The organism is Streptomyces platensis (genome assembly GCF_008704855.1).
Lineage (GTDB): Bacteria > Actinomycetota > Actinomycetes > Streptomycetales > Streptomycetaceae > Streptomyces > Streptomyces platensis.
In genome coordinates this window covers 632,497-687,622 of record NZ_CP023691.1, presented here as the reverse complement: position 1 = coordinate 687,622, position 55,126 = coordinate 632,497, and the positions used below count along the sequence as shown (strand labels likewise).

Genomic DNA, 55,126 nt, shown 5'->3' with positions numbered 1-55,126 from the left:
CATCGGTGAAGGGGAACCAGATCGCCTCGATGCGCCCCGTGCGGTCCAGGTAGGAGCCGATCGTGCGGCCCCCTGTACCAGGGGGACCGAAGACGGTCCCCACGTTCACGTCATACCAATTCTGGCAGCGCAGCCGGGTGTTGGCCGCGGCCGTCAGCGTCACCTCGGTGACGAAGGCACGGCCCAGGTGGACGAGGAAGGCCCGGATGTCCGGGTCGGAGCGGGAGAACGTCTTGAGCACATAGCGGTCGTCTGCCGCGCTCCAGACCACGGCGGTGAGCGAGGTGACCAGCGAGCTCAGGGTGCCGAAGCCGGAGCCTGCGGGCGGGTTCTCGGTGGCGGTGGGCACCCCGGTGCCGTGGCCGCCGATGGCCAGCACCCCGCCGATGGTCAGATCCCCGGGCGCCGTGGTGGTGGCGAGACCGAGCCCCGACTCCTCAAGGCGGGCGAGGATCCGGTCCAGGGTCGCCCCCGCCTGCGCGGTGACGCTCCCCGGATTGCTGCCACGCACACTGACCGCGGTGAGATGGGAGGTGGTGTCGACGATGACCGTACGGTTGGTGTCGGCCCCGGCGGGTACCACCAGCGGCGACCAGGTGTGGCCCTTGCCCCGTGCCCGGAGCCGGTAGCCGTGCTGATGCGCCCAGTTGGCGAGGGTGACCACATCGTCGGGCGTACGGGCCGAAGCCGTCCAGACGCCCTCGACGACGATCTCCAGCGACCAGTTCCGGAAGGCCTGCTGGGAGAGGGGAATGCCCGCGGGAAAGTCGGGCGGAGGGGTGAGAGTGGCCGTGGCGCTGCCCGCGGGGATGCGATGCGCGGGCTGTAGCCCGGCCGCCGCCGCAAGCCCCGCGGCGGCGGCCCCGGTCAGTAACGTACGGCGGGTGAGGGAGGTTCTGCGAGCGCTGTCGTCGGACATGGCTGTCCTTCCGGCACGCGGCGCGCCGCCCCGTTGCACCGCGCACGGATCGTTGGGGTGAGACCGTACGAGCGCCCCGGTGCGGTGGGGGTGTGCCGGAAGGGTAGGGTGACGGACCGTCAGTTGCAATGCCCGTGCGACGGACGGCGGATGCGACCTGCCGGGGACCGCGGATCAGGCCGCGTCGTCACGGGGCAGCAGCGAGCCCAGGGGACCGAGATCGAGATTGAGGTCCCGCATCGTGAGGCCGTAGCGCTCGCAGAGTTCCGCCATCCGGTCCTGGAGAATCATCAGCGTCAGCCCGACCCGCTCTTCCTGCTCCTCGCTCAGGCCTCCCTGGTCGACGCGGTGCAGGGCGGTCCGCTCCATCAGCTGCCGCAAGAGCTCCACGATCGTCAGCACCAGTTTGATGAGATCGCGCTCCACCGTCTCCGGATCGGTCCGCAGCCGCTGGGCGAGAGCGCTGTCCCGCCCCTGCGGCGGCTCGTCGGACGGTTCCGGCACCAGGTCGAAGGCCCGGGCCGCGGCCTGCGCCACCTCCGCGAAGGCGGGCTCCACGGGGGCGGCCGATTCATTCGTCATGGGTATCCCTTGTCATGGGCGCTGCTCGTCGGGAAAGGAAGAGGGTTTCTCACCACGGCGCCGGATCGTCGGGTGTGATCGAGCGGATGACGGCCCGCAGGTTGATGTGCACCAGGTCCACATCGGCGATCGACAGCACCACATCTCCGGTGAGCACCGCGCCACCGTTCAGCAGACGGTCCAGGAGATCGATGAGCGCGATCTGCCGCCCCGCGAGGGACTCTTCCGGGGTGAGGTCCGCCGGGGCCGGGACCTTGGCAGAGGAGACCTCGGCGTACGGGACCTCGGCGCACGCGGCCTCGGGACCATCACCCCCCATCACGCCCTCCGGCTTTCCGCGGGCGGGGTCGCGGTCGCGGTCGCGAAGGAGTACGGCGCCCATGGCCCGGTGACCTCGATACGTACGCCGGGGACACCATCGGCCAGCACCGTCAGCGCCCGGTGGAATTCCCGGAGCCGGTCCATGGGCACCAGATACGCCTCATTGGCGATGTTCTCCCCCGCGCCGGCGGCCAGTTCACCCTGCTGGGGGCGGTGTGCGACCCGGTCCCGGGCAAGGGCGGCCGCCCGGTCCCGCACCTCGTCGGCGACGGCGCCCGCCGCGCGGTAGGCATCACGCTGCGTCTGACGCCGGGCCCGGCGCTGCTGCAAATAGGCCCGGCCGGGGCTGACCGGGGGAGCGGCGGGTGCCGGGCCGTCGGAGGTGGCGGGAGCCGGGTCGGCGGCCGCGGCGCGCGGGTCCGCGTACACCTTCACCCCCAGTTCGGCATGGCCTTCGAGCCGGGAGAGCAGCGCGTCGAACTCCGCGCCGCGCTCCCGCAGCATCGACCGCACCCGGGCGTCATCCAGATACACGGTGGCCAGCCGCATGGGGAGCACCGTCGTCCTGGTGTGGGCGGCCTCGACGACCCTGTGGTGGGTACGGGCGATCTCCTCCAGCTCCGTCAGGTTCTCCAGCTGCGCCTTCATGCCCTCCTCGCTGAAGGCGTCGGCCGGGACGGACGAGACGAGCGCGGTGAGGCCGTCGGCGGACGCCGTCCGCACCCGCCCGTCCCGCAGCCCGGTGAGCCGGGGAACCGCCGTGTCGAGACCGGCGCCCGCCCGGCCGATGGCGTAGACGTACGAGCTGGACGGGGGAGCGGACTCCCGCTGCTCGGCGGGAAGACCGAGCGGCTGCTGCGGTGCTGCGGCAGCCGCGTCGTCCCCTTGAAGGTGGCTGGTCACTGCTCCTCCTCATGGTGCGTCCGGTGCCCGTCGGAGCCCTGGGGCGTGCCGATGGCCGCCCGCAGCTCGGCGAGCTCCGCGCGCAGCTGCCGGTTCTCGTCGGCCAGCGGATCGCGGCCGGTCTCCGGCGGCTGCCCGGCGGGCACCTGCTGCGGCGGGCGGGCACGGGACGAGAGCGAGGGATCGTGCTCCCACCAGTCGATGCCCATCTCCTTGGCCTTGTCGACGGAGGCGACGAGCAGCCGGAGCTTGATGGTCAGCAGCTCGATGTCGAGCAGATTGATCTGGATGTCGCCCGCGATCACGACGCCCTTGTCGAGGACGCGTTCCAGGATGTCGGCCAGGTTGGCGGACGACCCCTGCCCGCCGTACGGGGACGGACCGGAGGACGGCCCCATACGGCCGGCCAGTGAATCGGACATGATCAGCCTCGTCTGTGCGGTCGGGACGGGTCAGCGGGCGGCGGCGGTACGGCGGCCCCGGGAGGGCGGCGCCGGCTCCTCCTCGTACGCGTCCCGCTCGTCGTCGTACGCCTCCGGCTCGTCGTCGTCAGCGTCCGGCTCGTCCGGAGAGACGTCGTCCTCGTCGAGAGGTTCGTCGAGGTCGTCGTCCTCATCGCGCGGCTCGTCGAGACCCTCGTCCTCGTCGACCGGCTCATCGAGGTCGTCGTCCTCCGCCGCGGTCCCGTCCTCGTCGGCCAGGTCCTCGTCCCGCTCGTCCTCGGGCTCGATGCCCGGGTCGTCGGCGTCCTCGGCTTTTTCGTCCTCCCCGTCCTCGTCGGCCGCCTCCGCGTCGGGGTGTCCATCGCCGTCGGGGCGTCCGTCGCCGTCGGTCCCGGGCTCGGCGTTCTCCTCGTCCTGCTCCGTCTCGACGGCGTCGGCGTGCTCGACCACGACCTCGCCGTCCTGGATCTCGCCCCGCCAGCCGTCGGTGGCCTCGCCGCGCAGCATGATGAATTTGCGGTAGAGCTTGAGGTCCAGCCGTGCCCGGCGGCCCTGGGCGCGCCAGATGTTGCCGGTCTTCTCGAACAGTCCCTTGGGGAAGTACTCCAGAACCAGCAGCACCCGCGTCAGGTTGTCGGTGAGGCGATGAAAGGTCACCACGCCCTTGACCGTGCCCTTCGCGCCCTCCGTGGTCCAGGTGATGCGCTCGTCGGGGACCTGTTCGGTGACATTCGCGCGCCAGCTGCGGGTGGACTTGGCGACCTTCACCTTCCAGTTGCTGGTGGTGTCGTCGGATTTCTCGACACTGACGACACCCTTGGCGAAGGTGCTGAACTCCTGGAACTGCGTCCACTGGTCGTATGCCTCGCGGACGGGCACGCCCACATCGATGTCCTCGACGATGGTCACGCTCTTGGACTTGCCGCCGCCACCCTTGCGGCCCTTGCCGAACAGCCCCCTGACCTTGTCCTTGACGGTGTCCTTGAGGTGGGAGGCACCGGCGGTCAGCGCCGCCTGCTGCGGCGACTTGCCCTCGCCGAGCGCCGCACCGCCCTTCGCCAGGCTGTTCACCAGGCCCCCCGCGCCGCGGCCGGGTTCGGCGAGCTTGCCGACGCCCTCGCCCAGCTTGTGGCCGAGGCTGGTGACGGCGTGCTCTGCCCGTGCCTGGAGGTAGTGCTGCAACTCCTCCTTGAGCCGGCCGGCCGCCGGGCTGTTGGTCACCTCGTGCTTCACCTTGCGGAAAGTGGACTCAGCCATTGCGGCCTCCACGGTCGGCGGCCGTGCGGGCCGCACCGGGCGCCTTCTTACGGGCCCCCGAGGCGGTCTTCCGCGCCGAGGAGGTGGCGGGGCGTCCGCGGGACGCACCACCGGCGTTCTTGCCCGATGACTTCGAGCTCCCCGAGGCGCTTGACGACGAGCGGCGCGCGGTGGACCGGGCGGCGCTGCCCGACTTCTTCGCCGATGCGGCGGACGGCTTCGCGGCCGCCTTCGTGGCTGTCTTCGTGGCCGTCCTGGCGGATGCGGCGGCAGGTGCCTTGCGGCGTGGCGCGCGCTCCTCCTCGGCGTCCGCCGGGCCCTCGGCATCCTCGGCGTCGCCCCGTGCGTCGTGCTCGGGCGCCTGCTCCTCGTCGTCCGCCGCGGGACGGTCGTCGTCGTCCGTGGTCCGCTCGATCCCGCCGCTGACGTCCCGGCCCTCGTTGAGAGCCGCGGTCCGCTCGTGCAGGGAGTCGGCGAGGCCGGACATCCGCTGGGTGAGCGCGGTACCGGCCGCCGCCTTCGTGGCGTCCACCAGTTCCTTGCGCACCTGGTCGTTGAGGGGGCCCAGCACCGGCGAGTCGGCGATCAGCGTGCCCAGCTGCTTCGGATCCAGATTCAGCTTCTTGCCGGCCAGGAACAGGCCCAGACCGAGGGCCATCTTGGCTTTCTTCGTGCGCCCCAGGAAGTAGCCCCCGACGAGGGCCACCCCTATCTTGGCGTTGGTCATCATCTGTCGTACACCTCAATCTCCCCTGGTCAGGAGTCGGTACGGAGTCGTTGTCGCTGGGCCTCCAGCCACTCCAGCCGGTCCAGGAGCTCGTCCTCGCGGGAGTCGAACTCCTCGGGCCCGATGCTGCCGTCCAGCAACTGCTGTTCCAGCGCGGCCAGTTCCTCACGGACCGGCGCCGGGTCGTAGTACTCGCGCTCGGCGGTGAGCAGCACCTGATCCAGGACCCAGACCGTGCCCCGCACGGGGGCCAACGGCAGGGTCAGAAGCTGTGTGAGCAGGCCCATGGCCGATCTCCTCTCGGAGGTCAGACGAAGCTGTACGGCGGCAGCGGGCCGTGCAGGCTGAAGGTGTAGGTGTCACCGCGCTGCCCGGCCTCCTCATGGACCGCCTCCGAGAAGGCCGCGGCCTTCTCCCGCTCCACGAGGAAGGACACATTGAGGAAGTGCCGCTTGGTCGGTTCGACGTCCGCGGTGCGTACGGCGGCCGGAGCGAGCCGGGCCACGATGTCCGCCCGGGCACGTTCCTGACGGGCCTGCACCTCCTGCGAGATGAGCTCGCCGAGCGCCACCTTGTCGTCGTACGCGCCGGGGTTCTGCCGGGTACGGTCGTTGAGCTGCCGCACCTCGGCGGACTCCCGCATGATCTCCCGCAGCAGGTCGTCCTCGTCGCGCTCCACCTTGAGGTGGTACTCACGGCGGCCGTCGACCTCCGAGAGCCGCTGGAGGTAGCTGTCGCGATCCTGCTCCAGGACGGCGGCCACCTGGGCGTCGTCGGCGCCGACCAGCCCGAAGCGCATCGGCAGGGCGGCGCCGTCGGCCAATAGCCGTTCCTGAACTCCCTGGTGGGCCGCCACATCGCGGCGCTTGGCCCGGAGCTCCGGCGGTGCGTCGCTGACCACCGCGCACAGATCCTTCGTGGTGACGGTGCGCAGCTCGGCCGCGGGGTCGCCGACCCCGTTGAGGCCCGTCAGCCGCAAGGGGTGGCCGGCCGCGGTGATGGCGTAGAGGTACGTTCCCATGGCTCAGTCCTCCCGGCGGCGTGCGGTGCGACGGTTGCTTGCCGCGGAAGACTTGCGTGCCGGGCGCTCTTCCTCTTCCGCGGAGTCCTCCTGGCCCTTTTGAAGGGATTCGCTGAAGGCCTCGACGGCGCCGGTCAGCGCACCTTTCGACTTTCCTTTGGCGCCGCTCTCGGTCGCCTCACCGACCAGATCGGTGAGCTGGCTCGGCGCCTTGCGGCCGGATTCCAGATCGAGCCGGTTGCATGCCTCGGCGAAGCGCAGATAGGTGTCCACACTCGCGACGACGACTCGTACATCAATCTTGAGGATTTCGATGCCGACGAGCGAGACGCGCACAAAGGCATCGATTACCAGCCCGCGGTCGAGGATCAGCTCGAGTACATCGTAGAGATTTCCCGAACCGCTCCCGCTTGCGGGCGCGTTGGATTGCTGAATGGCAGTCATGATGGATCGTCCCTTCCAGTTGACTGGAGCGGGTCATGCGGCCGTGTGAGGTCGTGGTGGGTGGCGGGCGGCGGCCGATCTACCTGTCGATCTGGCCCCGCCCGTAGCGGCGGGTCCGCTCATATCCCACGAGTTGGCCCTGTTCATCGAGGTGGACGCGGTAGGAAGCCATCACACTCGCGGTGTCCGGCACCCTTTCGATCTCCACCACTTCCACGTTCGCCAGCCAACCGTCATCAGTGGGCTTGAGTGCCGACACCGAAGCGGGCTCGCATTGCAGCATTTGGGCAAGTTGCCCGGTGGCGTGGCGCATTGCCGTGGGGGCGGAGATCCGCTCCGGCCGCTCGTCGTGTGCTTTTTCGCGTTCCGTGTTTTCCTCGGTTGCCATGATCCCGCCTGTCGTGCGTCGTAGGGCTTTCTGTCGAAGTACGGAGGCCGTTGCTGGCGGTAGAGGATCGGGTGCCCCTGGGACTCGAACATATGCGTAGTCGCACACAGGGGGCGGCAATTCCTCTGCGCCGAAGACCGCCGTTGCCCGGCAGCACAGGGGGAACGCACAGGTGCACACGCAGCTCCCCGCGCAGGTCACCGTACGAAGCGGAAGGCGGCCACCGGCCCGACGGGCGGATCGACGGCCGGACTGACGGCCGGACCGACGAGGCACACGTTCACCGGCGGCAGGTGAAACTGCGAAGGGCAGCCCAACTCAGCGCTGCAAAAAGGTAGTTCAGAGGTCAGTCGTTACGCGCCGGCCGGCGGTTCGCCCGCGACGGCCACCTGGGCGGGGCGCAGCAGCCGGTCGCCGACCCGGTAGCCCAGCCGGAGCACCTCGGTGCAGGTCGCCTGTTCCAGCCGGTCGGTGGGGGTGTAGGTGATGGCCTCGTGGATCAGCGGGTCGAACGGGTCACCCACCTCGCCGATGGCCTGGAGGCCCAGCGTCCCGAGCTCGGTGCGCAGTTCCTCGGCGATGCGCGCGAAACCACCGGTCACCTCGCCCCGCGCGGTGGCCTCGGCGAGCGAGTCGAGCACGGGCAGCAGCCGGCTCAGCACATTGGCCACCGCGATCTCGCCGACCGCCAGCCGGTCGCGGTGCACCCGCTTCCGGTAGTTGTCGTACTCGGCCTTCAGCCGCTGGAGGTCGGCCGTCCGCTCCCGGAGTTCGGCGTGCAGCACCACCTCCGGGGGCGCCGCCCGCCCGGCGGACTCGTCCTGGCCGGAGGGCCGGCCGGTGCCCTGCTCGGTCCGGTCCTCCGGGGGGTCGGTGGCGTCGGACGGGCCCGCTTCGGGGTGCTTCGCCGTCCCGTGTCCCACGAGGGCCAGCGGCGGGTGGGGCAGGCCGTGGACATTGGTCGGGCGGTTCATCGTCCGCTGCCCTCCTGCTTGTCGTCGTCGACGATCTCCGCGTCGACGACATCGTCCTGCTCGCCGGCGGCGGCATCCGCCCCGCCCTCACCGGCAGCCGCGCCCTGGCCTCCCGAGGTGGCCTGCGCGCCCTGGGTGTCGGCGTACATGGCCTGGCCCATCTTCTGGGAGACGGCCGCGAGTTTCTCGGAGGCGGTGCGGATCTCCGCGGTGTCCTCGCCCTTGAGCTTTTCCTTCAGCTCGGTGACGGCGTCCTGGACCTCGGTCCGGACCTCGCCGGGGACCTTGTCCTCGTTGTCCTTGAGGAACTTCTCGGTCTGGTAGACGAGCTGCTCGGCCTGGTTACGGGTCTCCGCGGTCTCCCGCTTGCGGCGGTCCTCCTCGGCGTGGTGCTCGGCGTCGCGGACCATCCGGTCGATGTCGTCCTTCGGCAGCGAGGAGCCGCCGGTGACGGTCATCTTCTGCTCCTTGCCGGTGCCCAGGTCCTTGGCCGTGACGTGCATGATGCCGTTGGCGTCGATGTCGAAGGACACCTCGATCTGCGGGACGCCGCGGGGGGCGGGCGGCAGACCGGTCAGCTGGAACATCCCGAGCTTCTTGTTGTACGCCGCGATCTCGCGCTCGCCCTGGTAGACCTGGATCTGCACGGACGGCTGGTTGTCCTCGGCCGTCGTGAAGATCTCGGAGCGCTTGGTCGGGATCGTGGTGTTGCGTTCCAGGAGCTTGGTCATGATGCCGCCCTTGGTCTCGATACCGAGGGACAGCGGGGTGACGTCCAGCAGCAGGACATCCTTGACCTCACCCTTGAGCACACCGGCCTGGAGCGCGGCACCGACGGCGACGACCTCGTCCGGGTTGACGCCCTTGTGCGGGTCCTTGCCGGTCAGCTCCTTGACCAGCTCGGTCACCGCGGGCATCCGGGTCGAGCCGCCGACCATGATCACATGGTTGATATCGGCGACCTTGATCCCGGCGTCGTCCACCGCGTTGTGGAACGGGGTCTTGCAGCGCTCCAGCAGGTCGGCGGTCAGCTGCTCGAACTGGGAGCGGGTGAGCTTCTCGTCCATGTGCAGCGGCCCGTCGGCCGAGGCGCTCAGATACGGCAGATTGATCGTGGTCTCGGTCGCCGCGGACAGTTCGATCTTCGCCTTCTCGGCAGCCTCCCGCAGCCGCTGGGTGGCCATCTTGTCCTGGGACAGATCGATGCCGTACGCGTTCTTGAACTGCTTGGTCAGGTAATCGACGATCCGCTGGTCCCAGTCGTCGCCGCCCAGGTGGGTGTCGCCGTTGGTGGCCTTCACCTCGACGACGCCGTCACCGATCTCCAGCAGCGAGACATCGAAGGTGCCGCCGCCGAGGTCGAAGACCAGGATGGTCTGGTCGTTCTCCTTGTCGAGGCCGTAGGCCAGCGCGGCCGCGGTCGGCTCATTGACGATCCGCAGCACCTTCAGGCCCGCGATCTCGCCGGCTTCCTTGGTAGCGGTGCGCTGGGAGTCATTGAAGTACGCCGGAACGGTGACCACGGCGTCCGTCACGTCCTCGCCCAGGTACTCCTCGGCGTCGCGCTTGAGCTTCTGGAGCACCCGCGCGGAGATCTCCTGAGCGGTGTACTGCTTCCCGTCGATGTCGCCGCTGTCCGGGAAGCGCCACTGCGCCTCGCCCATGTGGCGCTTGACCGACCGCGCGGTGCGGTCGACGTTGGTCACGGCCTGCCGCTTGGCGACCTCGCCCACCAGCACATCTCCGCCCTTGGCGAAGCCGACCACCGACGGGGTGGTCCGGGCGCCCTCGGCATTGGTGATCACCGTGGGCTCGCCGCCCTCCAGCACACTGACCACCGAGTTCGTCGTACCAAGGTCAATACCCACTGCACGCGCCATGGTCTTCTCCTCACCTTGCGGCCCGCCCGTGGAACGGCCCGCGGAGGCCTCCTCACCTGCTGATATGGGGAGCAAGCCGCTTACTCATCTGCATAAAACGCACTGACCCACATGTCAAGATATTCCTATTCAAGGCAAAAGGCCGGTATGCGCCAACCGCTGCTCGGCGCCTTCCCGCGGCCGCTCCCGGGGCGGCACGGGCCCGGCGCCTCCCGTGCGGCCGCACCGACGCGGGCCCGATCGCTACCCCAGGGGAGTGAGGCGTCGCGGTAGCGCGCTGCACGGGCACCTGCGCGGTGCGCCCGGCGGATCACCGTCCGGGCGCACCGCGCGGGCGCGCTCACGTCGCGACAGGGGTCGAGGTCCAGGTGCCGAGGGCCATCTCGGCGGTGATGCCGGGACCGAATCCCGCCAGCAGACCCCGCTGGCCGTCGACGGCCGACGCCTCGTCGAACATCCTCGCCAGGGCGTCGAGCACCACACCGCTGGCGATATTGCCGTACTCGGTCAGCGTCGCCCGGCTGAAGCGGAACGCCTCGGGCGGCACCTCGAGGAAGTGGCACAGGTCATCCAGAATGCGCGGACCGCCCGCGTGGACGATGTAGAAGTCCAGTTCGCCCGCGTCCCATTGGTGCTCCTGCGCGATGGCGCGCAAGGCGGGGGCGAGCGGCTCCATGGTGCCGGGCACGCGCTTGTCCAACTGGAAGTGGAACCCGGTGGAGCGCACTGCGTAGGAGATCCAGTCCTCGGTGTGCGGGATCAGATACGAGCTGTTGCGCTCCAGCCGGACGCCGGTGCCGCCCTTCCCGCGGACCACGGCCGCGGCGACCGCGTCGCCGAACAGCCCGTTCGACAGCAGTGATCCCACGCCCAGATCGGTGGGCTGGTAGCACAGCGAGCAGAACTCACACGCCACGATGAGCACATTGGAGTCGGGGTATGCCGTGCAGAAGTCATGCGCCCGGTTGATCGCGGCGCCTCCCGCGGCACAGCCGAGTTGGGCTATCGGCATCTGCCGGGTCTCCGAGCGGAAGCCCAGGGTGTTGATGAGCCATGCCGTCAGGGACGGCATCATGAAGCCGGTACAGGAGACGTAGACGATCAAGTCGATCTGTGCCGGCTCCAGTTCGGCCCGGTCGAGTGCCTCGCGCACCACCGCGGGGACCCGGGCCTTGGACTCCTCCTCGTAGACCGCGCTGCGGGCGTCGAGCCCGGGATGCTTGAGCACCTTGTCGATCGGCTGGATCAAATGCCGTTTGCGTACGCCGGTGTGCTCGATCAGGCGGAGCACCAGCCGCAGCTGCGAATGATCCTTATGCATTCGTCGCGCGAGTTCGAGGGTGTCTTCCTGGGTGAGGATGTATTCAGGGACCGCGATTGCAGGTTTGCACAGAACCGCCATGGGATGGGCTCCTTGCAGACTTGTGGGCCGCTCAGGGAATTCCCGGTTTCCATTTGGGTCGAAGTCGGCCGGTGGGCCCGCCCCGGCAACCTGCCCGAAGGACGGGCAAGTTGGCATGGGCGGAACCGGCGGACTGGAGTGGCACGACCCTGGAGAGAACTATGGACGGACCATCCGTCGAAGAACGAACTCTCCCCGTGCTGGTGGATCTTCTTTCCGACTAGTAACCGTACGCCAGAGAGGTGAGTTCTGCATTCGCGGCACCGGCCCCCATTACCAGGCGACCGGCAGCTCCAGCGGATAGCGCCAGATCGAGTTCGTGTTCCAGCGCACGTCCTCGGCCGACTGGGCCAGCCTGAGCTCGGGGAAGCGCTCCAGAAGGGCGCCGAGGGCCACTTCCAGCTCCGTGAAGGCGAGCGGGGCACCCAGGCAGTGGTGGCCGCCCCAGCCGAACGTCATGTGGGACGGCCGGTCCTCGCGCTCCAGGTCCAGCTCGTCGGGCCGGTCGAACTTGCGGCCGTCCCGGTTTGCCGTCAGGTAGGAAACGTGCACGATGTCCCCGGCCCGGATCGTCACCCCGCTCAGCTCCACGTCCTCGGTGGCGACCCGGGGAATGCCGACGCCCTTACGGAAGGGGATGAACCGCAGCAGTTCCTCCATCGCCTGCGGGAGCATCTCGGGGCGGGCCCGCACCATGGCGAGTTCCTTGGGCCGGGTGAGCAGGGTGTAGGCGAGGTTGCCGATCTCGTAGGTGGTGGTGTCCTGGCCGGTGATGAGCAGCACCATGGCCAGCACGGTGAGTTCCTGGTCGTTGAGGAGCTCGTCGCCGTCGCGGGCCGTCGCCAGCGCGCTGATCAGGTCGTCTCCCGGGTGCTGGCGCCGCTTCGCGGTGAGCGTCTTGAAGTACGCCCGCATATCGGCCTTGGCGCGGACGGCGCGGTCCCGGTTCTCGACGGTGACGTTCATCATCGTCCGTGCGTGCCCGCGCAGTTGGGCGCGGTCGGCCTCGGGGATGTCGAGGACCTCGCAGATCGTCGTCAGCGGCAGCGGGGACGCCAGGCTCTCCATCAGGTCGGCCGGCGAGCCCTGCGCGGTCATCCGGTCCAGCAGGTCGTCCACGACGCGCTGGGTACGGGCCCGCATGCGTTCCACTTGACGCGGGGCGAACGCCTTGGAGACCAGGCTCCGCAGCCGGCTGCTGGCGGGCGGGTCCATCACGTTGATCGCTTCGTCCTGCACGATCGGCTCAGGAGTCATCCGCGGGAAGTCCCGGCCGATGATGGCACTGCGGCTGAAGCGCCGGTCGGTCGTCACCGTGCGCACATCCTCGTACCGGGTCACCAGCCAGGCTTCGCCCTCCCCGTAGGGCAGTTTGATGCGGGCGACCGGTTCCTCGGTCAGCAGACGCTTGAGCGTCGGATCGAATTCCAGTGCCTCGGCATAGTCGAACGGGCAGTTCCACACGGTAGCGCCGGATTCCATCATGAGCTCCCGGAGTCGGAGGTGACGAGCGGATTCACCGCCTGTGCAGGCAGGAAAGAAGGCGCATGTACGCGTACGTACCAGGCCGGCAGCCAGAAACGCGCCAATTCATCCCGGATATCGTAAACACCGGGATGCGGGAACGGCTTTACTGCCCGATCACCCTGCGGAATGACGGATGCCGCGGTCCGCCATTCCCCGGTGAATTACGCCGGAGGGCAGGCGCCCGGGGCATTGCGCCATAAGGGTGATACCCCGGGATGCTGCACCCGGCTGCTGCCCTGTCGGCAAACATGCTTGCCGATAAGGCAAAGAGGGGAGGCTCGCCGGTCTTCGCGCGGTGCCGGGGTGTGCGGCACCCAGGCACCAGCCGTCCTGGTCGCGCTGCGCTCCGCCGTGGAGGCTCACCGGTGAAACAACTGGCAAAAGGAGCAGCCCATGACGGAGCACGAGAAGGTCGTCCTGATCACCGGCGCGAGCAGCGGCATCGGCGAGGCGACCGCCCGCCGCCTGGCCGCCGACGGGCACCGCGTCTTCCTCGGTGCCCGCCGCACCGAACGACTGGAGACGCTGTGCCACGACATCAACGGCGCCGGCGGCACCGCGGCCTTCCGGCGGCTGGACGTCACCTCCGCCGAGGACATGAGGTCCTTCGTCACGGCCGCGCATGAGGAATACGGCCGGGTCGACGTCCTGGTCAACAACGCGGGGGTGATGCCGCTGTCGCCCCTGGAGGCGCTGCGGGTGGACGAATGGGACCGGATGCTCGACGTGAATGTGCGCGGGGTCCTTTACGGGATCGCCGCCGCGCTGCCCGTGATGCGGGCCCAGGGCGCCGGCCACGTCATCAATATCGCGTCGGTCGGGGCGTACGAGGTGGTGCCCACCGCCGCGGTCTACTGCGCCACCAAATTCGCCGTACGCGCCATCTCCGAGGGACTGCGCCAGGAGGCCGCGGCCGGTATCCGGGTCACCCTGGTCTCGCCGGGCGTCACGGAATCCGAACTCCCGGACAGCATCACCGATCCGGCGGCCCGGGAGGCCATGGCGTCCTACCGCGCGGTGGCCCTGCCGGCCGCCGCGGTCGCGGACACCATCGCCTTCGCCGTCAGCCGGCCACCGGAGGTCGATGTGAACGAACTGGTCGTACGCCCGGCGGCCCGTACCTGACAGCAGGACGGTCCTCGCAGTACCGGGGGCGCCACCGAGCCCGGTGGCGCCCCCGGCCCCTCCATCCGCCGGGCACGGCTCAGTTGGCCTGCCCCAGGGCATGGCCCTCGCTCGCGGCGAGTACGAACGGGTGGCCCGCGGGATCTGAATAGCGGCGGGCGTCATACGGCCCGCGGTTCTCCCGGGTCTGCAACGGCCGCGCTCCCAGGCTGACCGCCTCGCGCTCCGCCTCGTCCATGTTGTCCTGCGGGACGAGGAAGTGCAGATGTGCCTGCTGTGAGTCGTCCGGGCGGGGCCAACTGGGCGGCGCCGCGCCCCGGTCCCGTCGTATCGCGAGGTGCACCTTGTCGCTCTCGACGACCTCGATGTAGTCCGGGCTGGACCCGATCCGGACTTCTCCGCCGAGGAATTGTGCGTAGAAGTCCGCCAGTGCCGCGGGCTCCGCGCAATCCAGTACCAGGACGCTGGTCTTGGCGATGGCCATCCCGCCCCCTTCCTGTTGACGGGCCCCCGCCCGCCTCTTCCGACCGCTACCCCGAGACGGCCCCGGCACTCCGCGGACCGGGAAAGCCACACCGGACGCGGCGTGCCGGACCTTGGTTCGCGGGGCGCGCGCTGCGGATGTGGTGCCGACGGCCGGTCGCGGCAGTAGAGTCTGCTCCCATGTCGAAGCCCGACGAGCTGCTTGTCGACATCGCCGCCATGGTGGAGTCGGAGCAGAGCAATCAGATGTCTCTCACAGTGGTTGTCCAGGGCGCTGTGATCACCGGACGGCTGGCGCCCGAGAGCGTGTGGCGGCAGCGTGTGGCCGAGGTCCTGGAGCAGTCGCAGCGGCTGGGACCGTTCTCCGCCCTCTTCTGCTCGGCCGGCGCGGACACCCGCCCGCCGCGACGGAAGGAGCCGCCCACCCACCTGCATTTCCATGTGGCGAGGATTCTCCAGGGCAGCCTCGGCCTGCCCGAGACCGGCGGCATGTACCGGGTCGAGATCAAGGACGTAGGAGCCTGGACGGTGGGCGACTTCAGCTACTCCGACCACTGAGACCGTCCTGAGCTCGGAGCATTGACCCCATACAAAGCTGGGCTCCGACCGGTGCGGTCGGAGCCCACTTCGTTGTCCTGCGGTGTCCGGGCTCAGCTCGCCTGGTCACCGTCAGGCGACGACGGAGCCTGGAGCAGCGCCGACGCCTCCTCAAGAGGGGTGCGGACGGCGGGGGTCGACGAGCTACAGGTGAAGCCGAGGCGGGTCAGCGCCCGGGTCACCTCGCCGGCGGTGAAGTCGCGGCGGTCCTGCCGGGTGATGACCTCGCCTACCTGCTTGACAGGGTAGTTGCGGCCACCGATGAGTACCGAGTCACCCGTGATGGGTTCGGGCTCGACACCCTTCATCGAGTCCTGCACCTCGGTCTTGATCAGGTCGAAGGGGAAGCGGGCGATGACGCAGCGCATAGTGCCTCTACAGGGTCGAAACGAACCGGAATCGGACTGACGGCGGAGCGGGAAAAGCGCGGTGTACGAACCGTACGGCTTCCGAGCTACGAGGTCGTGCCGGCCGAGCGCCGACGCTGCGGCGTCCCGGACGTGGTCCGGGGCGTTCCCGTACCGGAGGACCGACGGGCCTGGGCGGAGCGGCTGCGCCGGCCACGGGTCGAGGACCCGCTGCGCTTCGGGCGTTCGACGACCGGCGCGGCGATGGTGACGGGAATACCGGAGGGAGCCTGGGCACCGGTGATACGGGTCAGCTCGGCCTCGCCGGAGCGCACCTGGGTGGACTGCGGCGTGATCCCCGCGTCCGCCATCAGCCGGTCCATCTCGCGGCGCTGGTTGGGCAGGACGAGGGTGACCACGCTGCCGGACTCCCCGGCGCGGGCGGTGCGACCGCCGCGGTGCAGGTAGTCCTTGTGGTCGGTGGGCGGGTCGACGTTGACGACGAGGTCGAGGTTGTCGACGTGGATGCCGCGGGCGGCGACGTTGGTGGCCACCAGGACGGTGACATGGCCGGTCTTGAACTGGGCCAGGGTGCGGGTGCGCTGGGGCTGGGACTTGCCGCCGTGCAGGGCCGCGGCGCGGACACCGCTGTGCAGCAGGTGCTTGGTGAGCTTGTCCACCGCGCGCTTGGTGTCCAGGAACATGATCGACCGGCCTTCGCGGGCGGCGATCTCGGTCGTGGTGGCGTGCTTGTCGGCGTCGCGGACGTGCAGCAGGTGGTGTTCCATCGTGGTGACGGCGCCCGCCGACGGGTCGACGGAGTGCACCACCGGGTCCGTCAGATAGCGCCGGACCAGCAGGTCGACGTTGCGGTCCAGGGTGGCCGAGAAGAGCATCCGCTGCCCCTCGGGGCGCACCTGGTCGAGCAGCGCGGTCACCTGCGGCATGAACCCCATGTCGGCCATCTGGTCGGCCTCGTCAAGCACCGTGATGCCGACCTGGTTCAGACGGCAGTCACCGCGGCCGATGAGGTCCTTGAGCCGCCCGGGAGTCGCGACGACGACCTCGGCGCCACCGCGGAGTGCGCTCGCCTGGCGGCCGATCGACATGCCGCCGACGACTGTGGCCAGCCGCAGCGACAGCGCCCGGGCGTAGGGGGTGAGGGCGTCGGTGACCTGCTGTGCCAGCTCCCGGGTGGGGACCAGGACCAGGGCCAGCGGCTTGGTGGGCTCGGCGCGCTGCCCGGCGGTGCGGGCCAGCAGGGCCAGCCCGAAGGCGAGGGTCTTGCCCGAGCCGGTGCGGCCACGGCCCAGTACGTCCCGCCCGGCCAGCGAATTCGGCAGCGTGGCGGCCTGGATCGGGAACGGGGCCGTCACCCCTTCCGAGGTCAGCGACGTCAACAGCGCGGCCGGCATGTCGAGTTCGGCGAAGGACTCGGCCGGCGGCAGCGCGGGGGTATGCGTGACGGGCAGGGCGAACTCTCCCTGCGGCGCGGGCCGGCGCCGCTTGCCACCGCCACCGGAGCGGTTGGCGGCCTGCGAGCGGTAGCCGCCACGGCCGGAACCGGCCGAGCGGGTACGGGAGGAACGGTCGTTCGGGCGAGATGCGCGGTTCATGGAGAACCTTCCTCGATGCGGTACGTCGAGGAATTCCCGGCAGCTGTCAGCCGCACACAGGAGAATCGCAAAACGGACCGGAGAAAACAGATGGAACGCGGCGGGACGGAATCGACCGCCGGCGCGAGAAAAGAGTTCGCCGAAGAGCGGCGAAGGTGTTGCCGGATCGGGAAGCCGGGCGGGGCGCCGTGCTGTCGCAGCGGGCCGCGTGGTCCGGTACCGGACGGGTTGCTCCGTGTCGCCGGCGCGGCCGTGACGGCACGCGCGGCGTATTCCGGGCAACGAGCTGGGGCCCGCACCCAAGGTGCGGGCCCCAGCTGCGATGTATACGTCGGCGTCAGGCAGGGAGAATGTTCTCGGCCTGCGGGCCCTTCTGGCCCTGGGTGACGTCGAAGGTGACCTTCTGGCCTTCCTGGAGCTCACGGAAGCCCTGGGTGGCGATGTTCGAGTAGTGGGCGAAGACGTCAGCGCCGCCACCGTCCTGCTCGATGAAGCCGAAACCCTTTTCCGAGTTGAACCACTTCACGGTACCGGTAGCCATGTTTATCTCCTTCGGGGGCAGTGCCGGGGCCGCACTGTGCGGACCCCGCGTCGCCGCGATGATTGCCCCGTCCGGAAAAACCGGAAATACAAAAGCGCTCCCGCCGACCTGGAAGGGCGGCGGGGGTGCGAGAAGTCTTTGGGAACCACAACCACAACTGCAACTGAGATCGACAGTAGCACGGCACGAGCAGCCGTGCGCAGCTGTTGCCCCGCCATTTCCGGACCCGGAAACCTTGCTGACCTGCCGAGTTCTCCGGCGGTTCGGCGAGCCCGGGCCGCCGGACGGCAAGGTGGGAAGGGGCCGGGGCCCGGTGGCCGTCCGGCGTGGGACAGGGACCGTACGGCCCCTGTCCTGCGCGCCCGGCGCATTCCAGGCTGGAGGTGTCACGGGCCGGGTGACGTCGGTCCGGGTACCGAGGAGGCATCATGCAGAACACTCCGCACCTCGTCAGCGATGTGATGACAGGCACCGTGGCCGCGGTCGACCGGGAGGCGCGGTTCAAGGAGATCGTCGAGACCATGGAGCGGTGGCAGGTCAGTGCGCTGCCGGTGCTGGCGGGGGAGGGCCGGGTGGTCGGTGTGGTCTCGGAGGCCGATCTGCTGCCCAAGGAGGAGTTCCGGGAGTCCGACCCCGACCGCCTGGAGCAGCTGCGGCGGCTCGACGATGTGCGCCGGGCGGGCGCGCTGACCGCGGGGGAGCTGATGACCGGCCCCGCGCTCACCGTGCGGGCCAATGCCACGCTGTCCCAGGCGGCCCGGACCATGGCGCGCGGCTCCGTCAAACGGCTGCCGGTGGTGGACGGACACGGGGTGCTCCAGGGCATCGTCAGCCGCGCCGACCTGCTGAAGGTCTTCCTGCGCTCGGACGACGACCTCGCGGAGGAAGTCCGCTACGTCGTGGGGGAGCTGTTCACGACGCCCGTGAAGGATCTGCGGGTCACGGTCGTCGACGGGGTGGTCACGCTCAGCGGCCGGGTCCGGGACACCTCGCTCATCCCGGTGGCCGCCCGCCTGGTGCGCGCGGTGGAGGGCGTCGTGGACGTGGAATTCGATGTCACCGTTCCGACTGCCGCCCGGACCCGGACGCCGATGGCGGGCCCGCAGCGCTGACGGGACCGTTCGCCGGCTCTCGCAGGCGGGCGCCGCAAGCTCCGGACGGCCGGGAGCGGGCGCGACAGCGGGCCGTACCGAGGAGGTGTCATGGCGCACAGCCCGTACACCGTCGGTGACGTGATGACCCGGGCCGTGGTCGCGATCGGCCAGGAGGCGCGGTTCAAGGAGATCGTCGAGGTCATGGAGCGGTGGCAGGTCAGTGCGCTGCCGGTGCTGGCGGGGGAGGGGCGGGTGGTCGGTGTGGTCTCCGAGGCGGATCTGCTGCCCAAGGAAGAGTTCCGGGGGGCGCAGCCGAGCCGGCTGGAGCAGGCGCGGCGGCTGGACGACGTACGCAAGGCCGGCGGGCTGACGGCGGGGGATCTGATGAGCGCGCCCGCGCTGACCGTGCACGCCGGGGACACCCTGGCCCAGGCGGCGCGGACGATGGCGTTCAAGTCGGTGAAGCGGCTGCCCGTGGTCGACGGTCAGGGGCTGCTCCAGGGCATCGTCAGCCGCGCCGACCTGCTGAAGGTCTTCCTGCGCCCGGACGAGGACCTGGCGGCGGAGATACGTACGGAGATCATCGGCCGGCTGTGCCCCGAGGTCCCCGACCGGCCGGCGGTCAGCGTCACCGACGGGGTGGTCACCCTCAGCGGCACGCTCCGCGACCCGTCGCTGCTGCCCGTCACCGCCCGTCTGGTGCAGGCGGTCGAGGGCGTCGTGGACGTGCGGTTCGACGTCACCAGGCCGGCGCCCGCCGGGCCGGAGCGCCGGGCGGGCCACGGCTGACGACTGCTTTCGGCCACGGCCGCCGCGGGACCGTGCGGCCTGGCAGGCCCCTGCGAGAGGGGTCACGATGGGGACAGTGAGACGGACGTCTTGGCAGCCGGAGGGGCGTCATGAGCGACGCGGAGGCATGCTCACCGCACCGGCCGATCCGGGTGTTCCTGCTCGACGACCACGAGGTCGTCCGGCGCGGGGTGGCGGATCTGCTCGATGCCGAGCCCGATATCGAGGTGGTCGGCGACGCCGGGACGGCCGCCCATGCGCTCGCGCGCGGACCGGCGCTCCGGCCGGATGTCGCGGTGCTGGATGTGCGGCTGCCGGACGGCGACGGGGTCTCCGTGTGCCGGGAGCTGCGCTCGCGGATGCCGGGACTGGCCTGTCTGATGCTCACCTCGTTCGACGATGACGAGGCGCTGCTCGACGCGATCATGGCCGGCGCGGCCGGTTATGTGCTCAAGGAGATCAAGGGGGCGGATCTCGTCGCCGCGGTGCGCACGGTCGCCTCCGGCAGCTCGATGCTCGATCCCGCGACGACGGCACGGCTGATGAGCAGTCTGCGCGGCGGCGACTCCGAAGCGCCGCCCGAGGCGGCGGCGCTCTCCGGCCTGTCCCCGCGGGAGCGGGAGATCCTCGGTCTGATCGGTGCCGGACTGACGAACCGGGAGATAGGTAAGCGGCTCTATCTCTCCGAGAAGACCATCAAGAACCACATCTCCCGCCTGCTGGCCAAACTCGGTGTGGAGCGGCGCATCCAGGCCGCCGTCCTTGCCACCCAGGCCGCCTCGGCCTCCGGCGCGGGACCGGGCCCGCACGGGACCTGAGGCGGGAGCGACGGTGCTTCCCACCTCGTACGGCCCCGGAGCCCAGGGCCCCTCCGGCCCGTTTCTCCGACCCCGAAAGGAGCACCGTCATGGAGCCGGACATCATCACCGTGGGGCTCGACGGTTCGCCGGAGAGCCTGGCCGCCGCGCAGTGGGCCGCTGACGAGGCGGACCGGCGCCAGGCGGTGCTGCGGCTGCTCCATGCGTGGATCCTGCTGGCCGCCGAGGCGGCGGACACGCCCCCCGAACGTGACGAGAACGCCGCCGCGCGGCAGATCGTGCGCCAGGCCCTGGACCAGGTCCGGGAGCGCCGCCCGCATCTCCAGATCATCGAGGATCTGGTGGGGTCGGAGGCGGAACCGGCGCTGGTGCGCGCGGCCGGGGAATCGCTGATGGTCGTGCTCGGGTCGCGGGCTCTGGGGACCTGGCAGAGCTATGTGCTCGGCGATGTGAGCCTGAACGTCGTGGGCGGGGCCAAGGGACCGGTCGTCCTGGTCCGGGCGCCCGGGCGGGCGAAGACACCGCGCCATCCCTCCGGGCACGACGCGCCACCGGCTCCCCGGCCCCGGGTCGTGGTCGGCGTCAGCCTCAACGGCCCCAGTGACCGGATGCTGACGTTCGCCTTCGACGCGGCGGCGAGCCGCGGCCTTCCGCTCCAGGCCGTCCACGGGCGCCCGCTCCCCGTGCAGGCGTACACCCCGTGGGGCATCGACCCCGATGCCGCGAAGGAACTCACCAAAGAGGCGGACATCGAGCTGCGGGACGCCCTGCGCCCCTGGTGCGAGCGGTTTCCCGGTGTGCTGGTGCAGGAGACCGTGCTGCCGGAGAGTCCGACCCGGGCCCTGGTACAGACGGTCTTCGGGGCCGAACTCCTGGTGGTCGGCCGCCGGCTGCACCGCCCGCTGCTCGCGCCCCGTATCGGCCCGGTCGCCCACGCCGCCATCCACCACGTGACCTGCCCGGTCGCCGTGATTCCGCACGACTGAGCACCTGCAGAGCGCACTCCCCGCCCATGGGGCCGACGAGATCCGGCCCGGCACACCCGGAGGGACTGGCCAGAGATGAGGCACCGCACCGTGGCAGACCTGATGACGCCCGAGGCCGTCGTCGTCCAACGGGGCACCCCGTTCAAGGAGATCGCGCGGCTGCTCGACGAATACGACATCACCGCGGTACCCGTGCTCGACGAGAACGACCAGCCGGTGGGGGTGGTGTCGGAGGCCGATCTGCTGCGGCGGCAGATCGCGAAGCTCGGGGCGACCACCGCCGAGGCGATCATGACCAGCCCCGCGGTGGTGGCACGCCCCGGGTGGAGTGTTGTCGAAGCGGCCAAGACGATGGAGAAGAAGCGGGTCAAGCGGCTGCCCGTGGTCGACGACTCCGGACGGCTCATCGGGGTGATCAGCCGCAGTGACCTCGTGCAGCTGTTCCTGCGCCGGGACCGGGCCATCCAGGAGGAAGTGCTGGAGGAGGTACTGACCCGCACGCTCGGGGTGGCCCCGTCCGCGGTCACGGTCGAGGTCTCCGACGGCCATGTGACCCTCACCGGCTCCCTGGAGCGCAAAAGCCTGGTCCCCATTGCCGTGCGGCTGTGTGAAAGCGTCGACGGGGTGGTCGAGGTGGTCGACCGGCTCAGCTACCTGCGCGACGACACCGTGCACGGGCCGGCCGCGCCGGAGTAGCGCGAACGGGCCGTCGCCCGGCGCCCGGGAGGCGGCCGCGGCACCCGGAACTCACCCCTGCGGCACGACCGAGACGGGACAGTTGGCATGGTGCAGGGCCGCATGAACGACGGGGCCGAGCAGCATCGGTGACCGCCGGCTGCGGCGCCCGACGACCAGCAGGCCCGCATCGCAGCAGGCCGCCAGCAGCACGGGGGCGGCCCGGCCGCTCGCCACGTGCGGGACCACCTCGACGGCGGGGAACCTCGCCCGCCAGGGCAGCAACGCCTCGGCGAACGTCTCCTGCTCCGCGACGCCGGCCGCCGTCCCGTCCGGCGAGCGGCCCGGCCCGGCGCGTACCGGGGCCACGGTCGCCGCCGGGCCCCACGCCCGTACGGCGCGCACCCGCGTGTGATGGGCGTCGGCGGCCGTGAAGGCGAATTCCAGCACGGCCTCGTCCTCCGGTCCCGCATGCCGCACGCCCACCACGATCTCCCGCTGCGGAAACGCCGCGTCCTGGCGCACCGTGACGACCGGACACTCCGCCTGGCCCAGCACCTGGAGACTGACCGAGCCGAGCAGGAAACCGGCTATCGCACCGTGCCCGCGCGACCCCAGAATCAGCATCGTGGCCTCGGCGCTCCGCTCCAGCAAGGCGTCGGAGGGCCGCTCCGCGACCTGCTCGGTGGTCACCGCGATCCCCGGGTGCCCGGTGTACGCCAGGTCCACGGCGCCACGGAGCAGCTCGGCCCCACGGCGCTCCCGGCCGGCCGCCTCCGGATCAGCCGGCGGGACGTTCGCCGACGGGGACCCCGAGGAATGCAGCAGATGCAGCGCGAGACCCCGGGCCGCGGCCTCCTCGGCGCCCCAGAGCACGGCCGGCACGCTGTTCCCCGTGCCGTCCAGTCCTACGACCACCGGGCCGGCCATGACGCACCTCCGCGCACTCCGGGCCTGCACGGGCGCCGGCGCCTCGCCCCTGCCTCTCCAGCGTGGCCGCGGCGGCACCGCCACCGGCATGAGCCACTCGGCCCCATCGGCCGGCCGGCAGGCCCGGAGGGGCTCGCTTCCGGCACCCGGCCGGAGCACCCTGGAAACAAGACCGTGTAGCCGTGAACCGAGCTGTGAGGTGCCTGATGAGCACTCTCGAAGAACATATCGACGTGAGCGTCCCCCTCGATACCGCGTGGGACTGCCTGCACCGGCCGGAAACCTATCCGCAATTCCTGGACGGGGTGCGCGAGGCCCGGCCGGAGGGCGAACACCGCACACATCTGGACATCGACGCGGGCGGCCGGCCACAGGAGTGCGTCGTGGAGATCACCGACCGCACCCCGGAAAACGTCATGAGCTGGCAGACCACCAGCGGTCCCGACCTGGCGGGCACCTTCTCACTGCTGCCCCTCGACGAGCAGCACACCCGGGTCCAGGCCCGGTTCGAGTACGACCCGGGAACCATCAAGGAGACGTTCGGCGGACCCCAGGGCTTCGCCCAGGCCTCCGCGATCGAACGCGGCCTCCGCAGTGACCTGGCGCAATTGAAGCAATGGGTGGAAGGGGAACGCTGAGCCACACTGCCGCGCCCGCCCCCGTGGCCCGCCCTGGCGCATGTTCCGCCGCACCGGTGCGGGCCACGGGTGGCTCGGTCGGCGCCCACGAGGGGTGGCTCGGTCGGCGTCCACGAGCCTTGGTGATCATTCGCGCGGTCATCATTCACGGTGAATGCGCGCGGCCACTATCGCTCCGTCCCGAACGGTGTAGGTTCCGGCGAAGAAGCGATGAGTGCCATCGGTCTGTGTGGCGTCCAGTTCCACCTCGACGGTGTTGCCGACCACGGAGCGCACCGTGACGTCGTCCCTGGCCGTGTCGCTGAAAGTGCGCACGAAGTAGTCGTACGGCCGCCCCGTGATGTTCTTCCCACCGAGCGCCCAAGCGGCCACGTACTCACCGTTGTTGATGGCCCGGAAATACGCTTCGACCACCTCGGTGGGGTCCGGCGCGGGCTGGTCCGGCGCGACCGGACGATGTCCGGCTGTGTCGGGTGTCCATGCCAGACCCAAGGGCTGAGCGACCGCTGCTGGACGGGCGTGGGCCGGGGCCGCTGCCGCTCCGGTGGCGACTGTCGTGGACGCCCCGGAACCGCTCCCGGCCGACGGGGCAACGCCCAGAACCGCGCCGGTACCCATGAGGATCGCGGCCATCGCCACCCTGAAGCTCCGCATCACGGGGCCGATGACTCCTGGTCGAGCGCCGCAACGGTAGTGCCCGAGGCCCTTCCGCTGTGCGGAACGGCCCTTTGTGCAGTGAAGTCCTGGATGCTCCATCATCGGAAATCCCGAGCAAGACGAGGATCTGGATCTTCCTCTTCCATCGTGCGCTCCATGCCTGTCGGATGCATCTGCACGGGCGAGACCGCGGAAGGGCGCAGTGTTCCATCGCGGCGGTGAGCCTCAACTGGACTTCTGCCCTGCCCTGTTCTGCGGGGAGCGTGTCTCTGGGGAGCGGCACGAAGATGCGAGCCTCTGTGAGCTGTGATGTGCTGAGAGCACTCAAGTGCCGACGCCTGTACGCATGGAGCCACTGACCATGACGCGGAGTGCACGTCGCAAATTCATGACGCTTACCTGCGCGCCCATGCTCGCTGTGGGGCTCGCGGTGGGCGTGCCCCCTGCCGTCACCGCAGCTCCCGCTGACACCTGTTCCCTGCGCACGGTTGACGGCCAGGAGGTCGGGCGGAATGTGGTGACCCCTGCCTCCGATGCTGATGTTCCCTCATCTCCTCCTCATATCACGGTGGTTGGGGACACCTGCCGGTTCATGGCGCGGAACCGTGCCGAGGCCGCCAAGCGCGACCCCGTCGATCTGAGCGCCCAGCCCATCACGGTCAACGGGATGGGCCCGCTGCGCATAGGTATGAGCCGTCAAGCGGCCGAGCGTGCGGTCGGGGCCCGGATTCCCGATGGCACGGTCGCGGCCTTCATCGCCGGGGAGCGCTCTTTCGCCGACCCGCTGCCCTGCGGCAGTGACTGACGGCTCCTTGCATCAGGCATCCGCCGGAACTACAGCCGGACGACGACGAGGGCGATGTCGTCGCGGGCGCCGGCGCTGACGCCGAGGCGGGCGAGCAGGGCGTCAGCGAGGCGTTCGGGGCTGAATGTGCTGTAGCGGGCGAGGGCGTCGGTGAGGCGGGTGAGGCCGGTGTCGATGTCCTCGTCGCGGCGTTCGATGAGCCCGTCGGTGTAGAGGACGAGGGTGTCGCCCGGCACGTACGGCAGGTGGGCCTGGGGGCGCGGCACCTGTTCGGGGTGGGCGCCCAGGGGCGGGTCGGTGGCGCGGTCCAGGAGTTCGTGGGTGCCGTCGGCGTGCAGCAGGACGGGCGGGGGGTGGCCGGCGCTGCTGTAGGTGACCTGGCGGCCGGCGGTGTCGATCAGTGCCTGGACGGCGGTGGTGGCCAGCGCCTTGTCGACGGAGCGGGCGTACAGGCCGAGCACTTTCAGTGCCTGGGCGGGACCCTCGACGGAGCGGGCGGCGGCACTGAGGGCGCTGCGGAGCATGCCCATGACGGCGGCGGCGTCCAGCCCGTGGCCGACGACATCGCCGACCGCGACGGCGAAACCGCCCCCGGGGAGGTCGACGATGTCATACCAGTCGCCGCACACGTTCAAGGAGCCGATGGCGGGGAGGTAGCGCACCGCGATGTCACGGTGCCCGGCGAGGTCGGGGGAGTGGAGCATGGCCTCCTGGAGGGTGAGGGCGACCTGGCGTTCGCGGGCGTGGGCCCGGCGCAGTTCCTCGTTGAGGTGCTGGAGCGCGCGGGCCCGGACGTACAGCTCGGCCTCCATCGCCTCCTCGCGTTCGCTCAGCCGCCCGCCGGGCATCGGACGGGACCGGCGGGAGTGGACGAAAGCGGTCACGTCCTCGACCCGGTGGATGATCCACGCCACTCTGCCGTCCGGCCCTGGGACGGGGGTGTTGATCGTGGACCACCAGCGCTCCTCGAACTCCCCGGGCCGCTCCGTCACGGGGATGTCGTACCTCTGCACCGCCATCGTGTCCGGCTCCCCGGTGGACAGCACGCGGCGCAGTGAGGGGTGCAGGTTCTGCACCCCTTCGGCGTCGGGGTCCTCGGGGTTGTCGGGAAAGGCGTCGAAGACGTACTGCCCGAGCAGCTCGTCGCGGGTCCGCAGGGTCGCGTGCAGGTACGCCTGGTTGACGTCCACGATGACCAGCTCCGGATCGAGGACCAGGCACGCGCTCGGGGTCGCGGCGAACAGCGCCGCATGATCGAGCTCCGGTCTGCTCACGCTCCCTGCCCATCCTCCCGCGGCCCGGTGCTGCTGACCCTCGTCAGGCCCGCCTTCCACAGCCGCGGCGTGGCCCGCGTCCGTTGTCGGTGTCGAGCACCGCCGCGGGTCCGTCCCCGGCGGCGGCGGGTTACGCCCCCGGCGGGCGGAAGGCGACCGACTTCCTGGCGGCCTCGTCGATCTCCTCGACGGTCAGCAGCGGAATCGTCTTGGAGTGCAGGGCTCCACTGGCACGGACGGTCATGGCGATGGCGGCCATCGACACATGGTCGGGGAAGTCGAGAACGCAGTAGAAGTCGTCGTCCCCGTAGGCGAAGTAGAGCGTCTCCAGCGTGCCGCCGCACGAGCTGACCACCTGCTCGACAGCCGCCTTGCGTCCGGTGCCGCCCTCGGCGAGCAGGCCCTTCATGCCCTCGGCGGTATAGCTGGCCTGCACCAGGTACTTCGGCATCCGGCTCTCCCATGCTTCAGCCCATGCGACAGCGGACCGCGGTATGGCGGTCACACGGCCACCCTCGCCCGTAGGGTGCGGACCGGCCAGCGGGCGGCCGCCGGGTGGGTGAGTCGGCGGTTGGGTGAGTCGGCGGGCGCGGTGGGACTTCGTGGCGGGCCGTCGAGATCCGCAGCTCCCGGTGCAGTCCGCACGTGCCACCGCACGGTGCGGCGAGTTCTCTCCCTCCCCCGCAGGGCTGCCGGGAACCAGGCGCCGGGACCGTACGACTGACTGGACCGGGGCCCGGAGAGGGGCCGGAGCTGTCGGGAGGGGCCCATGCTGGTGAAACGTGGCAAGGAGCGGGAGGCCGCCGGGCCGGACGGGGGCACCGCACGGGCGCCGGGCGGCCGGGCGCTGACCGTGCTGCTCACGACGGCGATGGCGTTCTCCATGCTCCAGCTGTTCGTGATCGGGGCGCTCGGGCCGCGGCTGGTCGGGGAGTTGAGGATCTCGCGCACGGTGCTGGGCCTGACCACCACGGCGGGCTTCGGGGCGGCGGCCGTGCTGTCGCCGATGGCGGGCCGGCTGGTGGACCGGGTGGGACCCCGGCACTGTCTGATCGCACTGCTGCTGCTCACCGCCGCCTCGCTGGCGCTCATCGGCGCCGTGCCGGGGGCGAGCGTGCTGCTGCTGGCCGTCGCACTCGGCGGTGTACCGCAGGCGCTGGCCAACCCCGCCACCAACAAGGTGATTCTCGCCGCCGTTCCGGCCGAACGCCGGGCCGCCGTCACCGGGTGGAAGCAGTCGGGGGTGCAGTGCGGGGCGTTCGTGGCGGGACTGCCGTTGTCGCTGTTGGCGGCGGGGGTGGGCTGGCGCGGTGCGGTCTGGTCGGCGGCCGCCGCGGCGGCGGTGGCCGCGCTCTGGGCGGCCCGGGCCCTGCCGGCCGACCCGCCACCGGCCACCACGGGCCCGTCGGCCGCGGCCTCGTCCCCTCGCGACACCTGGCGGCTGGCCGCCTTCTCCCTGCTGCTCGGCTGCGGTATCGCCTCGGTCAACACCTACCTGGCGCTGTTCGGTTCGCAACGCCTCGGGATGACACCGACCACGGCGGCGGCACTGGTGGCCGTCCTGGGCTTGGCCGGTATCGGCGGGCGGGTCGGCTGGGCACGGGCGGCGGGGCGGCCGGGATGGGCCGAGGCGCTGCCGACGCTGCTCGCGGCGGGTGCGGTGGGTGCCGCACTGCTGCTCGCCGCCGCGCTCCGGGCACACCCGCTGGTGTGGGTGGCCGCCGTCGCGGTCGGCTCGTTCGCGGTGTCCGCCAATGCCGTCTCCATGGTGCTGGTGCTGCGGAAGGCGGCGCCCGGCCGGGCCGGGAAGGACTCCGCCCTGGTGTCGGCGGGGTTCTTCGCGGGGTTCGCGGTGGGACCGCCCCTGTTCGGTGCGTTGGTCTCCGCGAACGGATACGGGCCGGGCTGGTTCCTGGTGGCGGCCGAGTTCGCGGCGGCGTCGGCGATCGCCGTTCCCCTGATGCTGCGTCGTACCGGAGGACCCGATGCATGAGCCCACCCATGGGACCGCCCATGAGCAGAGCCGTGAGCAGACCCATCAGCAGAGCCATCAGCAGAGCCGTGCGGCGACTGGCCACGTGCCATGGGCCGACCGTGCCTGGGCGGCGGTGCTGGAGCGGACCGGGCAGACCGCGGCCGAAGTGGGGCCGCGCTTTCCGCTGTACGCCGACCCGGAGACCGGCACCTGGAAGACCACCTCCCGGGGGTCCTGGACGGGTGGCTTCTGGGCCGGACTGCTCTGGCTGCGCGCCCTCGCGTCCGGCGCTCCCCAGGACCGGTCGGCCGCGGCCGCCTGCACACGGAGACTGGCCCACTGGATCGACCAGGACACCGCCACCCGCGGGCTGATCTTCTGGTACGGCACCGGGCTCGCCGCGGGGCCCGGGGGCGACGGCCTGGCGGCCGGGCTGCGGGAGAGAGCGGCCCGGTCCTGTCTGGCGGCCTACGACCCGGAGCGGCAACTGGTGCCCTGGGGCGAGGCGTTCGGCGGCCCCCGGATGCTGGCACGGGTGGACGCGGTGCCGGGGCTGGTGCCGCTGCTGGCGGGTCTGGGTGCGGAGGGAGAGCGCGCGGCGTACGGCCATCTGACCCGGCATCTGACGCTGAGCCGCAGCGAGAAACCACCGCGCCCGGCATGGCAGGCCGGGCCCGATGACGGCTGGACGCCCTGCGCCGAACCCGCGCCGGGATGGAGCCGCACCACGCCCTGGCTGCTGCTCGCCCTCGCGGACGGACTCCACTGCCTCGCCGACGGGCTCAACTCCCGGGCGGCCGGGGCCCTGTGGGAAGCGGCGGGACAGCTCACCGCACCGCGGCTCGCCCCGGCGGGCCGGATCACGGCACCACGGCTCGCGCCGGCCGCCCCGCTCACCGCACCGCGGCTCGCCCCGGCCGCCCGGTTCACCGTGTTGCTGCCCTCCCCGGCCGCCCCGCTCGTCCCGCCGGCACAGGAGGACCAACCGTCCGGCCCGCTCGACACCTCCGCGGCCGCCATCGAGTCGGTGGCCCTGCTGAAGCTGGCCGCCCTGGCGCGGGCGACGGGCCGCGGGAGCGAAGCCGACCGGCTGACCGCGCGGGCCCGGCAGATCCTGCACCGCCTGTGCACCGGCCATCTCTCGGCCCGTGGGGCGCTGACGGACGGGTGCTACGACGCCGCCCGCGCCCTCGCCCCGCGCCATGAGCTGATCTGGGGCGACTTCTTCCTGGCGGTGGGGCTTGCCCTGCTCACCGGCCGGATGGCTCCGTTCGCGACGTGACGGGGTAACCGCGCAGCACCCGGCGGGCCACCGCCGTGATGTGCAGTTCGTCGGGGCCGTCCAGCAGCCTGGCCGTGCGGCCGGTGCGGAACAGCCCCGGCAGCGCGGTGTCCGGACCGAGCCCGGCCGCGCCGTGCACCTGGATCGCGGCGTCGGCCACCTGCTGAAGCATGCGGGCCGCCGCCACCTTGGCCAGACCGGTCTCCAGCCGGGCGTCGCCGCCCGCGGCCAGCCGGGCCGCCGCCTCATGGACCAGCGGCCGGGTGGCACGAATCGCCAGCAGCGAGTCGAAGACCATCTGCTGAACGAGCTGACGGTCCGCCAGCGGCCCGGCCGACTGGCTCCGCGACCGGGCCCGCAGGCACATCAGATCGAAGGCCCGCTCGGCCTGTCCCAGCCAGCGCAGACATCGCAGCACCCGGCCGAGCACCAGCCTCTCCCCGGCGATCCGCAACGCCTGGCCGGGGGCTCCCACCACCTGCTCGGGCGGTACGGCGACCCCGTCGAGCTCGATCTCCCACTGGCCGCCGGCGCCCAGGACCGGCAGCTCCCGCACCACCGTGAACCCCGCGGCGGACGCGGGCACCAGAAACAGCGACAGGCTGTCCGTTCCGGGCCCTTCGTCATCCACCCGCGCCAGCACGGTGACCAGATCGGCGTCGCCCGCGCCCGAGGTGAACCACTTGCGGCCGTGCAGCACCCAGCCGCCCGCGGTGTCCGAGACGGCCCGGGTCGCGGTCAATCCCGGGTCGGTTCCGGGGGTTTCGGGCTCGGTCATCGCATAACAGGTCCGCACCTCGCCGTCGGCGATGCGCCGCAGAAACCGGTCCCGCACGGTGCCGTCGGCGTGCCGGGCGAGCATCAGCACATCGAGGAGGGGTGCCGAGCCGAGTGCGGCGGGGCCGTGGTCGCTGGCTCCCTCGGCCTCCGCGACATGGAAGTAGAGCGGCAGGCCGAGCCCCTGGCCGCCGTACTCCTCAGGCAGCGGCAGGGCCCACAGCCCCGCCCGCTTCGCCTCGGTCTGGAGTCCGCGCAGGGTGGTGCGCGCCGCGTCGCCCCCCGCGTCCAGCACCGGCTCGCACGGCATCACCCGCTCCCGTACGAACGCCCTGACCCGCTCGCGCAGGGCCGCGGCCTCCGGCGGGCAGCCGGGCTGCCCGAGTCCGGCGGCCCCGAGGGGCGGGTCCGTCGCCGACAGGTGCTGCTCAGGGTTCATGGCGTGCACGGCCTCCTCCACATTCACCGGGAACTCGGTGAACCGACAGTCCGACTTACTGGCCGTGGAGTTGGTCGGCGCGGGACGCCGTCCGGTTCCCGTGGCTGTGTGTGAACCAGGCGGCAGTCCGCCGCCGGAGAGGAGTGCCGTGGGACACCCTGCCGTCATCCGCGCGTCCCGACCGCTGGAGGAGGTGACCGTCCGGGTCGCGGGCCCGTCGGCGCTCACCGCGCCGGCGGCCGGCCATCTGCGGGCGCTCGGCGCGACCCTGACACCGCAGACGCCCGGAGCGCACACCGGGCCCGCGACGTTCGAGGCCACCGGCGCGCCGGGCACGGCCACCGCGCACACCGCCTGGGCCGATGTCCTGCCGGACGCGGACGCCGTCGACGAGCCCACCGTCCAGGCGGCCACCGGCATGATGCAGGTGCACGGCAGACGCGACGGCCGGCCGCGTGGTCTCGCCGTCGACTACGCCGCCACCTGCGCCTCCGTGCTCACCGTGCAGGGCCTGCTGGCCGCCCTGCTCGGCCGGGCGCGCGGCGGCGCGCACCCCGCACAGGTCACCACCGGCGCCGACCGGGCCGCGCTGCTCACCCTCGGCCAGTACCTCGCGGCGGCGAACGCCCCGGAGACCGAAGCCGTACCGCTGGCCCCGGGCGGGCCGCCGTTCACCGCCCGGTGCGGCACCCGCTTCGAGCTGGAGGCGCTGGACCCCGCCCCCTGGGCCCGTTTCTGGCGGGAGCTCGGCGCCCCCGAGGAGGCGATCCGCACCGGCTGGCAGCCCTTCCAGTTCCGCTACGCCACCGCCTGCGCCCCGATACCCGAGGCCCTGCACCGGGCGGCCCGTGCCGTGCCCTGGGCGCGGGTGCGACAGGCCGCCGCCACCTCGGGAGCAGAGGTGTGCCCCCTGCACGCCCCGCCCGCACTGCCCGGAACGACGGACGGCACCGCACCCTGGAGTCTGACCCCGCGGACCGCGGACCAGCCCCTGCCGGCCACCGGACCCGCCGCCCACGCCGCTCTTCCCCTCTCCGGTCTGACGGTCCTCGAAGCCGGCCGCCGCATCCAGGCCCCGCTCGCCGCCCATCTGCTCCGCCAGCTCGGGGCGGAGGTCCTGCGGATCGAACCCCCGGGCGGTGACCCGCTGCGCGGTATGCCGCCCTGCTGCGAGGACGTCTCCGCCCGGTGGCTCGCGCTCAACCGGGGCAAGAACGCCGTACAGATCGACATCAAGTCCCCTGTCGGACAGGCCGAGTTGCGGGAGCTGGCCTCCGGCGCCGATGTCTTCCTGCACAACTGGGCGCCGGGCAAGGCCGAACAGCTCGGCCTGGACGGCGACCGGCTGGCGGCCGTCAACCCGGGGCTGGTGTACGCCTACACCAGCGGCTGGGCGGGGCGGCTGCCCGATGCCCCGATGGGGACCGACTTCATGGTCCAGGCCCGGATGGGCATCGGCGCGCTGGCCCGCCCAGCCGACGAACCGCCCGCGCCGTCCCTGATGACCCTCATCGATGTCCTCGGCGGACTGCTCGGTGCGGAAGCCGTGGTCGCCGGGCTGCTGCTGCGCGAACGCAGCGGCAGCGGCGTACGGGTGGAGTCCTCGCTGCTGGGCGCCGCGGAAGCGCTCACCGCACCGGCGCTGCGCCGGGCGGCGGCCCGCGGGGCGCTCCGCCGCCCCGCGGGCTTCCGCCGTCCGCTGCCGACCGCCGACGGCTGGATCGCCCCCGCCGACGACTCCGCTTCCGCCGCCGGAGCCCGCGCGGCCCGGTGGACGGAGCTCACCTCCGAGCAGGCGCTCGCCGCGCTGCGGGCCGACGGGCTGGCCGCGACCGCCGTCACCACCGACCTCGGTGCGCTCCCGCAGGACCGGCGCCTCAGCGGTGCCCTCACCCGTGACCCCCACGGCTCCCTCGTCGTCCCCACGCCCTGGAGATTCGTATGACCCCGCGGATACCCGACCTGGTCCCCGGCCCGCTCCGCCGCGCCTGGGCGGCGGAGGGCCACTGCCCCGATCTCGACCTGTACGCGCTGTTCCGGGCACACCGGATGCGTCACCCGCTGCGGACCGCCGTGATCGACGCACAGGGTGAGACGAGCTATGCCGAGCTGGACACCGAGGCACGATGTCTGGCCGCCGGCCTCGCCGAGGCCGGTATCCGTCCGGGCGATGTGGTGGGCGTGCAACTCCCCAACAGCGGCGCGGCGGTGGCCGCCGATCTCGCGCTGGCCGCCCTGGGGGCGATAGCCCTGCCCTTCCCCGTCGGGCGCGGCGGCCGCGAAGCCGTCTCGCTGCTCGCCCGTTCCGGGGCGCGCGCGGTGATCGCGGCCACCACCTACCGGGGGAGCGAGCCCGCCCGGGAACTGGCGGAACGGGCCGATGCCTTGCCCGCCCTGCACACCGTGATCGCCGCCGGCCCGGGCACGGTCCCCGCCGGCTGCCGGTCGCCGGCCGAACTGACCGGCGACGAGCGGGACTTCACCCCCGAACGGCCCGATCCGGACACCGCGGCCCGCATCCTGGTCTCCTCCGGCTCCGAGGCGGAGCCGAAGATGGTGGCCTATTCGCACAATGCGCTCGCCGGCGGCCGGGGCAACTTCCTCGCCTCGCTGCTGACGGACGGCACCCCGCCGCGGTGTCTCTTCCTCGTCCCGCTCGCGTCGGCGTTCGGCAGCAGCGGGACCGCGGTGACCCTCGCCCGGCACGGCGGCACCCTGGTGCTGCTCGACCGTTTCACGCCCGAGGCGGCGCTGGCGGCCGTGCGCGCCCATCGGCCCACCCATGTGCTGGGCGTGCCCACGATGGTGCGCATGATGGTGGAACGCTGCGTCACGGAAGGCCGTACGGCGGACGGGCCGACGGCGCTGGTCCTGGGCGGCTCCGCGCTCGACGCGGCCACCCACGACGAGGCGGCCAGGGTCTTCGGCTGCCCGGTGGTCAACCTCTATGGATCGGCCGACGGGGTCAACTGCCATACCGGCTTGGCGCAGCGGTCCCCGCTCCCGGACGACGGCCCGGGGATCGTGGTGGGCCGGCCCGATGCCGCGGTCTGCGAGATCCGGATCGTGCCGCCGCCCGGTGCGGCCTCGGACGGGACCGGGGAGATCCTCGCGCGCGGCCCGATGACACCCCTCTGCTATGTCGGCGCGCCCGAGCTGAACATGCGCTACCGCACGGCGGACGGCTGGGTACGCACCGGTGACCTGGGGACGCTCGCCGCCGACGGCACCCTGCGGGTCGTCGGCCGCCTCAAGGACATCGTGATCCGTGGCGGCGCGAACATCAGCCCCGCAGAGGTCGAGGGCGAGCTCTCCTCCCACCCGGACGTACGGGACGTGATCTGCGTGGGCGTGCCCGACCCGCTGATGGGGGAGCGGCTCGCGGCCTGCGTGGTGCCGAGGGCCGGCCGGGAGATCACCCTCCAGAGCCTGTGCGCCCACCTCGATACGCGGGGTGTGGAGCGCCGCAAGCACCCCGAGCATCTGCTGCCGGTGACCGGCGCGCTGCCGCTCACCCCCGCGGGCAAACCCGACCGCACCGCCCTGCGGAACCGGATCGCCGGCGGGCTCGCGGCCGAGCCCGCACGGACGGGGTGACCGGCCGGCGGTGGTGGGCGCAGGCGCCAACGGCCCACCACCGCCCGGTGATTCACCGGCTGATCAGGACGCCGTGAACGCCTTCTCCATCTGCTGCGCAGCCTTGCGGTACACCGCCAGCAGATCGAGGTCCTGCCCCGGGTAGTTGGCGATGTTCAGCTGCTTGGCGCCCGAGCCGGGCAGCACCGTTCCGGTCGACATGTTCTCGTTGTCGAGCACGAACTTCGGCTTCTTCGCGGACAGCTCGGACAGCTGCGCCGGCGTCACCGCCTCCGGCCCGTAGGTGCCCACCAGCTGCGCCCCGGCCAGCTTGGCCGCCCAGGCGGTGAACATCTGCGCCGTCACCGCCGGGGCCTTGCCACCCGGCCAGGCGGCCCGCACCTTCTTGTTCAGCGACTCCCACTCCTTGCCGAACGTGGTGTTCCACCGCGCGGCCGCCTGCTGCGTACCGAACGCCTTGCCCAGCCGCGTCACATTCGCCGTCGTCTTCGACGGGGTGTTGTCCAGGTTCAGCTCGATCATCTTGGCCTTCGAGCCCGCCGCCTCCTTGATCCGGCCGGCGAACGGCTCGAACGAGGAGTAGAGGACGTAGTCGGCCTGCGCCACCTTGGCCAGATCGGACGGCTTGACGTCGTAATCGGGCGCATGCCTGATCGAGGCGGGGACGATGGAGGTCACCTGCTTCGCCCCGGCGGCCTTCGCCAGCGCCGCCTCCCAGACCGTGGTGGCGACCACCACGGGACCGGAGGATGCCTTGTCCGACGTGGCCGCGGTCTTTTCCGAGGTTGCGCCGGAGCCGCAGCCGGAGATCAGCAGCAGGCCCGCGCTCAGTGCGATGAGGGGACGGACGAGGCCGCGGGTTCGCGCCATGAGGGAGTTCTCCGTTCAGGGATGAGATGAGCTGCGAGGGCGACCGCACCCGCAGCGAGGACGAGGACCGGCCCGGGCGGCAGGTCCCAGGCCAGCGAGGCAAGAAAGCCGACGACGTTCACGACCAGCCCGATGCCGATCGCCCACAGGGTGATCGAGACCAGCGAGCGGCCGAGCCGGCGGGCGGCGAGGGCGGGCAGCAGGGTGAGCGCGTCCACCAGCAGGGCCCCGGTCAGCCGGATGGCACCGGCCACCGCGACCGCCACCAGGACCAGGAGCAGCACGGTCAGCCGCTGCACCGCCACCCCGGAACACAGCGCCAGCTCCCGGTCGTGCAGCAGCAGCGACAGCTCCCGGCGCCGCCAGACGAACAGTGCGGGCAGAGCTACCGCCAGCGCACCCAGCACCGCGAGATCGGCGGGGCGCACCGCCAGGATCGACCCCCACAGCAGCGCGAAGGCCCCGTTCGCGTTCACCCCGGACAGCGCCAGCATCAGCAGCGCGGCGGCGATGGCCAGGCTCATCAGCAGCCCCATCGCCCCCGACAGACCCTCCGCCGTACGCGCCAGCGGCGCCACCCCGGCACCGGCCAGCGCACACGCGACAAGCGCGCACAACACCGGGTCCAGGCCCAGCAGTTGCCCCACCGCGATGCCCAGCAGCGCCACATGCATCATCGCGAAGCGCACCGGCATGATGTCCAGCCCGACGATCACCACGCCTACTATCGGCAGCCCCAGAGCGGACAGCAGCAGACCGGCCCCGGCACGCTGTACCGGTACCAGCTGGAGCAGGTCACCGGCCTGTCCGAGCGCGTTCACCGGACCTCCCGCAGACGTCCGGCGGCCATCTCCAGCGTCCGGTCGCAGCGCGCGGCCATCGCCCGGTCATGGGTGACCACGAGCACCGTCACCGGCAGCGTGGTGAGCACCTCGGCGGCCTCCTCCTGTCCGGCGAAGTCCAGTGCCGCCGTAGGCTCGTCGGCGAGCAGCACGCCCGCCCCCGCGGCCACACACCCCACCGCCCGCGCCAGATGCATCCGCTGCAACTGCCCACCGGACAGACTGCTCAGCGGACGGTCCCCGAGCGCACCCACCCCGAGGCGCACGGCGGCGGCCGCCGCCTCGTCCGGGGCGCCGCTGCTCGCCAGCAACTCCCTTGCCAGCAGCGGGAAGCGCCCGGCTGCCGGGCGCTGCGGTATCCATGCGCAGGCCCGTCTGCGCCAGGCCCACTCCGCCGCGCTGCGAGCGCCCCGCCGCCCGACGAGGATCTCGCCGTCGACCTGCCGGTGCAGCCCCAGCACCGCCCGCAGCAGCGTCGTCTTGCCCGAACCGTTCGTACCGGTCAGCGCGATCCGTTCACCGGCGGCCACGTCCAGATCGACACCGCTCACGGCCTCCAGACGGCCGTGCCGGCACACCACGCCGTGCATCCGTACGCCGAGACCGGACGCCCTGCTCTCCTGCCGTGCCGCTGGGGGCTCCGGCTGCTCATTGCTGCGCTCCACAGCCCACTAGTCGGCCCGGCCGGGCGTGGAGTTCCCGGCCGGGCGGGATTCTCTGTGCGGGGGCAAGGGCCGGGGCCCGTAGGACGCGGGCGGGACGCGGGACCGCTGCTCCGCACGTCCCCGCGCCCCGGCCTTCCCCCGGGCATCGGCATCCGGTCCCGCTCCCGGACCCCGGCTACCGCATCACGCCGAGGCCGTCGAAGCGGACACCCGCCATGTCGCCCCGAAGCCGGCCGGCGCCGCCTCCCGCTCCGCGCCGTCCGGTCGCCGCGCGGTGCTGCCCTCCGCCGAGTTCACCAGCGCGATCAGCGTCTCCCGGGCCCGTGCCACCCGGGAGCGGACGGTGCCCACCGGACACCTCGCCACCGCCGCGGCCTGCGCATACGGCATCCCGAGCAGTTGCGTGAGCACAAACGCCTCCCGCCGCGCGGGCGCGAGTGCGCAGAGCAGATCGGCCAGCACGACGCCCTCATCGAACCCCGGCAGGATCTCCGGCTGCGCTTGTTCGGCCATGGTCTGCCAGTCGTCGAGCGCGGCGATCCGGGGCCTGGCCCGGTTGGCGCGGATCCGGTCGGCGACCGTGCGCCGGGCGATCGTCAGCAGCCAGGTACGGGCCGAGGACCGGCCCTCGAAGGAGGGGAGGCCCCGGAGGGCCCGCAGATAGGTGTCCTGCACCAAGTCGTCCGCCGCCTGGAAGTCACCGCTCAAATGCGTGACATAGCGCAGCACATCGCGCCGGGTGGCCCGTACGAACCGCTCGACGGCGGCCTCGTCACCGCTGCGGCCCTCCAGCGCCCACTTGGTCACCTGCGCGTCCTCAGCCGCACGCATGCGATGCCTCCTCTCCCTCACGCAGTTCCATGGGTACGGGTATCCGCGATACCGGCATCTGGGCAGGCGTCATCATCAGAAGTCCTTCGCTGGATCCGGTCCGGCGAACGGCGCGGGGGACCGGAGATGTCGGGGCGGGCGCGGCCGGCGCGGCATCCGCGCGCTGTCCGTCCGCTGCCCGGAGGGCGCTCCGCTGTCAGTGGACAGCCGGCGCCTGCGGAGGGCCCCGACGCGAGACGACATGGACCAGCAGTCGGCCGGGCAAGGCGCGATGCGGTGTCCGCTCCGGTTCCCGGGGCTCCGGAGGGAGGGTCGGCAGCACGGTGTGCCGTACGAGGCGGAGGCGCGGCACGAGGGCGAGGGACACCGCACGTACCAGCCGGAAGACCGCGCGCTCGCCGCCCCACATCCACCACACGCTCAGCGTCGCGATCAGCAGATGCGCCGCGAGCATCACACCGGCGCCACCCGGCGCCCCCGGATGCGGGGTGTGCCCCATGACGGCCATCTGGCCGGACATCGACAGACCGCCGAAGTGCCCGCCGTGTGCCATCTCCTGCACCGGCGAACCGTCAACCAGAGCCGCACGCACGCCACTTGGCACCCGCAGCGGATGAAACGGCACTCCGCCACCACACCGCAGCGATTCCCACCACAGCCCGGCCCAGGACAATTTGCTGTGCCCGGTGTGGTCCAGCGCCTGCCCGAGGGCGAAGGCGGAGTGCAGCGTCGCCTGGGTGCCCACCGTCAGGGCCGCCACCGTCAACGGCCCGCGCTCCCGGCCGGCGAAGCACCACGCGCCTCCCGCGGCCCCTACCGCGGCCGTGAGCAGCACCCGCCACGGCAGCACCGCCCCGGAGGTCAGCACATGCCCGACAGCCGTGAGCAGCACACAGACCACCGCGAACGCGATGGCCCGCAATCCCCTGAGTACGTATCCGGCTTCCATGGCGAGAACAGCTTGCCCCTCCCGTGCTCCGTCAGACAGAAGAGGCCCAAAAGATGCTCACTTCCGGAGCGAAAACGACTGCCGGAACGGATGGCGGACTACGGCACATCGAGGGCCCGACGAGCCGCCCAAAGACGTACGGGACACCCCCCACCGAGCAAGAGCCGAATCCGGTGACACATCCGGCGGTACGGCGATATCGGTCCCGATCACGCCCCCCTTTCCGGTCCTTCGGCACCACCCCTCAGGCGACCGGGGCCTCCCGGACAGGCCTGGGCCGGACGAACCCCCGCCACGACCAGTAGCGTCAGGCGCATGCGTACCTTCATCGTCGATGCGTTCACCGACCGGCCCTTCGCCGGGAATCCCGCCGGGGTGTGTCTGCTGGACAGGCCGGCCGACGCCGCCTGGATGCAGCGGGTGGCCGCCGAATTCAACCTCTCCGAAACCGCTTTTGTGCACCGAACCGCGGAAAACACCTACGGACTGCGGTGGTTCACGCCGACGGTGGAGGTCGATCTGTGCGGCCACGCCACGCTGGCCACCGCCCACGTGCTCCACACGACCGGCTCCGCCACTCCCGCGGCACCGCTGCACTTCACCACCCTCAGCGGCGTACTGACCGCCCGTCAGCACGACCAGGGCGCGATATCCCTGGACTTCCCCACGGATGCGCCGACCGCCATCCCCGTACCGCCGCTGCTCGCCACGGCTCTCGGAGCCGAGCCGCAGTGGACCGGCCGGGCCAGGCACGATCTGCTCGTGGAACTGCCGGATGCGGCAACGGTACGTGACCTCACCCCGGACATCGCCGCTCTCGCCGGCTTCAGCGGCCGAGCCGTCATCGTGACCGCGAGCGCCCCGAACGGCGCCGACCACGACTTCGTCTCCCGCGTCTTCGCCCCCGCCGCCGGCATCCCCGAGGACCCCGTCACCGGCGCCGCCCACTGCGTCCTCGCACCCCACTGGGCCGAACGCCTCGGCCGCACCGCACTGAACGGCAGGCAACTCTCCCCACGCGGCGGCCGGGTGGGCGTAGAACTGCGCGACGACCGGGTCACCCTGCTCGGCCACGCGGTAACCGTCTTCACCGGCGAACTGACTCCTTGAAGCAGCCGCAGCGGCGTGCACGGCACCTGCCCGGTACCCGATCCGGACACCGAACCGGCAGAACTCCCTCAGCCGCTCACCAGTTGTGACTGACCCACCCGTTGACGATGATCGACCCCATGACCGCACCACAGCACGGCCCGCTGGCCGACGCCCCGCTTGAGCAGCTCTTTCCCGAGGCCGGGGAGGGGGACCTTGAGCTCATACGGCTCGAAGGCGCACGGATGGATGCGGCGCTCGGCCCGAAGGGGCCGGCGCGGTGGGAATGGGAGCCCGGGGTGCTGTGCACGGACATCACAGTGGGCGACGCCACCGGCGACCGGGTCGAGTACTCGCTACAGGTGGACTGTTCGGAGAGCACCAGTGCCGGGGCCTTCGCGGGCGTGTCGGTGGCGTGCGGGTGCGAGGAGAACCATGAGACGCACCTCGTCCACACGGAACCCGTGTACCTCACGGAACTGACCTCCCTCTACGAAGGAACGGAGCTGGGAATGGCGTTCACCTTCTTGGTGTGGGAGCTGGTCGGCTGGATCGAGAACCCCACGGAACCGGCGGCCTGGCGCGCACGGAAGGGCCTGCCGGCACCCCGAGCAACCGCCGTACCGGGGCACTGAATCGATGGACCGGGTAGGGGATTCAAGTGAGGGGGACGCCGCCGTGGTGTTCACGGACGCCGATGCCGCTGCGCTGTACGACCTGGTGAATCCCTGGGACCCCGAGCGGTGGCCCGGCGACGGCTTCTATGACGAGCTGGTGAGGGCCGCGGGCTCGGTCCTGGACGTCGGTTGTGGCACCGGCGCCATGCTGCGCCTCGCTCGTGAACACGGCCACCGGGGCCGGCTCGTCGGCCTCGATCCGGACCCTGCCGCACTTGCCCGGGCCCGGCGGCGCGCCGATATCGAGTGGGTCGAGGGCACCGCGTCGGACGCACGATGGGACGCTGCGTTCGACCTCGCGACCATGACCGGCCATGCGTTCCAGTGCCTGGTCACCGACGCGGAGTTGGCTGCCTCGCTCGCGGCGGTCCACAGCGCGCTGCGCAGTGGCGGCCGTTTCGCGTTCGAGACGCGGCATCCGCAGGCGCGTGCCTGGGAGGACTGGAATCCGTCGGCGGCGTCCGACGTCGTCGACGCGGCCGGACGGGCCCTGCGCCTGTGGCACGAGACCGAGTCCGTCATCGGTGAGGTGGTCACCTTCACCGGGACGACGGCCGCGGCCGACGGCACCGTGCTCCGCGTCGACCGGACGCGGCTGCGCTTTCCTGCCGAGGCGGTGCTCGACGCGTTCCTCGCCGACGCGGGATTCGTTATCGAGGCCCGGTACGGGGACTGGGGCGGCGGGCCCGTCACCGGTACGAGCCGGGAGATCATCACGATCGCCCGCCGCCGATAGGCGGCCTGCCGGTCCCCTGCAAAGGCACTTGATGGCGCGTCAGGTGATCGACATCACAAGGCTCTGATATTCGATAAAGCGCCAACTGTCCAATTTTGACCGATGGTTTCGTGATACCTTCCTCCAGCTTCTTATTCTTTCATTACATCCATGGGGGGCCGCGGATGTGTTGTCACTCATCCCGGAAGGATCACCGGTCGACGTCTGACTGCCCCTCCTCATCGCGAGGCTCCTCAGGCTTCTGAGGTCTCGACGAGGAGCGGGGGCATTGTCGATGTGGACGGGGTATACGCCGAAAGGCGGCTCGTCGCAGGCCGAAAAGCGCCCGCGAAAGCATGGCGATCCGGCCATTTCTTCAGGACAGCGCAGCTGGTGAATTGGGCGCCGTGCGCGGCGCACAGGAATCGCCCCGCTGATCCGGAGGAGATTCGCCGGATAACGCGCAAGAACCAATGAATTCCCGGGCCGGGAAGGCGCCTTCGCGCCCGGCTCCCTCAGCAGAACCCGGTCGTTTCGACCCTTCAACGGACAGGCTCATGAATCGAATACCTTGGGTGCGCGCCGCTGCCGTCGGCGTCTGCGCCTCGATAGCGCTCGCCGTACCGGCCGTTGCCGCGCACCAGACGCCGCCGGACGCCCCGGACGTCCCCGCCGCCATGACGACTCCGGCGACGGCCGACCCGGCGTCGCCATCCCATGGCCAGGCGACGCCGCCCTCTGGCCCGGTGAAGCCTTCTCCCGGTCCGGTGAAGCGTTCCAAGGGCGTGACGCAGGAAGACATCCGCAAGGCGCAGGAGCTGGAGCGTTACTGGACGCCGGAGCGCATCCGGACCGCCGTCCCCGTGGACGCGCTGCGGGCCGGGGAGACGGCGCAGGCCCCGTTGCGTGCTCCCCACGCGGCGGGCCGGAGCGCGCTGTTCGCGCCGAGCCATCAGGTCGCCTCGGGGGTCCCCACGGTCGGTGTGTTCCTGATCCGCAGTGATGACGGCTCGGCGACGCCCAACCAGTTCTGTAGCGCCAGTGCCGTCACCTCGCCGACCAAGAGTCTCGTGCTCACCGCGGCCCACTGCCTGAAGGGCGACAAGTCGTACCGCAACGTCGCCTTCGTGCCCGGCTACCGCGGCGGGGCCTCGCGGGCCGGCGAGCCCGGGGAGCGGCCCTACGGCCTCTTCCCGATGGAGCTGGGCAAGGTGTGGATCGACGAGCGGTATCTGTCCTCGTCACCCAGCGACGATGTGGATTTCGCCGTCCTGCGCGTCGGATCGAACTCCCAAGGGCAGCTCCTGGAAGACGCCATCGGCCGTGGCAACACCCTCACCACGGTCCCTGCCGCCGGTCTGGCCCGCCGTGAGGTGACGCTCACCGGCTACCCCGGCGGCCAGAAGACCCCGCTCCAGTGCACGAACGCGACCCGGGCCTTCCAGGGCCGGTTCATGGAGATCGCCTGCGACGGCTTCCGTAAGGGGGTCAGCGGTGGTCCGTTCCTGGAAGACTTCGACGGCAGCCGCGGCAACCTCGTCGGCGCCATCGGCGGCTACAAGACCGGCGGCCTCCAGGACAACATCTCCTACAGCGCGCAGTTCGACAACGACGTCCTCCGGCTGTACGACCAGGCGGTCGCGGACGCGGCGCCGGACACCGTCAACCCCCTCGGTGACGCCGGTACGTGGCAGCACGCCACCACCTTCCTCACCGGCCGGTTCCACTCCGACTCGGTGCGCAACAGCACCAGCGACCTGATCGTGCGCTGGTCCGACGGCGAAGTCTCGCTCTACCCCGGCAACCGCGCCTACGGCCTGGGCAAGGACATCCGGCTCGTCAAGGACAAGGCCTGGAAGCAGGCGAAGGCCCTCACCGTGGGCGAATTCACCGGCAACAGCACCGACGACCTCCTCGTCAGCTGGGCCGACGGCAAACTGACCCTCTATAAGGACGTCAACGAAACCAACAAGCTGAACAATCCGATCCAGCTCAAGGGCCCCAACGGCACCTGGACGCATGCCGTGGGCCTCACCGCCGGCCGGTTCGGCGGCGGCAATGCGCGCCGCGATGACCTCGTGGTGCGCTGGTCCGACGCCGAGATGACCCTCTACACCAACGTGGACGGCCGGGGTCTGCACGCCGAGAAACGGCTCGCCAAAGCCAAGAACACGACCTGGGGACACGCCCGCGACAGCGTCGCCGGGAACTTCGCGGCGGCCGCCGGCGACCAGGATCTGTTCGTCCGCTGGTCCGACGGTGAAGTGACGGTGTACGAGAACCTCGGTGCCAAGGGCTGCAAGGGTGAACACCCGCTCCGCCCCGCGAAGTCGCCCTGGCAGTACAGCACTCTGGTCACGGCCGGTGCCTTCGGCGGCGGTACCCGCCAGGACGATCTCCTCGCGCTCTGGCCCAGCGGCAAGCTCTCCATGTACGACGACACCACGGCCACGACCCTGGGCCGCGAACGCCTGCTCGTTCCCGCCCGGATCAGCTGACCCCGTACGTAGCCGCCCCAGGAATGCCGTCCGGTCCCGCCATGGAACCGGACGGCATTGCGCGTCGTTGACGCCCCCCGAGGCGCCGCCCGCAGGTCAGGCCGGTGCCGGAAGGCCGCGGATCAGATCCGCCGCCTTCTCCGCGATCATGATGGTGGGGGCGTTGGTGTTGCCCCGCACCACCGTCGGCATCACCGACGCGTCCACCACGCGCAGACCGCTGACACCGTGCACCCGGAGCCGGGAGTCCACCACGGGGCCGATCGCGCAGGTGCTCGCGGGGTGGTAGAGGGTATGGAGCTCGCGCCGGGCGAACTCCAGCAGCCCGGCGTCGTCCGTGGAGCGGGGGACGCGGAAGTCGGCGCGCCGGTGCTTGCGCAGGCTGGGCTGATCGGCGATGTCCAGCAGCAGTCGCAGCGCCCGTACCACCGTGGCGCGGTCCTCCTCCGTCGCCAGATAGTTGTGCAGGATGTGCGGTTTGGCGCTGGGAATCGCCGACCGCAGCGAGACCTTGCCCCGGCTGGTGGGGGTGAGCAGGGCCGCGCCGAACATGAAGGCATGGTCGGTGACCGGGCTGATGCCCTCCTCGTGGAACATCACCGGAGTGGCGTGTACCTGGACATCGGGAGCGTCCAGGCCCTCGCGAGTGCGGTGGAACCCCCCGACCTCACCGACGTTGGAGCTGAGCGGTCCCCGGCCCTCGGTCTCCAGCAAGCGCACATTGTCCGGCGTCTGGGCCGTCAGCAGGGATTCGGTGTCGGTCAGGTACAACAGGCCGATGTGTGCGTGGTCCTGAAGGTTTTCCCCCACCGGGAGCTCCACCCGGGGCGTGATGCCGTGCGGCGTCAGCTCATCGGCCACACCGATACCCGACAGCATGAGCAGCTGCGGGGAGTTGTACGCCCCGGCCGCCAGCACCACCTCCCGCTCGGCGTGCCGCTGGAGCAGTTCACCGCCCCGTTCCAGCTCGACCCCGGTCGCACGGTCCCCGTCGAACAGCACCCGGGTGCACTGTGCGCCGGTGAGCACGTCGAGATTCGGCCGGTCCAGGGCGGGCCGCAGATAGGCGACGGCTGTGCTGCACCGCAGCCCGTCGCGCTGCGTCAGGTGGTAGTGGCCGACGCCGTCCTGCTCCGGACCGTTGAAATCCGCGGTGTACGGGTGGCCGGCCTCCTGGGCGGCCGCCACGTAGGCAGTCATCAGGGGATGCTGCGAGCGGCCTTCGCTGACGGTCAGCGGCCCGCCGGTGCCGTGCCATGGCGAGGTCTCCCCGCGGAAGTCCTCGGCGCGCAGGAAGTAGGGGAGGACGTCGTCCCAGCCCCACTGCTCCGCGCCGGCGGCGGCCCAGGCGTCGTAGTCCCGGCGGTTTCCCCGGATGTAGATCATCGCGTTCATCGACGAGGACCCACCGAGCATCCGGCCGCGGGGCAGGAACCGGCGCCGGCCGTCCAGGCCCGGTTCGCAGTCGCTGAGGTAGCTCCAGTCGTACTTCGTCTGGAACAGCTTGCTGAAGGCGGCCGGCACATGGATTTCCTGCGCATCATCCGCCGGTCCGGCCTCGACGAGGAGCACGCGGGTGTGCTCGTCCTCGGTGAGCCGGGCCGCCAGCACACATCCGGCCGACCCGGCTCCCACGATGATGTAGTCGTACACCCGTACCCCTCACGCAGCGCTCTTGCGGACCCCACCAGCCAAGCCGCACCGGCAGGTCCGCTCACACCGGGAAACCAGCCAATGTGTGGGGTCGGCGGGCGGACCGCCGCGCTCACGGGCGGCATGCTCACCGCCGGAACCGCGGCGGCACGGAGGGGTGCGAGCACAGACAGCGGCGGAGACGTCGACCGGCACGGCGGCCACGAGGCCGCTCACCCCGGGCCCGGGGCCACGCCGAGTGTCCGCACCTGAGGGACGGGCGCAGAATGAAGAGAGCCGTTCCGGCGCCCGGAGGGCGGACGGGCCACCGCGCGCGGCGGGTGGAAGGACAAGCCGGTGCCATCAGATCGGCCGAGCGGGCAGCAGGCTCGCGGACCACTCTGGTCCGAGCCCGGGTCGCTGCTGGAACATGTCGCCGTCGCCGTGTTCGGCATCGATGACGCCAACCGGATCTGCTACTGGGGCCCCGGCGCCGAGCAGCTTTTCGGCTACCGGGCCGCGGAGGCGCTGGCGAAACCCGGCGCCCTTCTCTTCCCCGCCTCGCCCGATGAGGGCCCCGACGCGTGCGCCCGCCTGGCCGAGCGCGGCCGGACCGAGGGCTACTGGCGTGGGCGGCTGCTCGCCGCGCATCCGGACGGTTCGGCCTTCGACTGCGGCTTCCGGGTCTTCCCGGTGGCCGGGGAGGCGGGGCATTCGGTGGTCATGGCCCTGGCGAGCCGCGGCGACGAACTGGACCGGGTGAAGACCAATCTCGCCTTCCTCGACGCGCTCTTCGAGACCTGCCCCATCGGCCTGGTCATGCTCGACGAGGAGCTGCGCTACGCCCACCTCAACCAGGGCCTGGCCGACATCAACGGGCTCCCCATCGAGGACCACCTGGGGCGGCACCTCACCGACATCATGATCACCGCGGACGGCGGCGAGTACGAGCAGATGCTGCGCGACGTCGCCCGGGACGGCAAGCCGATCGCGGGAGTGCGGGTCGGGATGCGCACCCGGGGCCACCCGGACCGGGACAAGGTCCTGTCGGTGAGCTTCTTCCCGCTCTCCCGGGCCGGGGGCACCCGCGCGGGAGTGGGCGGTCTGCTGGTGGATGTGACCGACCGGGAGCAGGCCATCGTGGAGGCGACCGCCACCCGCCAGCGGCTGGCGCTGCTGGACCAGGCGTCCACCCGGATCGGCACCACCCTGGACGTGAAGGTCACCGCCCAGGAGCTGGTCGACGCCGTGGTTCCGGTCTTCGCCGACGCGGCCGTCGTGGAGCTCGTGGAAGGGCTGGACGAGCGGCAGCCGTTCGACCCGGCGCTGCCGGTGCTCACTCGCCGTCTCGCACACGGCACCGTGCTGCCCCCTCCCGCGACGGAACTCGTCAGCGGGGTGGCCGGAGTGCACTACCCGCCGGGCTCCGCCATCCACCGGATGCTGCGCACCGGCCGTCCGATCGCGGTGCCGGTGAACGAGGAGTTCATGCTGCGGACCATGCTCGACGAAGCACGTGCCCGGTTGCTGGCCGACAGCGGTCTGACCTGCCTCCTCCTCGCCCCGCTCATCGCCCGGGACACGGTGCAGGGCATCGCCATCTTCGGCCGGTCGGCGGCCCGCGCGACTTTCACCGATCAAGACCTCAGCCTGGCCTCGGAGCTCGCCTCCCGCGCCGCGCTCTGCCTGGACAACGCCCGCCTCTACAGCCGCGAGCGGAACATCGCGCTCACCTTCCAGCGCGCGCTGCTGCCCAGCTCCCTGGGGTCCTTCCCGTCCCTGCACCTCGCCCACCGCTATCTGCCCGGCAGTCACGTCACCGAGGTCGGCGGCGACTGGTACGACGTGATCGACCTGCCCGACCAGCGAGTCGCCCTGGTCGTCGGCGATGTCATGGGACACGGCGTCTCGGCCGCCGCATCGATGGGCAGGCTGCGCATCACCGCCAAGGCCCTGGCCCGCCACGACCAGGAACCGGAAAAGCTGCTCACCGAACTCGACCACTGCGCCCAGGAGGCGGGCATCGAACTCGCCACCTGCCTCTACATCCGCTATGACCCCGTCACCGGAGGCACCCGGATCGCCAGCGCCGGCCACCCCCCGCCGCTCCTCCGCTATCCCGACGGCCGGACCGAGGTCATCGACGAGGTGCTGGGGGTACCCCTCGGCGTCGGCGGCTGCCCCTTCCGCTCGACGGAGGTCGACCTGCCCGACGACACCACCCTCGTCCTCTACACCGACGGTCTCATCGAGGCCCGGGACCACGACATCGACGAGGGGCTGACGGCGCTGCGCAGCGAACTGCACCGGCTCCCGGACTCCTTGGAAGCCGCCGCGGACCACATCCTCGCCCGCCTCGTACCGAGCTCCCCGGCCGATGACACGGTTCTGCTGCTCGCCCGGGTCCACCGCGTACGGCCGTGAGGAGCTGACCCCGGCACCGACGGGCCGGCGTCCTTCAAGGGAGGCCCGGCGCGGCCATGCGCGCGGAGACGCACGGGTCCTCGTTGCGGTATCCGAGCCGGGTGTAGAGCCGTTCGGCGGGGGAGTTGTCGGCGAGCTGCCACAGCGTGCAGAACCCGTGCCGGCGTACGGCGTACCGGGTCAGCCACGAGGTCAGCGCCGCGCCGAGCCCCTGACCGCGCAGCCGCGCGTCCGTCGCGACCGATGCCATCAGCGGGGCCCCGCTGTCCCGCAGGCTGCTCAGGGCGCCGCAGGCCACCAGCCGCCCGTCGGGGGCGCGGATACCGGTCCACAGGCTGACGCCGGCGGAGCCGGGGCCGGTCGAATGGGCGGGGCTGTGCTCGTTGAGGAAGGCGAGCAGCTCCTCGTGGTGCGTCTCGTCCAGCTCGATCACCCGCTCCTCGGCCCGTTGGAGGGGCGGTTCCTCCAGCGTCCACCGGAAGACCCACTCGACGACATCGGACACCGCCAGGTGGCGGCCGACCAGGGTGTCGGTGCCCCGGGGGCCGGTGAACTCCCTTATGCCGTCGGGGAGTTCATGCGCGGCACGGAGCACGAGCCCGGCGGCGGGAACCGCTTCGCCGACGCTCCACAGATGTCCGCGGGCGTCGTCGAGCCAGGCGGCAGCACCGTTGCCGGACCAGCTGATCCGGCCGGACGGGCGTCGTCGGGCAGCGCCGAAACGCAGCAGGGCTGCGCCGGCCTGCTGCTCCAGACCCTGCTGGAACAGGTCTGCGGTCCGGGGAGGAAGAGTCGTTGCCTGCATCGCTCTCTCGGGAAGGACGTAACGGGAGGGCGACGGCCCGGACACGCACAGGGCGCAGCCGGAACCGACCGTCTGGGGGTGTGGGGGAGTCCCGGCAGGGGCTGCGCAGGCGGCGCGCCCGGCTGACCGGGAGGCCCACTGTTGCACACCGCCCCTGGCCCGAGGCAAATCCGGGGACCGGGCGGCGAATGCGTTCCGGAAATTGCGGCGGCGGACACCGCGGACTGGCCCCGCCGACCGGCCCCGTTCACTCAGGGAACGGGCCCGGGATTGCCTGCTCTCCCGGGCGCGACCAGCGCGGATACCGTCTCCCGTGCGCACGCTGTGGCCCCGCCGGGCCGCCGCGGGAGGGGTGGTGTTGATCACGATGCGGACCGGTGCGCTCCCTGCCCACGGCATCGCCGGCCCGTGGCCCCGCGGGCCGGCCCGGCGCGACTGCGCGGCCTCCCCGATCCGGGGAACATGGAAGCACTGCGAGGTGTAGTGGACACGGGCCGCAGCCCGGAGCCGGCGGGGCCGCATGCCGCGCGCACAGGCGGAGGAGGTGCCTGGGATGGGTACAGCAGGCCCCTTCGGCCCGGCGGGCGACCAGCCGCCTCCCGGGGCGCCGCAGCGGAGCGGGCTGCTGGATCTGCTCAGCGTCGCGGCGGTGCTGCTCGACGGCGAGGGCCGGATCGTGCTGTGGAGCCCGCAGGCCGAGAAGCTGTTCGGCTACACCGCGCAGGAGGCGCTGGGCCGGTTCGCGGGGCGGCTGCTGGTCCACGAGCGGGACCTGGACCTGGTGATCAGCCTGTTCGCCGAGGTGATGGCGACGGGCGAGAGCTGGGCCGGCGCCTTCCCCGTCCGGCACAAGGACGGCAGCTCCCGGCTCGTCGAGTTCCGCAATATGCGGCTGCTGGACGACCGCGGTGACTTCTACGCCCTCGGCATCGCCACGGACGAGGAGATCCTGCGCCAGGTGGAACGCGATGTGGCGCTCTCCACGCGACTGGTCTCGCAGTCCCCGATCGGCCTGGCCGTCCTGGACACCGAGCTGCGCTATCTGGCCGTGAACCCGGCGCTGGCGCGGATGAACGGGGTGCCCGCCGAGGAGCACATCGGCCGGTCGGTACCGGAGGTGCTGCCGTTCCTGGACACCGACGCCATCGAAGCCGCCTTGCGGCAGGTCCTGGCGTCCGGCACGCCCCTGGTCGACGAGTACACCGTGGGCCGCACCCCCGCCGACCCCGACAACGAGCACACCTGGTCGGTCTCCTACTACCGGCTGGAGGACCCGGGCGGCCGGGTGCTCGGGGTGGCCGGCCTCTCGGTGGACGTCACCGACCGGCACCGCGCGGCCACCGAGGCGGCCCGCGCCCGCCGCCGCCTGGCCATGATCGCCGACGGCACCGCCCGGATCGGCACCACTCTGGAGGTGGAGCAGACCGCCCGCGAGCTGGCCGAGGTCGCCGTGCCCGAGCTCGCCGACGTAGCGGCGGTGGACATCCTGGATTCCGTCCTGGAAGGCCGCCCGCCCCAGGCTTCCGGCGCCCGCCCCGCGCTCTTCCGGGCCCTCGCGGTCAAGGCCGCCTACCCCACGGAGGCGGTCCGCGCCGCCGATCCACCCGGCCACCTCGCCAGTTACGGAGCCGACCGACTGGCCACCCGGTGTGTACGCACCGGCCGGCCCCTCCTGATAGCCCACGTCCAGGAGCGGGACCTGGCCCATATCGCCCGCGACCCCGAGGCCGCCGCCCTGCTGGCCAGAGCCGGTATCCACACGTATCTCACGATGCCGCTGATCTCCCGCGGCGAGGTACTCGGCGCCCTGGGCCTCACCCGTGCCCGCAACCCGCTGCCGTTCGACGAGGACGACCTCGCGCTGGCCGCCGAACTGGCCGAGCGCGCCGCGGTGTGCATCGACAATGCCCGCCTCTACCAAGGCCAGCGCAACGCCGCCATCACCCTCCAGCGGAGCCTGCTCCCCGACCGGCCGCCGCACCGGAAGGGCCTGGAGATCGCCACCCGCTACCAGCCCGCCGGCACGACCAGCGAAGTCGGCGGCGACTGGTTCGACGTGGTCCCCCTCGGGGCGGACAAGACCGCGCTGGTCGTGGGCGATGTGATGGGCAGCGGCATCGGCGCCGCCACCACCATGGGACGCCTGCGCACCGCCACCTCCACCCTGGCCGACCTCGACATCCCGCCCACCGAGGTGCTGCGGCACATCGACAAGATCACCGCAGATCTGGACCAGTACGCCACCTGCGCCTACGCCGTCTACGACCCGCAGCACGCGGTCTGCCACATCGCCGTCGCCGGACATCTGCCACCGGTACTGATGCCCACGGGCCGGTCGCCGGAGCTGCTCGACCTGCCCATCGGCGTACCCCTAGGGGTCGGCGGGGTGCCCTTCGAGGAGGCCACCTTCCGCCTGCGCCCCGGCGACCAGCTGGTCCTCTACACCGACGGACTGGTCGAGACCCGCCACGACCCCATCGATGAGCGCCTGGCGCTCCTGCTCGACCTTCTCACCCGCCCGGACCGCACGCTGGAGGACACCTGCGACCGCCTTCTTGACGCCCTGCGCGACCCGGGCGACCCGGACGACGTCGCCCTCCTCATCGCGCGGGCCGGGGGCCAGGGACGGGGCACGTAGGGGCTGGTCGTGAGGATCACGGGGACACCTGACGCCGGTCGTTCGCCACAGCGCGGAACGGGCTCCATCGGGCCCTCAGAGAGCCGGGGGCTGGGTGTCGCCCTAGATACGGCGGATCCGGGCAGCCAGCGCGTGCCCGACGCACACATAGACGACGGCGGGCAGCCCGTAATTCAGCACGGTCCGCAACCAGTCGGCGTCCATGGTGAACAGATCGTGCGACCAACCGGCCAGCCAGCCGGCCGCCGCATGGACAAAGGTGACCAGGTCATTGGCGCGGTTCGCGTCGACGAGGGCGAACAGGATCCACAGACCGAGGATCAATGCCGTCAGATCCGCGAGGACGACGACGACCTTCGCTGCTTCGTTGTTGCGGTAACGAGCGCGTGTGGACATGCGCAACGCGTTGCCGCTTTCGGCCGCTTGAAACGCGGCCGTGAGACGTCCGCCGCCAGCTCCACTGCCGGAGCAGGCCGGCGGTACCCGCGAGGCCGGTGACCGGTCCGGCCGGTCACCGAGTCACTCGGACGGCTCCTGGCCGGTGCGCGTCAGGCTCGCGATATGGGCGCGATAGGCAGTGACTTCGGCCTCGGTGAGGGCCAGGCGGCCGGGGCCGGGCTGGTCGGCCGGGAGTTCGGTCGACTGGACCGCGGCCCGGTACATGGGGCCGGGCAGGTTCAGCAACAGCTGGCCCTGCTCGGCGGTTTCGATCACCAGCCATGAGTCGGCGTTGGCGTCGTGGACATCGGTGACTCCGATGGTGCTGATGGCGGTCACGGTCAGAACCGGAGGGATTTCGCTCATGTCACCTCCCTATCAGCCGTCGCCGGACACGGCGAATCGCCACGGGGGCGGGCTCCCCACCAGGAGAGTCCGCCCCCGCAGCACAGCAGGAGCCGGCCGGCACCCGGTCACCGACCGTCGTGCCCGGCCCGGCTCCTAGCGCAGGAGGTCGGCCAGGGCCCCGCCGCCGGTGTGCACACCGCCGGACGGCCGGTGGTGGTCCCGCCTGTGGTGATCGCGGTTGTGGTGATCGCGGTTGTCGTGATCGCGGTTGTGGTGATCGCGCCTGTGGTGGTTCTTCCTGTGATGGTCGCGCTTGTGGTGTCCGTGCTTGCACCGGTCGTGGTCGTGACGGGAGCTGCTCGACGCGACATGGTCCGTGGTGTGGTCCTCGACCGCGGTCGCGGTGGGAGCGGTGACCGCGAACATCGCGGTGATCACGGCTGAGGCGAACAGAGTGCGGGCAGTGCGCATGGACATGTTCCTTTCGGCCTGCTGCGAAGGGCGACACCCTGTCGGCCTTCTGCGGCGCAGTAGTGATATGACACACAGCCAGTTGCATTGTCACGGCGCACCACTTGAGAGCCCCGAAACCGGGCGAATAATTGAGCCTCCCGGGTGGCCCGAGCACGCCGCTGTTGCCGACGTCCTGGGCAGGAAGGGCATGAGCATGACGGAGCCGCGCTCCCGGGGCTTCCTCATTTGGCCGGTCGCCGGTGGAGCCGTCACCGAATCAAGCCATATCGAAATTCGGCTGCGCAAATAACCCGGCGGCGCATAAGAATTCGCCCAATAAATGCGCGCATTCAGTCAACGGAGGTGTGCAGAGCCGTAAACGCTCCGCGCCCTGAGGAAAACCACATGCGCGGAAACGCGAACCCGGAGACGCTGGTACGCCGTACCCCGAGGATCAAGGAGAAGGCATGGAACCCTGTGCAGAGTGCGGTGCGCCGATGGACCCGCGATCTTGTGACGAGCTGTTCCAGACACTGCTCGCGCTGGACCATGCACGGCAGGCACCGTGGGGGCCGCTGCACGGCGTCTCCGTCGCCTGCTTCCTGCTCCAACACCCCAGCCGGCTTCCCGCCGACAACGGCGCGAGGGCCTGGGCGCTCCTGCAGGCCTACCTCGCAGGCGGCCTCGACGAGGTGAACCAGCTCGTCGGCCGGGCCCGCCGTGGCAACTCCCATCGTGTGAAAGGCGGGCCCGCACCAGCAGCCCGGGACGCGGCCCTGCCGCACCGGGACGCGCCGCCCTCCCGTTTCTCCGTCACGATCCATGAGGTCGCCGTCGACGGGTCGTTCCCCTCCGCGGAGTTCACAGAACGCGTGACGGCCTGGGCCGCCGCGACGGTCGACGCGTGGAGCTAGGCGCTGTCGGCATGTCCGCGCGGCCGACGGGACTGTGCCGACCCCCTCTAGGTCACGATCCCGTTGAGGACCCCGCGGTCATCCGGCCGCTTGCGTTCACGCAGCGACACGGGCAGCAACGGCCGGACGAACTCCCGCTCGGCATCGGACAGTTCATGGCGACGTATCACCCGATCATGATCCGCCACCACCGACGAGGAGGAGACGGCCCTGTCGTCCGTGCTCGACACATGCGCCGACTGACCTGCTCACGTTTTCAGTCCGCACTCGCAGGCGGTGCACGCACTCGGGCACTGGGGCCGTAGCGCATTTGGTACAGCGCACCACTTTGGATCGCTGTACCAAGCGTGCCACCATCGAGGTATGACAACGCGAGCAGGCCGACCACAGCGGCGCAACCAGGTGCTCTCCCGAGAGCAGATCATCGACACCGCGGTCGCGATGCTCGATGCGGGCGGCGAGGGCGCGCTGACCATCCGGGCGCTGACCGAACGGCTGTCCACCGGTTCCGGGGCGATCTACTACCACGTGGGCACCCGTGACGAACTGCTCGACACGGCGACGGAAACCGTGATCGGCGCGGCGCTGGCGACCCGGCCCGCCGGGGCCGCGGCCACGCCCGGGGATGAGATCCGTGCCGTCGCGCTGGCGCTGTTCGACGCGATTGCCGTACACCAGTGGCTCGCCACGCGGCTGACCCGCCAGATCATCCGGAACCCGGTCGGCCCGGTGACGGTGGGTATCTTCGAGCGGATCGGCGGGCAGATGGGCGCCCTGGGCGTGCCGCGAGCCTCCTGGTTCGACGGGGCCTCGACGCTCGTGCACTACATCCTGGGAGCCGCCGGCCAGAGCGCCCGCATGGAGGGGGATATCTCAGGGATCGACCCCGACGGGGATCGCGACGAGTTCCTCGAGGCGGCGTCGGCGGCATGGCAGGAGCTGGACCCGGAGGCTTACCCGTTCATGCACGCCGTTGTCGGCCAGATGAGAGAGCACGACGACCGCGAACAGTTCCTCACCGGCATCGCCGTCATCCTCGACGGCCTCACCCATCTGCGCTGACCCGGCCGATCCGGGCGGATGGCCCCCTGTTCGTTTCTCGAAAGGACACCTCTCATGCATGACGTCGTGATCGCGGGCAGTGGCCCGGTCGGTCTGTTCCTGGCCGGCGAGCTGGCCCTGTCCGGCTGCTCGGTTCTGGTCCTTGAACGGGACCCGGAACTCACCTCGCCCATGAAGGCGTTACCGCTCGGGATGCGGGGTCTGAACGCCGGGTCGGCCGAGACGTTCTACCGCCGCGGCCTCCTGGATGCGATAGCGCAGGCTTCGGGAGTCAACCCGCGGGAGGTGGGCGCGGATCCGGAAGCGGTCGTGGCGCCCGACCCTCGTGGGCTGAGCCATTTCGCGGGCATGATGCTCGCCGCGGCCGACATCGACACCACCGCCCTCCCGCCCCGGCTGGCCAGCCCGGCGATGGAAGGGTTCATCACGAACCTGGAAGGGGCCGAATCGGTACTGTGCGAGCGGGCCACCGCGCTCGGAGTCGAGATCATCCGGGATGCTCTCGTCACGGCCGTGGCGCAGGACACCGAATCCATCCTGGTCACGGCAGGCGGCCAGGAGTACCAGGGGCGCTGGCTGGTGGGCTGCGACGGCGGGCGCAGCGCCGTACGTCAGCTCGCCGGCTTCGAATTCGTGGGCACCGAGCCGCTGTTCACCGGCTACCTCGCCAAGGTCACCTTCGCCGACCCCGAGCAGCTGCCGCTCGGGTTCAACCAGACGCCGAACGGTATGTATCTGCGCACGCCCCTCGAAGGGCACCTGGGCATGATGGACTTCGACGGCGCCGCCTTCGACCGCTCCCAGCCGCTGACCCGCGAACACCTCCAGACGGTCCTGCGCCGCATCACCGGCACCGACGTGACGCTGAACGAGGTCCATCTCGCCTCCAGCTTCACCGACCGCGCGATGCAGACGACGACGTATCGCGAGGGCAGGGTGCTGCTCGCCGGCGACGCAGCGCACATTCACTCGCCCCTGGGCGGCCAGGGCCTCAACCTCGGCATCGGTGACGCCGTAAACCTCGGCTGGAAGCTCGCCGCCAC

Annotated in this window: 57 protein-coding genes (2 of these 57 running past the window's edge); 22 read left to right on the top strand and 35 right to left on the bottom strand. The window is 71.3% G+C overall.

The genetic code is table 11. The features are described from left to right. From CP981_RS03030 to CP981_RS02960, 15 genes are all read right to left on the bottom strand, one after another. Positions 1–919 carry the 5' portion of a cholesterol oxidase substrate-binding domain-containing protein gene (locus CP981_RS03030; RefSeq protein WP_085925897.1) on the bottom strand. The gene continues 785 nt to the left of window position 1, outside the view, so 919 of the gene's 1,704 nt are visible here — the first part of the coding sequence; it begins with the start codon at positions 917–919; its stop codon lies off the left edge, out of view. Between the two features lie 174 nt (positions 920–1,093). Next, positions 1,094–1,501, bottom strand: a complete 408-nt coding sequence (locus CP981_RS03025) for a gas vesicle protein K (protein ID WP_085925896.1) — start codon at positions 1,499–1,501, stop codon at positions 1,094–1,096. Positions 1,502–1,550: 49 nt separating this feature from the next. Then, a complete protein-coding gene (locus CP981_RS39465; protein ID WP_085925895.1) occupies positions 1,551–1,820 on the bottom strand; it encodes a gas vesicle protein in 270 nt (89 codons plus the stop codon). Next, on the bottom strand, positions 1,820–2,725 hold the full coding sequence (locus CP981_RS03015) for a GvpL/GvpF family gas vesicle protein (RefSeq protein ID WP_085925894.1): 906 nt from the start codon (positions 2,723–2,725) through the stop codon (positions 1,820–1,822). Before CP981_RS03015 ends, CP981_RS39465 begins: the two co-directional genes overlap by 1 nt. Next, on the bottom strand, positions 2,722–3,147 hold the full coding sequence (locus CP981_RS03010) for a gas vesicle protein (RefSeq protein WP_085925893.1): 426 nt from the start codon (positions 3,145–3,147) through the stop codon (positions 2,722–2,724). Before CP981_RS03010 ends, CP981_RS03015 begins: the two co-directional genes overlap by 4 nt. Before the next feature lie 30 nt (positions 3,148–3,177). Beyond that, the gene (locus CP981_RS03005; protein ID WP_085925908.1) at positions 3,178–4,425 is read right to left on the bottom strand and encodes an SRPBCC family protein; all 1,248 of its coding nucleotides are present in this window, start codon (positions 4,423–4,425) and stop codon (positions 3,178–3,180) included. Further along, the gene (locus CP981_RS03000) at positions 4,418–5,155 is read right to left on the bottom strand and encodes a hypothetical protein (protein WP_208852885.1); all 738 of its coding nucleotides are present in this window, start codon (positions 5,153–5,155) and stop codon (positions 4,418–4,420) included. The genes CP981_RS03005 and CP981_RS03000 overlap by 8 nt, the downstream gene beginning before the upstream one ends. Before the next feature lie 26 nt (positions 5,156–5,181). Further along, positions 5,182–5,439, bottom strand: a complete 258-nt coding sequence (locus CP981_RS02995) for a gas vesicle protein GvpG (protein ID WP_085925892.1) — start codon at positions 5,437–5,439, stop codon at positions 5,182–5,184. A gap of 20 nt (positions 5,440–5,459) precedes the next feature. Further along, positions 5,460–6,173 carry a GvpL/GvpF family gas vesicle protein gene (locus CP981_RS02990; RefSeq protein ID WP_085925891.1) on the bottom strand — a complete coding sequence of 238 codons (714 nt, stop codon included), beginning with the start codon at positions 6,171–6,173 and terminating at the stop codon, positions 5,460–5,462. A 3-nt stretch (positions 6,174–6,176) separates the two neighbouring features. Continuing rightward, positions 6,177–6,617 (bottom strand): gas vesicle structural protein GvpA, encoded by a 441-nt coding sequence (locus CP981_RS02985; protein ID WP_085925890.1) that lies wholly within the window; start codon positions 6,615–6,617, stop codon positions 6,177–6,179. Between the two features lie 79 nt (positions 6,618–6,696). Further along, positions 6,697–7,005, bottom strand: coding sequence for a gas vesicle protein GvpO (locus tag CP981_RS02980; protein WP_085925889.1), 309 nt, complete (start codon positions 7,003–7,005; stop codon positions 6,697–6,699). 353 nt (positions 7,006–7,358) lie between these two features. After that, positions 7,359–7,979, bottom strand: a complete 621-nt coding sequence (gene grpE / locus CP981_RS02975) for a nucleotide exchange factor GrpE (protein ID WP_085925888.1) — start codon at positions 7,977–7,979, stop codon at positions 7,359–7,361. Beyond that, positions 7,976–9,859, bottom strand: coding sequence for a molecular chaperone DnaK (dnaK, locus tag CP981_RS02970; RefSeq protein WP_085925887.1), 1,884 nt, complete (start codon positions 9,857–9,859; stop codon positions 7,976–7,978). The genes grpE and dnaK overlap by 4 nt, the downstream gene beginning before the upstream one ends. A 340-nt stretch (positions 9,860–10,199) precedes the next feature. Then, entirely contained in the window at positions 10,200–11,261 is a 1,062-nt protein-coding gene (locus CP981_RS02965; RefSeq protein WP_085925886.1) for a type III polyketide synthase, read from the bottom strand. Positions 11,262–11,534: 273 nt separating this feature from the next. Then, a complete protein-coding gene (locus tag CP981_RS02960) occupies positions 11,535–12,743 on the bottom strand; it encodes a cytochrome P450 (protein ID WP_085925907.1) in 1,209 nt (402 codons plus the stop codon). Between the two features lie 438 nt (positions 12,744–13,181). Between CP981_RS02960 and CP981_RS02955 the strand changes: the two genes are divergently transcribed. Continuing rightward, positions 13,182–13,913 (top strand): SDR family oxidoreductase, encoded by a 732-nt coding sequence (locus CP981_RS02955; RefSeq protein WP_085925885.1) that lies wholly within the window; start codon positions 13,182–13,184, stop codon positions 13,911–13,913. Positions 13,914–13,992: 79 nt separating this feature from the next. Here CP981_RS02955 and CP981_RS02950 read toward each other — a convergent pair whose 3' ends face one another. After that, on the bottom strand, positions 13,993–14,397 hold the full coding sequence (locus tag CP981_RS02950) for a VOC family protein (RefSeq protein WP_085925884.1): 405 nt from the start codon (positions 14,395–14,397) through the stop codon (positions 13,993–13,995). Between the two features lie 179 nt (positions 14,398–14,576). On the opposite strand from CP981_RS02950, the gene CP981_RS02945 reads away from it, so the two are divergent. Beyond that, on the top strand, positions 14,577–14,954 hold the full coding sequence (locus tag CP981_RS02945) for a hypothetical protein (protein WP_085925883.1): 378 nt from the start codon (positions 14,577–14,579) through the stop codon (positions 14,952–14,954). A gap of 92 nt (positions 14,955–15,046) precedes the next feature. Here the strand turns inward: CP981_RS02945 and CP981_RS02940 are convergent, their stop codons facing one another. From CP981_RS02940 to CP981_RS02930, 3 genes are all read right to left on the bottom strand, one after another. Further along, a complete protein-coding gene (locus tag CP981_RS02940; protein ID WP_085925882.1) occupies positions 15,047–15,361 on the bottom strand; it encodes an SCO5918 family protein in 315 nt (104 codons plus the stop codon). An 86-nt stretch (positions 15,362–15,447) separates the two neighbouring features. Continuing rightward, entirely contained in the window at positions 15,448–16,956 is a 1,509-nt protein-coding gene (locus tag CP981_RS02935; RefSeq protein ID WP_085925881.1) for a DEAD/DEAH box helicase, read from the bottom strand. 337 nt (positions 16,957–17,293) lie between these two features. Then, positions 17,294–17,497: a cold-shock protein gene (locus CP981_RS02930; RefSeq protein ID WP_042152846.1), complete on the bottom strand. Its 204-nt coding sequence runs from the start codon at positions 17,495–17,497 to the stop codon at positions 17,294–17,296. 428 nt (positions 17,498–17,925) lie between these two features. Between CP981_RS02930 and CP981_RS02925 the strand changes: the two genes are divergently transcribed. The 5 genes from CP981_RS02925 (at position 17,926) to CP981_RS02905 (ending at position 21,880) form a co-directional block, all read left to right on the top strand. Beyond that, positions 17,926–18,609: a CBS domain-containing protein gene (locus CP981_RS02925; protein ID WP_085925880.1), complete on the top strand. Its 684-nt coding sequence runs from the start codon at positions 17,926–17,928 to the stop codon at positions 18,607–18,609. Between the two features lie 90 nt (positions 18,610–18,699). Next, entirely contained in the window at positions 18,700–19,380 is a 681-nt protein-coding gene (locus tag CP981_RS02920; protein WP_085925879.1) for a CBS domain-containing protein, read from the top strand. 110 nt (positions 19,381–19,490) lie between these two features. Then, complete coding sequence (locus tag CP981_RS02915; RefSeq protein WP_085925878.1) at positions 19,491–20,198, top strand: response regulator; 708 nt, start codon at positions 19,491–19,493, stop codon at positions 20,196–20,198. Between the two features lie 89 nt (positions 20,199–20,287). Continuing rightward, on the top strand, positions 20,288–21,184 hold the full coding sequence (locus CP981_RS02910; protein ID WP_085925877.1) for a universal stress protein: 897 nt from the start codon (positions 20,288–20,290) through the stop codon (positions 21,182–21,184). A gap of 75 nt (positions 21,185–21,259) precedes the next feature. After that, positions 21,260–21,880, top strand: coding sequence for a CBS domain-containing protein (locus CP981_RS02905; protein ID WP_085925876.1), 621 nt, complete (start codon positions 21,260–21,262; stop codon positions 21,878–21,880). A gap of 51 nt (positions 21,881–21,931) precedes the next feature. On the opposite strand, the gene CP981_RS02900 is transcribed toward CP981_RS02905, so the two are convergent. Then, a complete protein-coding gene (locus CP981_RS02900; protein ID WP_085925875.1) occupies positions 21,932–22,789 on the bottom strand; it encodes a universal stress protein in 858 nt (285 codons plus the stop codon). A gap of 206 nt (positions 22,790–22,995) precedes the next feature. On the opposite strand from CP981_RS02900, the gene CP981_RS02895 reads away from it, so the two are divergent. Next, complete coding sequence (locus CP981_RS02895) at positions 22,996–23,427, top strand: SRPBCC family protein (protein WP_085925874.1); 432 nt, start codon at positions 22,996–22,998, stop codon at positions 23,425–23,427. A 141-nt stretch (positions 23,428–23,568) separates the two neighbouring features. Here the strand turns inward: CP981_RS02895 and CP981_RS02890 are convergent, their stop codons facing one another. Further along, the gene (locus CP981_RS02890) at positions 23,569–24,066 is read right to left on the bottom strand and encodes a hypothetical protein (protein WP_143658929.1); all 498 of its coding nucleotides are present in this window, start codon (positions 24,064–24,066) and stop codon (positions 23,569–23,571) included. Between the two features lie 610 nt (positions 24,067–24,676). Here CP981_RS02890 and CP981_RS02885 point away from each other — a divergent pair. Then, a complete protein-coding gene (locus tag CP981_RS02885; protein ID WP_085925872.1) occupies positions 24,677–24,889 on the top strand; it encodes a hypothetical protein in 213 nt (70 codons plus the stop codon). Positions 24,890–24,918: 29 nt separating this feature from the next. Here CP981_RS02885 and CP981_RS02880 read toward each other — a convergent pair whose 3' ends face one another. Both CP981_RS02880 and CP981_RS02875 read right to left on the bottom strand, forming a co-directional pair. Further along, positions 24,919–26,163 (bottom strand): PP2C family protein-serine/threonine phosphatase, encoded by a 1,245-nt coding sequence (locus CP981_RS02880; protein WP_085925871.1) that lies wholly within the window; start codon positions 26,161–26,163, stop codon positions 24,919–24,921. Between the two features lie 130 nt (positions 26,164–26,293). After that, positions 26,294–26,614, bottom strand: a complete 321-nt coding sequence (locus tag CP981_RS02875) for a GYD domain-containing protein (protein WP_085925870.1) — start codon at positions 26,612–26,614, stop codon at positions 26,294–26,296. A 318-nt stretch (positions 26,615–26,932) separates the two neighbouring features. Here CP981_RS02875 and CP981_RS02870 point away from each other — a divergent pair, with 318 nt between their 5' ends. Both CP981_RS02870 and CP981_RS02865 read left to right on the top strand, forming a co-directional pair. Next, positions 26,933–28,156: an MFS transporter gene (locus CP981_RS02870; RefSeq protein ID WP_085925869.1), complete on the top strand. Its 1,224-nt coding sequence runs from the start codon at positions 26,933–26,935 to the stop codon at positions 28,154–28,156. Beyond that, positions 28,149–29,420 carry a sugar ABC transporter permease gene (locus CP981_RS02865; RefSeq protein WP_244329523.1) on the top strand — a complete coding sequence of 424 codons (1,272 nt, stop codon included), beginning with the start codon at positions 28,149–28,151 and terminating at the stop codon, positions 29,418–29,420. The genes CP981_RS02870 and CP981_RS02865 overlap by 8 nt, the downstream gene beginning before the upstream one ends. Here CP981_RS02865 and CP981_RS02860 read toward each other — a convergent pair. Then, complete coding sequence (locus tag CP981_RS02860; protein WP_085925905.1) at positions 29,389–30,636, bottom strand: acyl-CoA dehydrogenase family protein; 1,248 nt, start codon at positions 30,634–30,636, stop codon at positions 29,389–29,391. The two genes, CP981_RS02865 and CP981_RS02860, sit on opposite strands and share 32 nt — an antisense overlap. Before the next feature lie 148 nt (positions 30,637–30,784). Here CP981_RS02860 and CP981_RS02855 point away from each other — a divergent pair, with 148 nt between their 5' ends. Next, positions 30,785–32,581, top strand: coding sequence for a CoA transferase (locus CP981_RS02855; protein ID WP_244329522.1), 1,797 nt, complete (start codon positions 30,785–30,787; stop codon positions 32,579–32,581). Further along, entirely contained in the window at positions 32,578–34,233 is a 1,656-nt protein-coding gene (locus tag CP981_RS02850; RefSeq protein ID WP_085925867.1) for a class I adenylate-forming enzyme family protein, read from the top strand. Before CP981_RS02855 ends, CP981_RS02850 begins: the two co-directional genes overlap by 4 nt. 63 nt (positions 34,234–34,296) lie before the next feature. On the opposite strand, the gene CP981_RS02845 is transcribed toward CP981_RS02850, so the two are convergent. The 5 genes from CP981_RS02845 to CP981_RS02825 form a co-directional block, all read right to left on the bottom strand. Further along, positions 34,297–35,103, bottom strand: coding sequence for a metal ABC transporter substrate-binding protein (locus tag CP981_RS02845; RefSeq protein WP_085925866.1), 807 nt, complete (start codon positions 35,101–35,103; stop codon positions 34,297–34,299). Continuing rightward, positions 35,061–35,924, bottom strand: coding sequence for a metal ABC transporter permease (locus CP981_RS02840; protein ID WP_085925865.1), 864 nt, complete (start codon positions 35,922–35,924; stop codon positions 35,061–35,063). Before CP981_RS02840 ends, CP981_RS02845 begins: the two co-directional genes overlap by 43 nt. Then, positions 35,921–36,535, bottom strand: a complete 615-nt coding sequence (locus CP981_RS02835) for an ABC transporter ATP-binding protein (RefSeq protein WP_085925864.1) — start codon at positions 36,533–36,535, stop codon at positions 35,921–35,923. The genes CP981_RS02840 and CP981_RS02835 overlap by 4 nt, the downstream gene beginning before the upstream one ends. 258 nt (positions 36,536–36,793) lie before the next feature. Beyond that, positions 36,794–37,441: a sigma-70 family RNA polymerase sigma factor gene (locus tag CP981_RS02830; protein WP_085925863.1), complete on the bottom strand. Its 648-nt coding sequence runs from the start codon at positions 37,439–37,441 to the stop codon at positions 36,794–36,796. Positions 37,442–37,637: 196 nt separating this feature from the next. Next, on the bottom strand, positions 37,638–38,390 hold the full coding sequence (locus CP981_RS02825; RefSeq protein WP_085925862.1) for a hypothetical protein: 753 nt from the start codon (positions 38,388–38,390) through the stop codon (positions 37,638–37,640). 315 nt (positions 38,391–38,705) lie between these two features. On the opposite strand from CP981_RS02825, the gene CP981_RS02820 reads away from it, so the two are divergent. The 4 genes from CP981_RS02820 to CP981_RS02805 all read left to right on the top strand — a co-directional run bounded on the left by CP981_RS02820 (position 38,706) and on the right by CP981_RS02805 (position 43,369). Next, on the top strand, positions 38,706–39,500 hold the full coding sequence (locus CP981_RS02820; protein ID WP_085925861.1) for a PhzF family phenazine biosynthesis protein: 795 nt from the start codon (positions 38,706–38,708) through the stop codon (positions 39,498–39,500). A gap of 119 nt (positions 39,501–39,619) precedes the next feature. Then, entirely contained in the window at positions 39,620–40,114 is a 495-nt protein-coding gene (locus tag CP981_RS02815) for a hypothetical protein (RefSeq protein WP_143658926.1), read from the top strand. Positions 40,115–40,160: 46 nt separating this feature from the next. Continuing rightward, positions 40,161–40,892: a class I SAM-dependent methyltransferase gene (locus CP981_RS02810; protein WP_085925904.1), complete on the top strand. Its 732-nt coding sequence runs from the start codon at positions 40,161–40,163 to the stop codon at positions 40,890–40,892. Between the two features lie 536 nt (positions 40,893–41,428). Beyond that, complete coding sequence (locus CP981_RS02805; protein ID WP_143658924.1) at positions 41,429–43,369, top strand: trypsin-like serine peptidase; 1,941 nt, start codon at positions 41,429–41,431, stop codon at positions 43,367–43,369. Between the two features lie 96 nt (positions 43,370–43,465). Here CP981_RS02805 and CP981_RS02800 read toward each other — a convergent pair whose 3' ends face one another. Further along, on the bottom strand, positions 43,466–45,022 hold the full coding sequence (locus CP981_RS02800; RefSeq protein ID WP_085925858.1) for a GMC family oxidoreductase: 1,557 nt from the start codon (positions 45,020–45,022) through the stop codon (positions 43,466–43,468). Between the two features lie 336 nt (positions 45,023–45,358). Between CP981_RS02800 and CP981_RS02795 the strand changes: the two genes are divergently transcribed. Further along, positions 45,359–47,425, top strand: coding sequence for a SpoIIE family protein phosphatase (locus CP981_RS02795; RefSeq protein WP_085925857.1), 2,067 nt, complete (start codon positions 45,359–45,361; stop codon positions 47,423–47,425). Positions 47,426–47,459: 34 nt separating this feature from the next. Here the strand turns inward: CP981_RS02795 and CP981_RS02790 are convergent, their stop codons facing one another. Continuing rightward, complete coding sequence (locus CP981_RS02790; RefSeq protein WP_085925856.1) at positions 47,460–48,230, bottom strand: GNAT family N-acetyltransferase; 771 nt, start codon at positions 48,228–48,230, stop codon at positions 47,460–47,462. Between the two features lie 553 nt (positions 48,231–48,783). Between CP981_RS02790 and CP981_RS02785 the strand changes: the two genes are divergently transcribed. Next, a complete protein-coding gene (locus CP981_RS02785; protein WP_085925855.1) occupies positions 48,784–50,868 on the top strand; it encodes a SpoIIE family protein phosphatase in 2,085 nt (694 codons plus the stop codon). Between the two features lie 102 nt (positions 50,869–50,970). Here the strand turns inward: CP981_RS02785 and CP981_RS02780 are convergent, their stop codons facing one another. The 3 genes from CP981_RS02780 to CP981_RS02770 form a co-directional block, all read right to left on the bottom strand. Next, positions 50,971–51,264 carry a hypothetical protein gene (locus tag CP981_RS02780; protein ID WP_085925854.1) on the bottom strand — a complete coding sequence of 98 codons (294 nt, stop codon included), beginning with the start codon at positions 51,262–51,264 and terminating at the stop codon, positions 50,971–50,973. 123 nt (positions 51,265–51,387) lie between these two features. Next, complete coding sequence (locus CP981_RS02775) at positions 51,388–51,672, bottom strand: hypothetical protein (protein ID WP_085925853.1); 285 nt, start codon at positions 51,670–51,672, stop codon at positions 51,388–51,390. 135 nt (positions 51,673–51,807) lie between these two features. Beyond that, the gene (locus tag CP981_RS02770) at positions 51,808–52,125 is read right to left on the bottom strand and encodes a hypothetical protein (RefSeq protein ID WP_085925852.1); all 318 of its coding nucleotides are present in this window, start codon (positions 52,123–52,125) and stop codon (positions 51,808–51,810) included. A gap of 449 nt (positions 52,126–52,574) precedes the next feature. On the opposite strand from CP981_RS02770, the gene CP981_RS02765 reads away from it, so the two are divergent. Continuing rightward, positions 52,575–53,021, top strand: coding sequence for a DUF5946 family protein (locus CP981_RS02765; RefSeq protein WP_085925851.1), 447 nt, complete (start codon positions 52,575–52,577; stop codon positions 53,019–53,021). 47 nt (positions 53,022–53,068) lie between these two features. Here the strand turns inward: CP981_RS02765 and CP981_RS38430 are convergent, their stop codons facing one another. Beyond that, positions 53,069–53,191, bottom strand: coding sequence for a transposase (locus CP981_RS38430; RefSeq protein ID WP_143658922.1), 123 nt, complete (start codon positions 53,189–53,191; stop codon positions 53,069–53,071). 193 nt (positions 53,192–53,384) lie between these two features. Here CP981_RS38430 and CP981_RS02755 point away from each other — a divergent pair, with 193 nt between their 5' ends. Together CP981_RS02755 and CP981_RS02750 are read left to right on the top strand one after the other, a co-directional pair. After that, on the top strand, positions 53,385–54,083 hold the full coding sequence (locus CP981_RS02755; protein ID WP_085925849.1) for a TetR/AcrR family transcriptional regulator: 699 nt from the start codon (positions 53,385–53,387) through the stop codon (positions 54,081–54,083). A 54-nt stretch (positions 54,084–54,137) separates the two neighbouring features. After that, on the top strand, positions 54,138–55,126 hold the 5' portion of the coding sequence (locus CP981_RS02750; protein ID WP_085925848.1) for an FAD-dependent monooxygenase. It continues 535 nt past the right edge of the window; only the first 989 of its 1,524 coding nucleotides appear in the window; it begins with the start codon at positions 54,138–54,140; its stop codon lies off the right edge, out of view.

What these genes read in the sequence shown, in the direction of transcription:
- CP981_RS02785 (WP_085925855.1), top strand. Translation starts at nt 48,784, where the DNA reads ATGGGTACAGCAGGCCCCTTCGGCCCGGCGGGCGACCAGCCGCCTCCC.
- CP981_RS02935 (WP_085925881.1), bottom strand. Translation starts at nt 16,956, where the DNA reads ATGAACCGCGCATCTCGCCCGAACGACCGTTCCTCCCGTACCCGCTCG.
- CP981_RS02920 (WP_085925879.1), top strand. Translation starts at nt 18,700, where the DNA reads ATGGCGCACAGCCCGTACACCGTCGGTGACGTGATGACCCGGGCCGTG.
- CP981_RS03000 (WP_208852885.1), bottom strand. Translation starts at nt 5,155, where the DNA reads ATGATGACCAACGCCAAGATAGGGGTGGCCCTCGTCGGGGGCTACTTC.
- CP981_RS02905 (WP_085925876.1), top strand. Translation starts at nt 21,260, where the DNA reads ATGAGGCACCGCACCGTGGCAGACCTGATGACGCCCGAGGCCGTCGTC.
- CP981_RS02925 (WP_085925880.1), top strand. Translation starts at nt 17,926, where the DNA reads ATGCAGAACACTCCGCACCTCGTCAGCGATGTGATGACAGGCACCGTG.
- CP981_RS02860 (WP_085925905.1), bottom strand. Translation starts at nt 30,636, where the DNA reads ATGAACCCTGAGCAGCACCTGTCGGCGACGGACCCGCCCCTCGGGGCC.
- CP981_RS02965 (WP_085925886.1), bottom strand. Translation starts at nt 11,261, where the DNA reads ATGGCGGTTCTGTGCAAACCTGCAATCGCGGTCCCTGAATACATCCTC.
- CP981_RS02940 (WP_085925882.1), bottom strand. Translation starts at nt 15,361, where the DNA reads ATGCGCTGCGTCATCGCCCGCTTCCCCTTCGACCTGATCAAGACCGAG.
- CP981_RS02980 (WP_085925889.1), bottom strand. Translation starts at nt 7,005, where the DNA reads ATGGCAACCGAGGAAAACACGGAACGCGAAAAAGCACACGACGAGCGG.
- CP981_RS02780 (WP_085925854.1), bottom strand. Translation starts at nt 51,264, where the DNA reads ATGTCCACACGCGCTCGTTACCGCAACAACGAAGCAGCGAAGGTCGTC.
- CP981_RS39465 (WP_085925895.1), bottom strand. Translation starts at nt 1,820, where the DNA reads ATGGGGGGTGATGGTCCCGAGGCCGCGTGCGCCGAGGTCCCGTACGCC.
- CP981_RS03005 (WP_085925908.1), bottom strand. Translation starts at nt 4,425, where the DNA reads ATGGCTGAGTCCACTTTCCGCAAGGTGAAGCACGAGGTGACCAACAGC.
- CP981_RS02790 (WP_085925856.1), bottom strand. Translation starts at nt 48,230, where the DNA reads ATGCAGGCAACGACTCTTCCTCCCCGGACCGCAGACCTGTTCCAGCAG.
- CP981_RS02805 (WP_143658924.1), top strand. Translation starts at nt 41,429, where the DNA reads ATGAATCGAATACCTTGGGTGCGCGCCGCTGCCGTCGGCGTCTGCGCC.
- CP981_RS02775 (WP_085925853.1), bottom strand. Translation starts at nt 51,672, where the DNA reads ATGAGCGAAATCCCTCCGGTTCTGACCGTGACCGCCATCAGCACCATC.
- CP981_RS02765 (WP_085925851.1), top strand. Translation starts at nt 52,575, where the DNA reads ATGGAACCCTGTGCAGAGTGCGGTGCGCCGATGGACCCGCGATCTTGT.
- CP981_RS02755 (WP_085925849.1), top strand. Translation starts at nt 53,385, where the DNA reads ATGACAACGCGAGCAGGCCGACCACAGCGGCGCAACCAGGTGCTCTCC.
- CP981_RS02770 (WP_085925852.1), bottom strand. Translation starts at nt 52,125, where the DNA reads ATGCGCACTGCCCGCACTCTGTTCGCCTCAGCCGTGATCACCGCGATG.
- dnaK (WP_085925887.1), bottom strand. Translation starts at nt 9,859, where the DNA reads ATGGCGCGTGCAGTGGGTATTGACCTTGGTACGACGAACTCGGTGGTC.
- CP981_RS02995 (WP_085925892.1), bottom strand. Translation starts at nt 5,439, where the DNA reads ATGGGCCTGCTCACACAGCTTCTGACCCTGCCGTTGGCCCCCGTGCGG.
- CP981_RS02955 (WP_085925885.1), top strand. Translation starts at nt 13,182, where the DNA reads ATGACGGAGCACGAGAAGGTCGTCCTGATCACCGGCGCGAGCAGCGGC.
- CP981_RS02865 (WP_244329523.1), top strand. Translation starts at nt 28,149, where the DNA reads ATGCATGAGCCCACCCATGGGACCGCCCATGAGCAGAGCCGTGAGCAG.
- CP981_RS03025 (WP_085925896.1), bottom strand. Translation starts at nt 1,501, where the DNA reads ATGACGAATGAATCGGCCGCCCCCGTGGAGCCCGCCTTCGCGGAGGTG.
- CP981_RS02870 (WP_085925869.1), top strand. Translation starts at nt 26,933, where the DNA reads ATGCTGGTGAAACGTGGCAAGGAGCGGGAGGCCGCCGGGCCGGACGGG.
- CP981_RS02845 (WP_085925866.1), bottom strand. Translation starts at nt 35,103, where the DNA reads ATGGCGCGAACCCGCGGCCTCGTCCGTCCCCTCATCGCACTGAGCGCG.
- CP981_RS02960 (WP_085925907.1), bottom strand. Translation starts at nt 12,743, where the DNA reads ATGGAATCCGGCGCTACCGTGTGGAACTGCCCGTTCGACTATGCCGAG.
- CP981_RS02885 (WP_085925872.1), top strand. Translation starts at nt 24,677, where the DNA reads ATGGCGCGGAACCGTGCCGAGGCCGCCAAGCGCGACCCCGTCGATCTG.
- CP981_RS02930 (WP_042152846.1), bottom strand. Translation starts at nt 17,497, where the DNA reads ATGGCTACCGGTACCGTGAAGTGGTTCAACTCGGAAAAGGGTTTCGGC.
- CP981_RS02900 (WP_085925875.1), bottom strand. Translation starts at nt 22,789, where the DNA reads ATGGCCGGCCCGGTGGTCGTAGGACTGGACGGCACGGGGAACAGCGTG.
- CP981_RS02915 (WP_085925878.1), top strand. Translation starts at nt 19,491, where the DNA reads ATGAGCGACGCGGAGGCATGCTCACCGCACCGGCCGATCCGGGTGTTC.
- CP981_RS02850 (WP_085925867.1), top strand. Translation starts at nt 32,578, where the DNA reads ATGACCCCGCGGATACCCGACCTGGTCCCCGGCCCGCTCCGCCGCGCC.
- CP981_RS02815 (WP_143658926.1), top strand. Translation starts at nt 39,620, where the DNA reads ATGACCGCACCACAGCACGGCCCGCTGGCCGACGCCCCGCTTGAGCAG.
- CP981_RS02820 (WP_085925861.1), top strand. Translation starts at nt 38,706, where the DNA reads ATGCGTACCTTCATCGTCGATGCGTTCACCGACCGGCCCTTCGCCGGG.
- CP981_RS03010 (WP_085925893.1), bottom strand. Translation starts at nt 3,147, where the DNA reads ATGTCCGATTCACTGGCCGGCCGTATGGGGCCGTCCTCCGGTCCGTCC.
- CP981_RS02830 (WP_085925863.1), bottom strand. Translation starts at nt 37,441, where the DNA reads ATGCGTGCGGCTGAGGACGCGCAGGTGACCAAGTGGGCGCTGGAGGGC.
- grpE (WP_085925888.1), bottom strand. Translation starts at nt 7,979, where the DNA reads ATGAACCGCCCGACCAATGTCCACGGCCTGCCCCACCCGCCGCTGGCC.
- CP981_RS02910 (WP_085925877.1), top strand. Translation starts at nt 20,288, where the DNA reads ATGGAGCCGGACATCATCACCGTGGGGCTCGACGGTTCGCCGGAGAGC.
- CP981_RS02985 (WP_085925890.1), bottom strand. Translation starts at nt 6,617, where the DNA reads ATGACTGCCATTCAGCAATCCAACGCGCCCGCAAGCGGGAGCGGTTCG.
- CP981_RS02835 (WP_085925864.1), bottom strand. Translation starts at nt 36,535, where the DNA reads ATGCACGGCGTGGTGTGCCGGCACGGCCGTCTGGAGGCCGTGAGCGGT.
- CP981_RS02875 (WP_085925870.1), bottom strand. Translation starts at nt 26,614, where the DNA reads ATGCCGAAGTACCTGGTGCAGGCCAGCTATACCGCCGAGGGCATGAAG.
- CP981_RS02895 (WP_085925874.1), top strand. Translation starts at nt 22,996, where the DNA reads ATGAGCACTCTCGAAGAACATATCGACGTGAGCGTCCCCCTCGATACC.
- CP981_RS02825 (WP_085925862.1), bottom strand. Translation starts at nt 38,390, where the DNA reads ATGGAAGCCGGATACGTACTCAGGGGATTGCGGGCCATCGCGTTCGCG.
- CP981_RS02945 (WP_085925883.1), top strand. Translation starts at nt 14,577, where the DNA reads ATGTCGAAGCCCGACGAGCTGCTTGTCGACATCGCCGCCATGGTGGAG.
- CP981_RS02950 (WP_085925884.1), bottom strand. Translation starts at nt 14,397, where the DNA reads ATGGCCATCGCCAAGACCAGCGTCCTGGTACTGGATTGCGCGGAGCCC.
- CP981_RS02990 (WP_085925891.1), bottom strand. Translation starts at nt 6,173, where the DNA reads ATGGGAACGTACCTCTACGCCATCACCGCGGCCGGCCACCCCTTGCGG.